Below are 57,671 nucleotides of genomic sequence, written 5' to 3'. Positions count from 1 at the left end.
GCGGCTCTGGCCTCGGCTCTTCGCTCATCGTTCACATGAACACGGAGGAAGCGGTCAAGAAGCTCGGCCACCCCGAGATCGAGGTCGATCACACCACCATTTCCGACATCAACCCCACCGCCGCGGACCTCTTCGTCGTCGGCGCCGACCTTGGTGACTTCATCTCTAACATCCCCGACGAGCAGAAGATCGTTCTGAGCAATATTCTTGATAAGGCGGAGCTGGAGGCTAAGCTCGCCGAGCACCTGGGCTAAGATTTGGTCGTCACTTTTGGCCGGACGCCTTGGTGTCCGGCTTATTTTTTTTGAGTATCGATATGCGAAGGAGTGAAAAGTGGAAGAGAAGGAACTCAAGAACGTCAAGCTCCTTGCTGCCAAGGTGCGTCGCGACGTTCTCTCGATGCTCCAGCATCGTGGCTATGGTCACGTCGGCGGCTCCCTGTCCCTCGTCGAGGCCTATGCGGTTCTCTACGGCAAGCAGCTGAGGTATGACGCCTCGAATCCCCACTGGGACGAGCGCGATCGCGTCGTCCTTTCCAAAGGTCATGCTGGTCCCGTCATGTACTCGACGCTTGCCGAGTGCGGCTTCTTCCCTAAGGAGTGGCTCAACACCCTCAACGATGGTGGCACCAGGCTTCCGTCTCACACCGATCGCCTGAAGACCCCCGGCGTCGACGCCACGACGGGCTCTCTGGGCCAGGGAACCTCCGAGGCCGTGGGCATAGCCCAGGCCCTTGCCGTGAAGGGTTCCAAGAACTACACCTACCTGTTCGTGGGCGACGGCGAGCTCAACGAGGGCCAGTGCTGGGAGGCTTTCCAGTACCTCGCCGCCAAGAAGCTCAGCCGCTGCATCGTCCTTATTGACGACAACAAGAAACAGCTCGACGGCACCACTGATGAGGTCATGTACAACTTCGACCTTGCCAAGAAGATGGAGTCCTTCGGCTTCAAGACGCAGGTTGTCAACGGTCAGGACGTCGAGGCCATTGACGCCGCCATCGACGTCGCCAAGCAGAATGCTGAGACTGCCAACTGCATCGTCCTCGACACCATCAAGGGCGCGGGCGTTCCCTACTTCGAGCAGGCCGTCTCCAACCACTCTATGAAGTGGAACAACGACGAGATCAACAAGGCCACTGATGAGGCTATCGCCAAGCTTGACGAGGAGATCGAAAGGGGTGAGGCGTAATGTTTAAGCTCGCTGAGGACTGGGGCACCGCTGGAAGGCCCTACCGTGACGCCATCGTCGACACCCTGATCGACATGATGAAGGACAACAAGTCCATCGTTATGCTCGAGGCTGATCTCGGCGGCGCCTCTGGCACCCTCAAGATCCAGAGGGAGCTGCCCGAGCAGTTCTTCGAGTGTGGTATCTCTGAGGCCAACATGATGGGCATGGCTGCTGGCATGAGCTCCGAGGGCCTCATCCCCTTCACGCACACCTTTGGCCCCTTCGCCTCTCGTCGCTGCTTCGACCAGGTCTACCTGTCTGGTGCCTACGCCCACAACACGATTAACATCTGGGGTTCCGATCCTGGCTTCACCGTCGGCGCCAATGGCGGCACGCACACCACGTGGGAGGACGTCGCCCTGATGCGCACCATCCCCGGCTCCGTCGTCGTCGACGGCGCGGACCCCGTCCAGACCGAGTGGGTCGTTCGCGAGTTCGCCAAGACCGAAGGCGTCCACTATCTCCGTACCGGCCGCAAGTCTTCTTACAAGATCTACGAGGAGGGCTCCACCTTCGAGCTTGGCAAGGGCAACGTTGTGAGGCAGGGCTCTGACGTCTTGATCGTGACTGCCGGCCAGCTGCTCAGGGATGCGCTCGAGGCTGCAGAGAGCCTCGAGAAGCAGGGCATTTCCACCGAGGTTATCGACATGTTCTGCATCAAGCCGCTCGACGCCAAGCTGGTCCTGTCCGAGTCTGCGGGCAAGAAGGCCGTCGTCACCTTCGAGAACCACGGCGTCATCGGCGGCCTCGGCGACGCATGCGCGTCCTGTCTGATGGAGGCTGGCGTGTCCGTGCCGTTCAAGCGCCATGGCGTGACCGAGTCCTTCGGTCAGGTCGGCACCGCCGACTGGCTGCAGGCTGAGTTCAAGCTTACCGCCGCAGACCTCGAGGAGACCGTCAAGGCTCTTCTTGCCTAAGCCTCGACAAGACCCGCGCAAAGCAGCCTTCGGCTAGACCAAGCAAGATGCCCGTCTGTATTTCAGGCGGGCTTTTTGTTTACGCGGTCTCGCTCACTTGCGATGCGAGACCGCTGCGAGGCTGTTCACGGGACGAGAAGTGCTTCCGCATTGGTTGCAAGGGGTGCCGCCGTCCTAGAATGGTGGCGATGCAGTTTCGGCAAGTTTGGGGCATGGCGTGCAGAATAAGGCAGAAAAGGGTCGTGTGCGGAGGGTCGTGGTGAGGGCCATGGGCGGTCTGCTGCTGGTCGCGGTCGTTGCGGCGAACGTCGTCGCCGTCATGTATGGCGAGACGATCGACTCGTACCTGGGGTCAGATCGCGTCGACGTGTCCAGGGAGGAGCTGAACGCCCAACAGGCGCGAGACGCCCAACTTGCCGAGGACGTCGAGTCCGAGGGGCTCGTTCTTCTCCAGAACAGGAACCAGACGTTGCCGCTCTCCAAGGACGACACTAAGGTCAACGTCTTTGGCTGGGCCTCCACGCAGTGGGTCTCGGGAGGCTCCGGCTCGGGCGGCGTCGCGGGCGAGTCTGCCGGCCTCCTCGACGCGCTCACGGCCTACGGCGTCTCGTACAACGAGGAGCTCGCGAATGCCTACCGTAGCTTCCAGGGCGAGCGGGCCAACCTGAGCGCCGGGTCGCTCAACAGCCATGACCGCGACTTCTGCCAGCTCTGCGAACCGCGCATGGACGACAAGACCGTCTATAGCGACCAGGTCCTGAATGACGCGAAGAAGTACTCCGACACGGCCATCGTCGTGCTGTCGCGCGTGGCGGGGGAGAGCATCGACTGCCCGCGTGCCCAGTACTGTGTGAACGAGCGTGGCGGCTCGCCTCGGGAGGTCGCGGGCAGGCAGTACCTCGAGCCGTCCCCCGAGGAGGAAGCGCTCATAAGGTACGTCGCGGCCAACTACGACAAGGTGATCGTGCTGGTGAACTCCACCAACCCCATGGAGCTTGGGCTGGTCGAGAGCATCGACGGAGTCGACAGCTGCATGCTCGTGGGAACGACGGGCACCAGTGCGGCGAGCGCCGTGGTAAAGGCGCTCTACGGCGACGTGAACCCGTCCGGGCGCACGACCGACACCTACCCGTACAGCTTCGAGACCAACGCGAGCTGGGTCAACTCTGGCGCGGACGGCGAGGGCTCCTACCTCAACGCGCGGGGATTCTATCCTGCGGACGGAACGACGAACTCGAATGTGGGAACCAGTGAGCCGTACGACGCGGTGCGCTACGTCGACTACGCGGAGGGCATATACGTCGGCTATCGGTGGTACGAGACGGCTGACGCCGAGGGCTATTGGAGCGACGTGAACGACGCCTATGGCACGGGGTACGACGGCGTCGTCCAGTATCCGTTTGGCTACGGGCTCTCGTACACCTCGTTCGACTGGAAGGTCGTCGACCGCTCCTTCGCCCGCGGCGCGCGCGTGGGCGCCGACGACACGCTGAGCATCACCGTCCGCGTCACCAACACGGGCTCTGTGGCGGGAAAAGATGTGGTGCAGCTCTACTACACCAGCCCCTACACGCCCGGCGGAATCGAGAAGTCCTCGACGGAGCTGTGCGACTACAAGAAGACCAACCTGCTCCAGCCGGGTGCGTCTGAGGACGTGACGCTTTCGGTCAGGGTGAGCGACATGGCGTCGTACGACTGCTATGACGCAAACCACAACGGGTTTTGTGGCTATGAGCTCGAGCCGGGCGAGTATTGCCTCGAGCTCAAGCGCGACGCGCACACGCTCGCCCCGTGCAAGGGGGCGCGCAGCAGCGTGAGGGTGGCCAAGGGAATCAAGCTGCAGGGCGACCCCGCGTCGGGCGCCGAGGTCACTAACCGCTTTACCGGGGACGCCTCCGAGGCGGGTATCTCGGTTGACGGAAGGACCACGGGCGCGAACATCACGTACCTCTCTCGCGCGGACTTCAAGGGGACGTTCCCCCGCATGCGTGTGGACGACCGAGAAATGCCCGATTCCCTCAAGCTGTTCAATCGCTATGACTCTGGACAGGCGTATGCGCAGGACCGCTCCGGAGAGGGCGCGGATGCCGTTGACGTGGCATCCCAGGGTACGAACTCGCTGGGTGCCGGGGCCTGCAACCTGTGCGAGAACGGCAAGCTCACCGACCTTGGTCGCGCGTTGGGTCGCGACTACAACGACGAGCGTTGGGACCTCGTGCTCGACCAGCTCTCGCAGAGGGACATGCTGAACCTGGTGCTCCACGGCTACTCGAACTCCGCGAAGCTCGACGCGGTGGGCAAGCCGCGCACCAAGGAGCTGGACGGCTCTTCTCAGGCGTCGTCGTTCAACCAGCTGACGTATGGCGTCGGCTTCCCCAACCCGACCACCCTGGCCCAGACGTGGAACCAGGACCTTGCGCACGACTTCGGCCGAGCCGTCGGAATGGAGTGCGCGATGCTGGGGATCGATGGCTGGTATGCGCCGGCCTGCAACATCCACCGCAGCCCGCTTGGAGGGCGAAACTACGAGTACTACTCGGAGGACCCGCTGCTGTCCGGGCGCATGGCCGCCGCGACCATCCAGGGCTCCGACGAGACCGGAACGTTCTGCTACCTCAAGCACCTGGTGCTGAACGAGCAGGACTCATACAGGGACTCGCTCTACACCTGGCTGACCGAGCAGTCGCTGCGCGAGCTGTACCTCGAACCCTTCCGCATTGCCGTGGAGGAGGGACATGCGACCGGCATCATGAGCTCGTACAACCGCATCGGTGGAATCTGGGCGGGTGGAAGCCACGCCCTGCTGACCGACGTGCTCAGGGGGGAGTGGGGCTTCAGGGGCTCGGTCATTACGGACTACAGCGACCACCATGCATACATGAACGCTGACCAGATGCTGCGCGCGGGTGGCAGCCTCTACATGGACGGCGTGTTTGCCGACGGCTCGTTCGCCCTGCCCACGAACACCGCGAACTTCCAGAGCAACCTGCGGCGCGCCACCAAGGACGTAATCTACGTCTGGCTCAACGCGCGCGCGTGCAACCTTGACTACAACGACGCGGCTGAGCAGGCGGGCGTGGCGACGATAGACAGGCCCATCAAGACGAGGGGAACCTCGCCGGTGATGGCAGTCATTGCGGTCCTGGACGCGGCTGCGGCGATCGCGCTCTGCTTGAAGCTGCGTCGGGTTCTGAGGCGCAGGCGCGAGGCGAGGTGACGATGGCGGCGCTTGGGGAGAAGGGCCTCCAATCCTGAGGGGCGAGGCACTTCTCCCTGGGTGCCCTCCGGTCACCTGGCTCGCATCGCCAGGGACACCTGGTGCTTGGCACTTGGTGCATGACTGCAACCGCCACCAATAAGGGGGGCACCGACCTGGTCGATGCCCCCCCTGTCGGTCGCGCCCCACGAAGCGCGCGGCGACGCGTGTGCCTGCGTCGCGGCTAGAACTTCACCTGCGGAGCCTGGCGCGCCGCGGCGTCTGCCACCTCGAAGCCCGCACGGGTCTTGAACTTGCCGCCGCCAAAGAGGCTGGCGACAAGGCTTCCCGGGAAGGTCTCGATCGCGTTGTTGTACTCGAGCACGCAGTCGTTGAAGCTCATGCGCGCGTAGCTGATCTTGTCCTCGGTCTGGCCGAGCTCCTCCTGCAGCTGCTGGAAGTTCGTGTTCGCCTTGAGGTCGGGATAGGCCTCGGCAACGGCGAAGAGCGTCTTCAGCGTTCCGGAGAGCTGGTTGGAGGCCTCCATCTTCTCTTCAGGGGTACCCGCGTTGGCGACGGCCGCGCGCGCCTCGGTGACCGCCTGGAGCGTGCCAGACTCGTGTGCCGCGTAGCCCTTGACAGTTTCGACCAGGTTGGGGATGAGGTCGTTTCGACGCTGAAGCTGCGCGTCAATCGTCTGCCACGCGTTGTCGCAGCGGTTGTCCTTGGTGACAATGCCGTTGTACAGCGAGACGAGCAGGGCGGCGAGTACGACCAGAACGATGACTACGATGATGAGTGCCATTTGTGCCCCTTTCTACCTACGCGTCCGCCGCGCGGGTTTCGCTCTCGGAGTCATAGCGACAGTATACCCGGCGGATATGTCACCCAATACAACAAAAAAGCGGGTCGCCCTAGGCGGCCCGCGAGCAATTATGGCGGAGGGAGAGAGATTCGAACTCTCGGAACGTTATTCGCGCTCGACGGTTTTCAAGACCGCTGCAATCAACCACTCTGCCATCCCTCCAAGGACGTGAGTGGATATATCCTACCTCATAAGGATGCAAACGGAAACGGAGAAGACGCTTATGGTCGATTCTGACGCCTTCCGCCGGGACGCCCAATCTGAGGCTCAGACCGCGCTGGACGAGAAGTACATGCGCCTCGCGCTCGAGGAGGCTCGTGCCGCAGCTAGCGAGGGCGAGGTGCCCATCGGTGCGGTGGTGGCGTGCGGTGGCGAGGTGGTTGCCCGGGCGCACAACCGCCGGGAGACCGACCGAGACCCCTCAGCGCACGCGGAGTTCCTGGCGATGCTGGGCGCCTCTCGCAAGTTGGACCGCTGGCGCCTGACGGGGTGCACCGTATACGTGACCCTCGAGCCCTGCCTGATGTGCGCGGGGCTCATGGTCAACGCGCGTGTCGACCGTTGCGTGTATGGCGCCGGCGACCCTAAGGGCGGGGCCCTGGGCACGCTCTTCGACCTGAGTCACGACGAGCGTCTGAACCATGCCTTTGAGGTCACGCCACACGTGCTTGAGGATGAATGTGCTGACGTTCTTCGCTCATTCTTTCGTGAGTGCCGCCGCAGGCGGAAACGTAGTGCCGCCGAAGCGATCGCAGAGCAGGAGAGCAAGCGTTCTCGCAGGGACGGCGACGATTGCTGACGATTGAGTCTCTTTCGTCAAGATGTGCTACCGCAAGCTGATTATCTGAACGCTATTGGTTATCTTTTGCATTTTTATGCGCTAGATTAGTGGTTGTACATTTTTCGGGCTACGAAGGAGCGGCGCATGAAGGAGTGGTTTACCGCGCAGGGCGTGCGTGATGCCCGCGAGCGCATTCGCAACTACATTCGCGAAACCCCTCTTGAGGAATCCATCTACCTCGACGACGAGGACCGCCGCTACTTCTTCAAGCTTGAGAGCCAGCAGCTGGGCAGGAGCTTCAAGATTCGCGGAGCCCTGAACACCATCTCCCAGCTCAGCGAGTGCGAAAAGGCAAGCGGAGTCGGTACGGTTTCGACCGGAAACCATGGCGTGGCCGTCGCCATGGCGGCCAAGGCTCTGGGCATACGGGACTGCGCCGTGGTCGTGCCGCTTGGCACACCTCACGCGAAGACCGATCGCATTCGCTACTACGGCGCTCGCAGCATGATGCTTGGCGCCGACTACGACGAGGCCCTGACGCTCGGAATCAACTACATCGACCGCGCCGAGATGTTCTACGTCGACCCCTTCGAGCACGATCCTCGAGTGTATGAGGGGCAGGGGACCATAGGGTTCGAGATCATGGAGCAGAATCCCCGGATCGACACCATCGTCGCGCCCATTGGCGGCGGCGGCCTCATCACGGGCATTGCCGTTGCCGCGAAGTCCGTAAACCCTGACGTCCGCATTATTGGCGTTCAGACGAAGGCCTGTCCCGCCATGTCTGATGCGCTTCGCGACGGCGTCTGTTACAGCCGCTACCCAACCAAGGGCGAGACGGTCTGCGAGGCGATCGTGGGCGGCATTGGTGAGATCTCGTTCGAAATGCTGCCCGACCTGGTCGACGACATCATCCTCGTTTCGGAGGAGAGCATCGTCGACGCCTTCAAGTTCATGATCGAGAAGGAACAGCTTGCGGTTGAGGCTGGCAGTGCCATGGTGGTCGCTGCGGCCTGCGAGTACCCCGACCGCATAGGCGGACGAAACATCGCGCTTGTCATCAGTGGCGGCAATATTGATGTCAACATACTCACCAGCGTGTTCCAAGGTCCGCTCGCGTCCTAGGATTCCCTCCCAAATCGCTCGCGAGCCGTGCGGGACCTTCCATCGCAACCTAGTCGATACCGTTCTGCTTACGTTATTGTCACATGGCGGAATACGTGAACACTGGCTCTTTAAGCCAGTGTTCAGGCGTGCTATTTTTTTATATGTATGTGATTGGGTGTCGTTTCGCATTGTCTCGTGTGAGGAGGTTCCCATGAAGAAATTGCACGCATGGCTCGCGTTAACGCTGTCGTTTGTTCTGGCTGCTGCCTTGGTGCCATCGGCGGCGTTCGCAGATGACGGGGCTATTGGAGACGCCTCTGGCCAGGGCCAGGAGGAGCCGACGACTATCGTGGAGGCCGCGTCCGCGGATGGGTCCGCGTCGGCGTCTGCGTCCGCTGTCAATGCAACGGCGGGTGCGACAGACAGTACGCCAGACGGCCAGGCTTCTACTCCCACTCTTGGCGTTGCGGAGGCTTCGGCTCCCACGCTTGGGCCGGCAGTGGCCGGCGCGAACTTTACCGTTACGAGCGAGGGCGATGACAAGGGCATTGCCATCGTCACGACCGAGCGCAATGGGGAGACAACGCACTGGTATGACGACGCCGAGATGGGTGGAGCCACTGATCGCGTCGAGGGTACGGCCGTTCCCCCTAGCACCCTGAATGTTACGGTGGCGTTTGGCTTGATTGCCGATTCCGTAACCATCAACAATGTACCATTTGACGTCGATGACCCTACTCACTTTAGCCTTCCGCTCGCAAGCACGGGTGACTACAACATCCATCTCGTCGCGAAGGTCGACCCTCTCCAGACCACGCTGATATGGTCTACCGCAAAGAAGCCCGTGCCGGATAAGGACCACTTCGTCGTCAATGGTGACGTGGATGTCCTTAGCGTGACCTACGAGGGGGTGACGTACTCGCGCGAGGATCTGTACAAGAACGGAGAAGAGGATGGTCAAGATGGATTTACCCCTGGTCGCCCCAGCGGTTCCAAGGGCTCGGATCCAGATGACCCCGACTCCATCTCGTTCTATTACTTCCGCATTCCCGCCGGCGCAACGGTAACCATCAAGCTCAAGCCCGAGTACGGCTACCAGTACCTCAAGGGCGCCCTCAACGGGCAGGCGGAAATCACGCCGCAGCAGGAGATGGGCACCTTCACGTTTGTGATGCCCCGCTGCAACCTTCACCTTGCGGCCCTGTTCACTCAGGTGGATGATAGCGTCGTAAACAATGACGCGAACATTGCTTCTGGCACCGTCAAGGGCAACGGGAACATCATCGATTCCGGTAACCTCCGCCTCGAGATTCAAGAGATGGGTGCGGCGGACAGGGCGACGATGGACCAGAGCAGCGCCGCCAATGGCGGCACGGGCGTTCTCTACCTCGACCTCTCCCTTGACCAGCTGGTCGCAAAGGGCAATGCGAACTCCGCATGGACCAGCTCGCTGAGCGAGCTCAACGACTCCGCGCAGATGAGCTTCGTGCTGTCCGACGAGGCCGCGGCGAAGATTCCCGACGGCGCTACGGTGTTCGTCGTCCGCAACCACAATGGTGTGACCGAACGTATTCCGGCAACGTATGACGCCGCCACCAAGACACTTACGTTCAGCTCCGACAGGTTCTCCGACTATGCCGTCTACTTCGAGGAGGGCAAGGCCACGCCTCCCGCCCCTTCCTTTAAGATGGCGGCCGCGACGGCCCCGACGGCCCCGACGACCTCTGCGCCGGGCTCCGAGCGCAGTCCCCAGACGGGTGATCTGTCCACGAACGTGGCGCCGATCGTCCTTCTTGCCGTCGGTCTTCTGGCGGTCGGCCTGTTCGGAAAGGCTAGGGCTCGCGTGTAGGGTGGGCATCGTTTGACCGTTAGTTAGCGTGACGATGGAAGAAAGGGTCCACGGCCAGGCCGTGGACCCTTTTCACGTCTTCAGGCTGGGGTGCGTGCCCTAGATGACCTGGAAGATGAAGAAGTCCAGGTAGTGCGTCTCGGGCACTCCCCACAGAATGGGGTGATCGGGAGCCTGCTGCAGCTCCTGCACCTGTTTGAGCTGCACGTTGGCGTTGTGCGCGGCCTCGGCGATGGCCTTGGCCAGAAGGTCACGCGTCATGAAGTGGCTGCAACTGCAGGTCGCAAGGTAGCCGCCGCGCGGCAGCAGGCGCATGGCGGCCTGGTTGATCTCGCGATATCCCTTCGAGGCGTGGTTGACCGTGCCGCGACTCTTGGTGAAGGCGGGCGGGTCGAGAACGATGAGGTCAAAGGGTCCGCCCTCCTCGCGCAGGCGCGCCCTGTCCTTTGCGAGTTCGGGAAGGTACTCGAGCACGTTTGCGCAGGTGAATCCCATGGTTGAGTCGAGCTTGTTGAGTCGCGCGTTCTCGCCCGCAAGGTCGATGGCCGCCTGGCTCACGTCAACGCAGCGCACGAACTCGGCGCCGCCCGCGGCGGCGTTCAGGCCAAAGGGGCCCACGTGGCAAAAGCAGTCGAGCACGCGACGCCCGCCGGCGATGTCGCGAACGGCGCGACGGTTGTACTTCTGGTCCAGGAAGAAGCCGGTCTTCTGGCTGTTCTCGATGTCGAGATCAAACGCGATGCCGTTCTCGCGCACCGTGACGCGTGCGCTGTCAGGCGTGTCCAGCGCAAGGTCGCTCGACGAAAAGTCATACCACCCCTTGTCCAGGCCAAGTCCGTCCTTTGCGCGTGCGGGCGAGTCGTTGCGTTCGTAGATGCCGCGGATTTCCTGGCCGTCAGCACGCAGCGTCTGGATGATGAGCGGATAGATGGCCCCCTTGAGTCGCTCCATGCCCACGGTTCCCACCTGGGAGACGAGCACATCCTCGTAGCGGTCGACAATCAGGCCGGGAAGCCCGTCCGCCTCGCTGAAGATGATGCGGCAGCAGTTGGTGTCGGGCTCACAGCCGGGCAAGGCGCGCCCTCCCATCGCGACCTTGCGATGGTCCCAGGCCCACTGGACCCTGCGACTCCAGAACGCGTTGTCAAAGCGGTCGTTCGCATTGCGGCTGACAATGCGAACGCGAATCTTTGACTCCAGCGAGATGAGTCCTGCGCCCTGCCAGGTTCCGTTTTCCTCGAACACGTCGACTACGCAGCCGTTCTTGACGGCGTCGTCGTTGGCGGGGGAGGGCTCCGTCCTGATTACCTCGCCCTCGAACACCCAAGGGTGTCCGCTCTTGAGCGACCGTGCCGCCTTCTTCGTGACGATGACTCGGGGGTAGGGACGAACCTGCTTCATGCGTGGCTCCTTGCTGACAGGAATGCGCGTACTTCTCACTGTCATTTTGAGACACCGGAGCCTTCGCAAGGACGAGGTTGCGGGCATCTGACGGAGGCTACACGACCTCGTTTGTAACAAGAGGGTTCAATTGGCGTTTCTCAATGGTTTCGTTCGGACGAACGGCATAAAACTGCAGCGTAAACGGCTTTAGCATGGCTGCACTTCGCGTCAGGGCAAGAAAGGCTTGCCAGCGCTCGATCCCCAAGGGGAGGTATGACACATGAATGGTTTGGCTGTTATTGTCGTTGCTGCGGTGGTCCTGGTTATTGGATACGTCGTATACGGTCGCTGGCTAGCGAAGTCCTGGGGCGTTGACGCTGACGCCCTGACCCCCGCGGTTCGCATGGAGGACGACAAGAGCTTCGCCCCTGCGTCACGCTTTACGGTCTTCTCTCACCAGTTCTCCTCTATCTGTGGCGCAGGCCCCGTGACGGGCACCATCGTCGCCATGATGTTTGGCTGGCTGCCCGTACTGCTGTGGGTTCTCGTGGGTGGCATCTTCTTCGGTGCCGTTCATGACTTCGGCGCGCTCTACGCGTCCGTCAAGAACAACGGCAAGTCGCTGGCACAGCTCATCGAGAAGTACATCGGCAGGACCGGCCGTCGCCTGTTCCTCCTGTTCAGCTGGCTCTTCTGCGGCATCGTCATCGCTGCCTTCACCTCTATGGTCGCAGGCACCTTCAAGATGACCGTCGGCGATGCGGGCATCGACTTCGCCAAGTCCTACGCCGCCGGTACCGCAGGCACGATTTCGATCCTCTTCACCTTCGTGGCCATGTTCTTCGGCTGGGTCTGCCGCAAGTTCGACCTCAAGGGCGCCAAGGAGTTCGCCCTCGCGGTTCTGCTCATCGCCGTCATGTTCTTCGCCGGCATGCACTTCCCGATCTACCTCGACATCAACGGCTGGATCGCCGTGGTCATGGTGTACCTGGTGCTTGCTTCCGCCATGCCCATCCAGGTTCTGAAGCAGCCGCGTGACTACCTCACGACCATCATGATGGTCGCAATGATTCTCGGCGCCATCGCCGGCATCTTTGTCCTCGCAATCCACGGTCAGGCAACCATGACCGCCCCGATGATTGCCTCCACCGAGGCCATGGACAAGCTTGCCGCCAGCGGCAACTTCATGTTCCCCGTTCTGTTCGTGTCCGTCGCCTGCGGCGCCCTCTCCGGATTCCATAGCCTCGTCTCGTCCGGCACCTCCTCTAAGCAGGTCGCGAATGAGAAGGACATGCTTTCCGTCGGCTACGGCGCCATGGTCCTCGAGAGCCTCGTCGCCGTCATCGCTATCGTTACCGCTGGAATCATGTACGGCGACATGAACACCGCCGGCACCGGCGCCCTGAACGGCGGCGTCGCAAGCACCCCGTTCCAGATCTTCGCGGCCGGTCTCGCCAAGGGCATGACCACCATCGGCCTGGACTCCACGTTCACGACCGTCTTCATGACCATGAACGTCTCTGCTCTTGCCCTCACCTCCCTTGATGCGGTTGCCCGCATCGGCCGCTCTTCGTTCCAGGAGTTCTTCTTCAAGACCAACGATGCCCTCCAGTCCGACCAGAAGCAGTCTGGCGCCATGGGGGTCATCACGAACGTCTGGTTCGCGACCATCGTCACCCTGCTGCTGGGCCTCTCGCTCACCTTTGGTGGCTACCTCAACATCTGGCCGCTCTTCGGCGCGTCCAACCAGCTGCTCGGCGGCATGACCATGATCACGCTTGCCGTCTTCTGCAAGGCGACCGGCCGTAAGGGTTGGATTCTCTACGCCCCCGTCGCCTTCCTGCTTGTCTGCACCTTTACCTCGCTTGCCATGAGCGTGTACGGCTGCGCTACCGCCCTTGCCGCGGGCGTCACCGCCGACGTCCTTGCCACCAAGGGCCTCCAGCTCATCTTCGCGGTTCTGCTGATGGTGCTCGGCCTCATCGTCGCCGTCAACTGCCTCAAGGAGTTCTTCGGTGCCGAGGCTGGCTCGATGCCCGACGAGGAGCCCGAGTGGACCGAGCTCGGTCGCCAGCGCGTTGCGGACGCCGCAAAGGATGCGCTGCACGACTCCGTGTCTGGTACGGCTGCGCCCGCCGAGGCGTAACGCTACCTCTCGGACGGCGGCTGCAACGCTTCCCGCCAGCTAGTGAACGGGGCGGCCCGGATGATCCGGGCCGCCCTGGCTTTTAGCGAGGCCTTGTTGTTGCGCTGTCCCTCTTTGCGTGGGCGAGGGGTGGCTCTAGTAGTGCCTGCCGTAGCGTCCGCCACTCATTCCGCGCCCACGGCTGCGCGAGCCGCTGAAGAGGCTGCGGGTTGGCTTGTTGGTGGAGCGTCTGGCGTTGGGGACGATGCGTGACGAGTCGTACTCGAAGCCCTCGAGGTCCCACACCGGCACGAGCTTCTTGGTGAAGTACTCTATCTCGCGCAGCGGGCTGATTTCGTCAGGCGCGACGAAGGTGTAGGCGTGTCCCGTGGCGCCGGCTCGGCCGGTGCGTCCGATGCGGTGTACGTAGTCCTCGGGGTCCATGGGAACGTCGAAGTTCACGACGGCATCGATGCCGCTGACGTCGATTCCACGGCTCATGACGTCGGTCGCCACCAACACCTGGATCTTGCCTGCGCGGAAGCGCTCCAGCGCTCGCTCGCGGGCCCTCTGCGGGCGGTCGGCATGCATGACGTCGACCTTCACCCCCGCGTTCTTTAGGTACTTCTCGAGATCGTCGACACGATGCTTCGTGCGGCAGAACACCAGCACGCGCTCTGGTCGCTCGCCGGATGCCGCGCCGGCCAGGAGCTGCTCGAGCAGTTGCGTCTTCTGTCCCTGGGTGACGGGGCACAGGTGCTCCTCGACGGTGTCGGCGGTCTCGCCCACGCGAGCGATCTCGACGACTACGGGCTCGTGGAGCATCGCGTTGACCGTTCCCTTGATGGAGGGAGGTAGCGTTGCCGAGAAGAGCAGGGTCTGGCGCTTCTGGGGGAGTGCTGCGATGATGCGTCGGACGCTGGGCCAGAAACCCATATCCAGCATGCGGTCGGCCTCGTCGAGCACGAAGACCTGGACGTCTTTCAGGTTCACGTGGTCGTGCTCCATCAGGTCGATCAGACGGCCTGGCGTGGCTACCAGGAGGTCGCAGCCCTCCTCGAGCTCGCGAATCTGGCGTTCGAACTTGGTGCCGCCCATGACGACGACGGACTTCTGGTTCGTGTGCTCGCATACGGTGGTGACGACCTTCTCGATCTGGGAGGCGAGCTCACGCGTGGGCGTAACGACCAGCGCGAAGGGTCCGAATGGCTTGGCGTTGGGGTCGGCCGCGCGCGTCTCGGCAGCGCTGCTCCTTGAGGATGCCTTCCTCTTGCGACGGCGCTTCGGCTTGGGGGCCTGGCCCTTCTCGCCTGTCTTTGCAGAGCGATCGGATGGCTTGCGGGTGCGCGTGCGCCTCTTGTCGGAGCTCTCGGACGCCTCGTCGGATGCGTTGGCGGTTGCGCCCGGTGCCTTCCTGTGGTGACGCCTGCGCCTGCGCTTGGGGCGCTCGATCCTGCCGTCGGAGTCGACGCCGGCGGAAACCGATGCGCCCGCGCCTCCCGCCTCGTCGGCGATGACGTCGGGCGTGTCGCTATCGCCCTCGTTTGGGGGCAGGTCTTCCCGCGGCGCGTCGGCCTCGACGTCGCGCGCCTGTTCCTCTCGCGCGGCGCTGGAGAAGGGCTCGATCACCTGGAGGAGGGGCAGCGCGAACGCCGCGGTTTTTCCCGTACCCGTCTGGGCGGATGCTATGACGTCTCTGCCGGCGAGGACGGCGGGGATTGCTTGCGCCTGAACGGGGGTGGGCGTGGTAAAGCCGAGGGCTGCGACGCCCTCGAGTATGTGCTCGTTTAGCCCGAGCTCGGCAAATGTGGTGTTCATGGCTCCTAGTATCCAACAACTGGTCGTTTTCTGCATCCCGTGAGGTGGGCGTCGCGCGCATCTCCACATGTGTATGGAGGTCGTTTTCGCTGATGCCGCATGCGTTGCCGCGCCGAGCATAGGAGAAAAGCTGATAATCTAAGTGCACGAACCAAGAAGGAGCTAGCATGCCCATCAACATCCCCGACGGTCTGCCCGCAAAGCGCATCCTGAGCCAGGAGCGCATCTTTGCCATTGAGGAAGAGGTTGCGACCAGGCAGCAGATTCGACCGCTGCACGTTTTGATCCTCAACCTGATGCCGACCAAGATAGAGACCGAGACGCAGATACTCCGTCTCATCTCTAAGTCGCCGCTCCAAGTGAGCTGCGACTTCATGCGCGTCTCGAGCCATGAGTCGACGCATGTCTCGGCGGACCATCTGGTCAAGTTCTACGAGACCTTCGACACGCTTGAGGGCAACAACTACGATGCGCTCATCGTCACGGGCGCACCGGTCGAGAAGCTGCCGTTCGAGCAGGTGGACTACTGGGACGAGCTCTGTCGGATTCTGGATTGGAGCCAGGAGCACGTCTTCAGCACGATGTTCCTGTGTTGGGGTGCCCTTGCCGGTCTGTACCACCTCTACGGCATCCCCAAGAAGCAGCTGGGGCAGAAGCTGTTCGGCGTCTTCCCGCAGCGCCTTTGCGATGAGTACAGCTTCCTGACCAACGGCTTCGATGAAGTCCACAACATGCCGCACTCGCGTCACGCCGCGATTGACACCCTTGAGCTTGCCAACCACCCGGAGCTGCACGTGCTCTCCGAGGGCTTCAAGACCGGCCCCGCCCTCATCGCCACGCGCGACTTTCACGAGATCTATGTCACCGGTCACTTCGAGTATGGGCGCGACACCCTTGCCGGTGAGTACTGGCGAGACTTCAAGAAGGGGCTGCCCATCCGCGTGCCCGAGAACTACTTCCCGGACGACGACCCCGAGCGCCAGCCCATCTTTACTTGGCGTGCCCATGCGAACCTTCTGTATCGCAACTGGCTGAACTGGGTCTACCAGATGACTCCCTACGACCTCGCCGCCATCCCTCGCACCATCGCTGCTCTCAGGGCGGACTCCGATGGTATGGTTGACAAGTTCGAGGCCTAGTCCCATTTCAAATTGCTCGTCTTGGGGTGCCTTCCCCTTGGCGGTGGCCTGACGTGTCGCCGCCGACGGCGATGGCGCCGTATGCGGGTTTTAACGTTTAGGCAACAGCTCACGGGATATCTTCTCCTTACTTCCGCGCGACAGGCGTCGCGGGTCTTCTGCGAGAGGATGTGCCGTGGCAGTCACCATCGATACAGACCTTACCGTCGTCGACTACCTTCGACGCAACGCCCGCGAGCACGGTGACGACGTCGCTCTGGTCGAGATCAATCCGCAGCGCCCCGAGAACCGTCACATTACCTGGCGCGACTACGACCTGATCGAAACCACCAACGACGAGCCCCTCCGCCGCGAGATTACCTGGTCCGTTTTCGACGAGAAGGCCAACAGGTTTGCCAACCTGCTCCTGAGCCGAGGGGTGCGTAGGGGCGACAAGGTTGCCATCCTCCTGTACAACTGCATCGAGTGGCTGCCCATCTACTTTGGCGTCCTCAAGACCGGCGCGATTGCCGTGCCCCTCAACTTTCGCTATGCGGCTGACGAGATCAGCTACTGCATCGACAAGGCCGACGTGAACGTCTTGGTCTTCGGCCCCGAGTTCATCGGTCGCCTCGAGAGCGTCGTGGGCAAGGTGCAGCCGGGCCGGCTCCTGCTCTACGTTGGCGATGACTGCCCCACGTGGGCCGAGCCCTACCAGGAGCTGGCAAGTCTCTGCTCGAGCATCGACCCCGACGTGCCGATTTCCAACGAGGACGACGCCGCCATCTACTACAGCTCGGGAACGACGGGCTTCCCCAAGGCCATCCTGCACCAGCACCAGAGCCTGACCCAGGCCGCCCAGATGGAACAGGTGCACCACGGCCAGACGAGGGGCGACGTGTTTCTGTGCATACCGCCCCTCTACCACACCGGCGCAAAGTTCCACTGGATGGGGTCGCTCGTGAGCGGAGGCAAGGCGGTCCTGCTGCGCGGCGTCTCGCCGCAATTCATATTCGACACCGTCAGCAAGGAGCGCTGCACCATCGTCTGGCTGCTCGTGCCTTGGGTCCAGGACATTCTCACGGCCATCGAGCGCGGAGAGCTGCGGCTGGAAGACTATCACCTCGACCAGTGGCGGCTGATGCACGTCGGCGCCCAGCCGGTGCCCAAGAGCCTCATCCAGCGCTGGCGCAAGGTCTTTCCCCGGCACGATTACGACACCAACTACGGCCTGTCCGAATCGACTGGCCCCGGCTGCGTGCACCTGGGCGTCCAGAACGTCGATCACGTGGGCGCCATTGGCGTGCCGGGATATCGCTGGGAGTGCAAGATTGTGGACGAGAAGGGCATTCCCGTTGCCCCAGGGGAGGTTGGCGAGCTCTGCGTTCGTGGTCCCGGACTCATGAAGTGCTACTACGGGGACCCTGTCGCCACGGCCGAAGCCCTTGTCGACGGATGGCTGCTTACGGGTGACATGGCCCGACGCGACGACGATGGCTTCTACTGGCTGGTCGACCGCAAGAAGGACGTGATCATCACGGGCGGAGAGAACCTCTATCCCGTCCAGATAGAGGACTTCATGAGCTCGTACGACGCCATACAGGATGTGGCCGTCATCGGTCTGCCCGACGAGCGCCTGGGCGAGGTCGCCGCGGCCATCGTCGAACTCAAGCCAGACTACGTCGGCAGGGTGGGTGAGGAGGAGGTGCTCGACTTCTGCCAGGCCCTGCCGCGCTACAAGCGCCCGCGAAAGATCATCTTTGCCGATGTTCCGCGCAACGCGACCGGAAAGATCGAGAAGCCGCTTCTGCGCAGACGCTACGGGGCCTCCGGGCTCGTGGACAAAGAGAACCGGTCCTGATGGCGCAAGGGGCCGTTGCCTTCATTCTGTCCATTACATAGTTGCGGCAAAGGATGCGGACGTACTTCTCACCGTCGCCCGATGATTGCGTATTGACATGTGAAGGTTGGCTATCAATACGTGTACAAGATGGTGCAAAAAATGAACATTCTGGAATGGTCAATGCGTCTCATCGCATGAAAATAGGTAATTCTTGTGTCATTGAGACGTTTCTTCTGTGTAAATCACGCATACAATTGTCCCTGTCGAACGCAAGCATGACATCACTGCGGACCCCGCTAGTGATGCAAGGCAAGACAAAGGAGGAACAATGTCCGAAGAGGCCAAGGTCACTCAGGCCGAGACCGTCAGCGACGCACCCGCAATCGTCGTTCACAGCGACGAGGAGCTCTCTGACAAGCTCGCGCTCATGCGCGAGGCCCAGAAGAAGTTTGCAACGTTCTCCCAAGAGCAGGTCGACAAGATTTTCAAGGCTGCAGCTCTTGCCGCTAACGCGCAGCGTATTCCCCTCGCCCAGCTTGCCGTCGAGGAGACGGGCTACGGCGTCATGGAGGACAAGGTCATCAAGAACCACTACGCTGCCGAGTTTGTGTATAACAAGTACAAGGACACCAAGACCTGCGGCGTCCTCGAGGAGGACAAGGCCGGTGGCATGACCAAGGTCGCCGAGCCCGTTGGCATTGTCGCGGCGGTCATCCCGACCACCAACCCCACCTCCACCGCCATCTTCAAGGCACTGCTCTGCCTCAAGACGCGCAACGCCATGATGATCAGCCCGCACCCGCGCGCGAAGAAGTCCACCACGGCCGCGGCGCGCATCGTGCTCGAGGCTGCGGTCGAGGCCGGCGCTCCCGAGGGAATCATCGGCTGGATCGAGAACCCCTCACTGGTCGCCACAAACACGCTCATGTCCGAGGCCGACATCATCCTGGCGACCGGTGGCCCCGGCATGGTCAACGCCGCCTACAGCTCCGGCACTCCGGCCCTCGGCGTCGGTCCGGGCAACAACCCCGCCATCATCGACGACTCCGCCGACATTCTCATGGCCGTCAACTCCATCATGCAGTCGAAGACCTTCGACAACGGCATGATCTGCGCGACCGAGCAGAACGTGATTGTTCTCGACGGGGTCTACGACGCCGTCAAGGAGGAGTTCGCCAAGCGCGGCGCCTACTTCCTGAGGGGCGATGAGATCGACAAGGTCGGCAACACCGTCATCGTCAACGGTGGCGTTAACGCCAAGATGGTCGGCCAGCCTGCTCCCACCATCGCCAAGACCGCCGGCGTCGAGGTTCCTGCCTGGACCAAGGTGCTCATCGGCGAGACCGAGTCCGTCGAGCCCTCCAACCCCTGGGCTCACGAGAAGCTGACCACCATCCTGGGCATGTATCGCGCCTCTGACTTCGAGGACGCACTCGCCAAGGCCTCCCGCCTCGTCGCTGACGGCGGCTACGGCCACACCTCCTCGCTGTTCATCGACACGCGTGAGACCGAAAAGATGGAGGCTCACCGCAGTGCGATGAAGACCTGCCGCATTCTCATTAACTGCCCGGCTGCGCAGGGTGGCATCGGTGACATCTACAACTTCCAGCTGACGCCCTCGCTCACGCTCGGCTGCGGCTCATGGGGTGGCAACTCGTTCTCGGGCAACCTCGATGTCCATCAGCTGCTTAACGTCAAGTCGGTCGCAGAGAGGCGAGAGAATATGCTGTGGTTCCGCACTCCCGAGAAGGTCTACTTCAAGAAGGGCTGCATGCCCGTCGCCCTGCGCGAGCTCGGCGAGGTCTACGGCTGCAAGCGCGCCTTCATCGTCACGGACAGCTTCCTGTACAAGAACGGCAACACCCAGCCGATCGAGCGTGCCCTCGACGAGATGGGCATCGTCCACAGCTCCTTCTGGAACGTCCAGCCCGACCCCACGATCCAGTCTGCCCGCGAGGGCCTGAAGCAGATCGTCGCCTTCGAGCCTGACGTGATCATCGCCATGGGCGGCGGCTCCGCAATGGATGCCGGCAAGATCATGTGGACCATGTACGAGCACCCGGAGGAGAAGTTCGACGACATGGCCGTCGACTTCATGGACATCCGCAAGCGCGTCTATCGCTTCAAGAAGATGGGCGAGAAGGCCAAGTTCGTCGCGATCCCGACCTCCTCGGGCACGGGCTCCGAGTGCACGCCGTTTGCCATCATCACGGATGCGGAGACCGGCATCAAATGGCCCATCACCGACTACGAGCTCATGCCGACCATGGCCATCGTCGACACCGACAACATGATGACTCAGCCGCGCGGCCTGACCTCCGCGTCCGGCATCGACGTCCTCACGCACGCCATCGAGGCATACGTCTCGATCATGGCCTCCGACTACACCGACGGTCTCGCTCTGCGTGCGGCCAAGCTGGTCTTCGACTACCTGCCAACTGCCTACAACGAGCCAACCAACGTCGAGGCTCGCGACAGGATGGCAAACGCGTCCTGCCTCGCCGGCATTGCCTTTGCCAACGCGTTCCTGGGCGTCAACCACTCCATGGCACACAAGCTCGGTGCCTACCATCACATTCCCCACGGCTGGGCCAACGCGGTCATCCTCACGCGCGTCTGCCGCTACAACGCAGCCGAGCGTCCGACCCGCATGGGCACCTTCTCACAGTACCAGTACCCTCACGCCAAGGCGCGCTACGCCGAGATGGGCCGCTACTGCGGCTTCGCCGGCAGGGACGACGACGAGGTGTTCGAGAACTTCATGGCGGGCATCGAGGACCTCAAGAAGACCATCGGCGTGAAGGAGACCATTGCCGACTACGGCGTGGACGAGCAGTACTTCCTCGACACCCTCGACGAGATGTCGCTTAATGCCTTCAACGACCAGTGCACGGGTGCCAACCCGCGCTACCCGCTCGTGGAGGAGATCAAGTCCATGTACATGGATGCCTACTACGGACGCCCGGCCACCTCTTACGAGGACAAGGGCCTGAGCATTCGCGATTCTGAGTAGGCTTGTCTCAACGACGTACGATTGAGGAGATGACTGCATCATGGAACTGCCCCAAGACAAGAAGGTCATCAAGGTCCGCGCGAACAAGGTCGTCTATGACTGCGGAGACTTCGTTGCCAAGGTCTACAACGCGACCAAGCCGCCGGCGGGCGTCTTTAACGAGGCTCTCAATCTGACTCGCGCCGAGCAGTCTGGCCTGGACGTGACCCCGATTGTCGAGGTCAGCAAGGTCGATGGGTCGTGGTCTCTCATCACGAAGAAGGTTGAGGGAAAGACCATGCGCGAGCTTGGTGACGAGGACCACGAGCGCCGCCCCGAGCTCACGCGCCAGTTCGTCGAGCTGCAGCTGGACGTCCACAAGTACACCAACGACCTCATGCCGCGCCAGCAGGACAAGTACACGCGCATGATTAACTCGGTCACCGAGGTCCTCGACGAGTCGACGCGCTACGACCTGCTGATGAGGCTGGATGGCATGTCCAACCACCAGAACATCTGCCACGGCGACTTCGTTCCCTCGAACGTCATCGTCCGCGAGGATGGCAGCTACTGCATCTGCGATTGGGCCCATGCCAGCCAGGGTGACGGCGCGGCCGACTGCGCGGTCTCGTACCTGCGCTTCAAGCTGCGCGGTGCGGACGAGTTCGCCGAGAACTACATCCGCACCTACTGCGAGCTCTCCGGCACCAGCATGGAGACGGTCGAGAACTGGTTCCCCATCGTTGCGGGCGCCGAGCTTGCGCGCGGTCGCGTGATCGAGAAGGACTTCCTTCTGAGCTGGATTGACATCGCCTCCGTCGACTAGCTTCCTCTCGCAAGAGCCAGGAGCGGACGCGCGGGACGGCTTCGGCCGACCGCGCGTCCTTTTTCTGTGCGTGCGTCAGCGCGGTGTGACTGACCTGGCGCATTCGCCTCGAATTGGCGGGGCAGTCCTTCTCCGATGCGCCATTCCCACCGTTCGCCGTTCGCCGGAACACTGTTGTTCCGTTCGAAACACGGCTGACCGAAAATGTGTGGACGCTTGTTTCGGCCGCACGGCGGGACTGCGGTGAGAGAGGGGATCCGAATGGGAAAACAGCTGCTCTCGGGTAACGAGGCCATCGCTCAGGGCGCATGGGAGGCGGGTGTCGCGGTCGGCACCGGATATCCCGGCACCCCGTCGACCGAGACGTTGGAGAACCTGGTCGAGAAGGACGGCGTCTACTGCGAGTGGGCTCCCAACGAGAAGGTTGCCCTCGAGGTCGCCATCGGCTCCATGATGGGGGGCGCCCGCTCGATGGCTACCATGAAGCACGTGGGGCTGAACGTCGCCGCAGACCCGTTCATGTCGGTCGCCAACACGGGCGTGAACGCCGGCCTGGTCATTCTGGTCGCAGACGACCCCTCGTGCTACAGCTCCCAGAACGAGCAGGACTCCCGCAACTACGCGGCGTTCGCGCGCGTGCCGTGCCTTGACCCCAGCGACTCGCAGGAGGCTTACGAGTTCTCCCGGAAGGCCTTCGAACTGTCCGAGCGCTTTGACACCCCTGTCATGCTGCACGAGACGATGCGCGTGGCCCACACCAAGACCATGGTCGACGTTGCGGGAGGGCGTGCCGCCGTCGCGCCCCGCGACTACAAGACGCAGATTTCCAAGTACGTGATGATGCCGGCGATGGCCGTCGCGCGCACGGCGGCCACGAACGCACGCGAGGACGCGCTTTGCGAATACGCGGAGAAGTGCGAGTTCAACCGTGTCGAGATGCGCGACCGCGGCGTGGGCGTCGTCGCCGCCGGGGCGCTCTACAACCATGTGCGCGAGGCGCTGCCTGATGCCTCGACGTTCAAGCTTGGCCTTACCTGGCCGCTTCCCGCCCGCGCCCTGGCGGACTTCGCCGCCTCGGTCGACAAGCTCTACGTTGTGGAAGAGGCCTGCACATACTTCGAGACGCGGGTTCGTGCGCTGGGCATCGAGGTCTCCGAGCCGCCGGCTGGCCGCCTGCCGCGCTCGGGGGAGGTCCTTCCGGCCCACATCCGCGCGTCTTTCTCGCAAGGCGAGCCTCCCCACCTGCCAAACGCCGAGGGCCTGCCGCCCCGTCCCCCCGCGTTCTGCGCGGGCTGCCCGCATCGCCTTGTCTACGTCGAGCTGCGGCGCATGAAGGCGATCGTCACGGGCGACATCGGCTGCTACACTCTTGGCGCGGTCGCGCCGTATCGCGCCGTCGACTCTGTGATTGACATGGGAGCCTCGCTCTCGATGGCGCATGGCATGGAGCTGGCGGGCGCACGCGAGCGCACGGGGCGCCCCGTTGTGGGCGTCATCGGCGACTCGACTTTCGCCCATTCGGGAATCACGAGCCTCCTGGGCACGGTCTACAACGGCGGCAAGGGGACCATCTGCATTCTGGACAACCGGACCACTGCCATGACCGGAACGCAGGGCAACCCCGTAAATGGCGTCACGCTCTCGGAGCAGATGGCCGGCAAGTCGCCACTCGACGAGCCCAGTGGCAAGCCGCTCGACCTTGAACGACTTTGCCGCGCCATAGGCGTCGACGAGGTCGCAACCATCGACTCGCAGGACGCCAAGTCCATTCGCGCAGCGCTCAAGGATGCGATCGGTCACGAGGACAAGCTGTCCGTCCTCATCTTCCGGTCTCCTTGCCGCTTGATTGACCGCTCGCGCAGGCCCATGCCCGTCATACGAGACTGCCGCCGCTGTGGTACCTGCGTCCAGATAGGCTGCCCCGCGCTCGGAAAGGACAAGACCGGGCACGCAGTCATCGATCCCGACCAGTGCATCGGCTGCGGCCAGTGCGTGCAGTCCTGTCCCTTCGGCTGCATCGAGGAGGAGTAGAAATGGCACATGCAATCGCGTCGGACGCCGCGTCGACGGTGACGCTGGGCGCACGGGTGGAGGTCGAGAAGACCAAGACCGTCCTTCTGGTTGGCGTGGGCGGACAGGGCACGATCCTCGCTGGCAACATACTCGCGATGTGCGCCGCCGAGGCCGGCCTGGACGTGAAGGTCTCCGAGATCCATGGCATGTCCCAGCGTGGTGGCTCGGTGTCGACCGTCATTCGCATGGGCAACAAGGTTGACTCCATGGTCTGCGACCCGGGCTGCGCTGACGTGGTCGTCGCGTTCGAGGAGCTCGAGGCGCTCAGGGCCCAGCAGTACCTGCGCGAGGGCGGCAAGCTGTTCGTGAACGACGAGACCATTGTGCCTGTTCCCGTGAACATCGGGAACGCGCGCATGCCCGAGCGCATCTCGAAGCGGCTTGACGAGGTGGGGGCTATCCGCATCGATGCCGGCTTCATTGCACGTCAGACGGGGAACCCGCGCTCGGCAAACGTCGTTCTGGTGGGTGCGCTCTCCACCGCGTTGCCGTTCGATGAGACCGCCTGGCATGATGCAATCTGCAAGCGCGTGCCGCCCAAGACCAGAGGGACGAACCTCGAGGCCTTCGCGCGCGGTCGCGACGCCGCCCTTCAATAGCAAGGCCGCCGGACGGGCCGTCGCCATGGCGTCGGCCTCTTAACGAAAGGTGGATGTCGTGGGACAATGGCCCGTAAGAACGCGAAAGGGCCGAACCATGTCTTCAATCTCAAACCATAGCCAGTCCTCGTCCCTGGAGGACGAGCCCCTGACTGAGGAGCTGCTGAAGCGCCTGCTTGCCAGCACTTCTCCCGAGGCATATCTCGATCGCGAGCAGATTGTCGCATGCGACTTTTCGCAGGAGATTACCGCTTTGGCAAAGGAGAAGGGCCTTTCGCGCGCGACGGTGCTCAGGCGTGCCCACGTGGCCGCGTCCTATGGCTATCAGGTCTTCGGCGGGGAGCGCCACCCCCATCGAAACGTCGTGATTGCGCTGTCGTTCGGCCTGCAGTGCAGCCTCGTAGAGACCCAGCGGCTGCTCAAGCGGGCCGGGTACTCCGAGCTCTACTGCAAGGACCGCCGCGACGCGATCATCATCTCGTGCGTGAATCGTCGTCTCGAAATCGATCGCTGCGACGACGAGCTCTATCGGTTGGGAGAAGACACGCTGCTGGATGAAAACGGTTACGTCAGACGTAGTTCCGCTCGATAGGGGGTTCCTCTGTCGTGACTGATGAAGAGCTGCTTGCGACCCTCGACGCTGACGACTCCTATACGGTCCTGAACGTGCTTGCGCACGGTGAGGCCGGCGAGACCCAGCTGGTCTGCCTTCCGGACTCCACGCTGCGATGCCTTGGGTCGGGACTTCCGGTCGTGGTGGCCGACAAGCTGCTGGTCCGCAAGTACATTCGCTCCGAGTTGGAGAACAGGGGCGTATGGGAGGCCGTGGCGGCGCTCGATGACCCACGCCTCCCTCGCGTGCGACAGATCTACGAGCTTCCCGACAAGCTGGCCGTGGTGTATGACTACGTTCCGGGCGAGACGCTTCGCGAGCGAATCAAGCGCGCCGGTGCCATGGGCCCGCGCGAGGTGGCCGACGTGCTTGCCGAGCTTTGCCAGGTCCTCTCTCGCCTGCATGGGATTGGTCTGGTGCACCGTGACGTGACCCCGGGCAACGTTGTACTCGCCTCGGACGGCGTGCACCTTATAGACATGGGCATCGCCCGCAAGAAGGTTTCCGGAGCGACGCGCGACACGATGCAGCTTGGCACCTGGGGCTTTGCGTCCCCGGAGCAGTATGGCTTCGGCCAGACCGACGCGCGCTCGGACGTCTATTCGCTTGGTCGCCTGCTTGGCTATCTTCTGAGCGCCACCGAACCCTCCGACCCCAGCTTCGACCAGCGTGTCCGTGAGGCAACGGGGGGAGCGTCTGCCCTGCTAAAGGTGTTTGAGACCGCATGTGCCCTTGCGCCGGACGATCGTTTCCAGAGTGCCGAAAAGTTCTCCCGCGCCCTTCGGAAGGCCCTGCCGCCACAGCCGAAGAGGGGCGCCTCGAGGGGAGGCACGGAGCACTTCTCTGCTGCGGGAAAACGCGCTCACGACAGGAACCACGCTGATGCCAGGCGTGGCCTGGCGAGAAGTGCGCGCGACTACCTTGTCGAGACTCCGCGCGCGTTCGCTGCCGCAGCGGCGTCGACGCACGGTTGGCGACGCCTGGTCTTGGTCATGGTCCTTCTGGTTGCTGTCTTTGAATGCCTCTTATTCGTGGGCTCCGGGGTGATGTTGATCGTCAGTCCGAAGGAAGCCACGGACCCCGCCTCTGGAATCCTGTCCTTTCTTGCCGCGGCCTATTTTGTGTACGCCGTGGTGATGGAGCCTACGCTGTGCGCCCTTGGCTGGGGGCCATATGACGGGGGCGGGCGTGCGCGCGTGCTCGGTAGGCGCGAGGCGTATCTGCTGGGTCTGCTAGCCGTCGCGGAGCTTGCCCTCGTCTTTCTGTCGTTCTTCGCCGGTGCGGTGACGAGGTGACGGCTTCTGTTGTCGGATGGCTGCGTTTTTTAAAAATGATTTGAATTCAATCGTTTCTTATTTGTAAACTAGTTCAGTATGTTATGTGCTAAAGGCTAGGACTAGGGATTCAGATGACAACGGATTGGCACTTTCTTCAGGAGGCCTCGAGCGCCGAGGACGCCGTGGCCGCGGCGAACATAAGCAACGTCACGCTCAAGGCCTGGATCAACGCAAAGCTCGAGGAGCTTGGCGTTCGCAAGAATGTCGTCGTGGCGCGCTCGGGCCTCAACCAGACGTACGGCTACCAGATCATGGCCGGCCTGCGCACCGCATCGCGCGACAAGCTGATCCAGCTGGCCTTTGGACTCGGCCTGGATGTCGGCGACTGCTCGACCATGATGTCGCTGGGCGGCGTGTCGCCTCTGAGTGACTCCTGCCGACGTGACGTAATTATTGCCTGGGCCATCCAGAAGGGGCTCGACGTCACCGACTGCAACTCGACCTTGAAGCATCTTCGCGAGAAGCCCCTGGTGGAGCATCGCTAGGGATTACAGCGATAACTGAGGCAAATGAAGGGGCGGTCGCCACGGCGTGTCGCCCCTGTTCATATCAATAATCAAATTACGCTCCCAGCGGAAGACTTTCTCTCCTCTTCTCCCTATCATCGTGCAAACGCACGCAAGCGTTGCTTCGAGTCGCATTGGATCAAGTCGCATAAAAGAAGAATCGAGAGGAAGCACCATGAGAGTCGCATCAATCGCAGCGCCAACGATCCTCGCCGCTACCTTGGCCCTTTCGCTGGGCGCATGTGGGGCGTCTTCGGGAAGCTCGAACCAGGACCAGGGGCAGTCGTCTGAGCCCGAGGCCGCCCAGAAGGCTCCCGAGTCATCCGTCGCCGTCACGATCGACGGCGTGACTACCACCACGGACTATGAGGGAAAGCCCTGCGCGGTGGTGAGCTATACCTTCACCAACGTTTCGAGTGACGAGGCACAGGCCTTCTCCACCTCGACGTACCAGGAGGTCTATCAGGGCGGCGTGCAGTGCGACGTCACCATGGCGACGGACGGCAGTGCGGACGGGCAGTCGTCGCTTACCAAGGTCAAGGCGGGCAACTCCGTTTCGGTCAAAATCGCCTACGAGCTTAAGGACAACTCCGACCTCGAGGTGAACGTCTACCCGATGGACTTCAGCGGAAACCCGCTCGCGAGCAAGACGTTCACGCTCTCATAAGCGTTGCCGTGTCTTACCGCAGCTGAAACGTTCGACGATTTTCGAAGGTGATATGTATGAAGAAAAGCAAGCTGCTGCTCGTCGCCCTCATCCTGGGCGCATTGTACGTTTTCTATAGCGCATGGTATTGGCTGGGCGGGGGAGTGGATTCCTCCAACGCGGGCGCAGCGATTGCAACGGTCTTGGTCGCTCCGCACCTTTTCTGCACGGCAATGGCCGTGCTTTTCAACGCGCTAGGCTACTTCATGGCTCGTCGAGCCTTCGCGCTCACCGCCGGCATCCTCTATGCCGTGGCCATGGTGCTCTTTCCGGTCTACTTCTTCTTCGTTCTGATCCAGATGATCCTGTGCTTCGTGGCGTTTGCGAAGATGTCGAAAGCTAGCTCCGTCACGGCGTAGCCCAAGGGCCATTGGCCCAAGCAGAACAAGTCGCATCGGCAAAAGCGAGGCGGCCGACCCGGAAGGGTCGACCGCCTTGGCTGTCTCTACGAGATGGCCTTGCGAGGACTAGTCCTCGGTGACCTCGATGGCACCCACGGGGCAGGTGTCCTGGCAGGCGCCGCAGCCGACGCAATCGTCGGAGTTGGCGGCGGTGGCGACGTCCTCGACCTCGATGACGCCAGCGGGGCAGGCGTCTGCACACGCGCCGCAGGCGATGCAGGCGTCGGTATCGATAACCGGCTTAGACATGATGGTTCCTCTCCTAGTAATTGCTTACGCGCGAGACCGGCAAGCCCTTCCGCTGCAGGTCCACTTTTTTATGAGGTTACTAAAGTGCCGCCCGCGCGCAAGCATCATTTTCCGAATAGGTCCCCGAACGTCCCTTAACGGTAATGGCGCTTGCGCCGCACCGGTCTCTACTGCAGCAGGATGTGCTCGAACCTCCCGTCTTGGTAGAGGCCATAGCTGTGCGTCCCGTCCTTGGGGATCCCGACGCTGCCGGGGTTGAAGCACCAGACGGCGGGGTTGGCCGCGCTCTTCTCGCTGACCTTCTTATGCGTGTGCCCGTACGCGATCGCCGCCCCGGCGGGCAGCGTCGGCATGCGGTCCACGGAGTTGTGGATTCCCGGGCCCCAGATGTGGCCGTGGGTCAGGAAGAGCTCTCGACCCGTGCTTCCGGTATGGGGGTTTGTGGCGTCGGGATCCCACAGGGTGTTGTAGTCGGCCATGCAGGGGAAGTCGAGCACCATCTGGTCGACCTCGGCCTCGCAGTTTCCCCTGACCGCGACGATGGAATCCGCGATGCCATTGAGCATCGCGATGACCTCCTTGGGGGCGTAGTCGGCAGGCAGATCGTTTCGGGGGCCGTGGTACAGCAGGTCGCCAAGAAGAACAACTCTGTCGGGCTGGCGTTCGTCGATGGCCTGCATGAGCTTGCCGCACCACGACGCGGCTCCGTGAATGTCAGAGGCGATGAGCAGCTTCATGTCATCCTCCCATGAGATTGGTTCGCCTCTTGGGATTATCCGTCTATTTGCTCTTTCCGCCAGCGAGACGCGCGGGTTTTGACGTCACCGGAAATCTTTCGGGACAATGTGAGGCGCGGATCAAGCTCTGGCATGCGGTGGGCGGGGCTATGCCTATGACCTGCATATTCCTTGCGTTGTGAAAGATTAAAAAATCTAATGTGTCTAGACTTAGATAATGTATAGAATCAAAACGCATGGGAACAATGCTAGACGTACAACAAGGAAACAAGCCTCGCGCAGCCCTGGCAGGAAGTCACGGCGCCCAAGGCAGAAGAAAGGAACAGCACCATGGGCAAGATTCTTGGTATCGACCTTGGCACCACGAACTCCGCTATGGCGGTCCTCGAGGGTGGCGAGCCTACGATCATCGTTAACGCCGAGGGCGACCGCACCACGCCGTCCGTCGTCGGCTTCCGCGCCGACGGCGACCGCATCGTCGGCAAGGCCGCAAAGAACCAGGCGGTCACCAACCCGCAGAACACGGTCTTCTCCATCAAGCGCTTCATGGGCCGTCGCTACGACGAGGTCGGCTCCGAGCTCAAGACCGTTCCGTACAGCGTCAAGAGCGGCACCGGCAACCGTGCCGTCGTCGAGATCGACGGCGAGGAGTACACGCCAGAGCAGGTCTCCGCAATGACGCTCGCCAAGATGAAGGCTGACGCCGAGAAGTATCTGGGGGAGCCGGTCACCGACGCCGTCATCACCGTCCCCGCCTACTTCAACGATGCCCAGCGTCAGGCAACCAAGGACGCCGGCAAGATCGCTGGTCTCAACGTCCAGCGCATCGTCAACGAGCCGACTGCGGCCGCACTGGCCTACGGCCTGGACAAGAAGGACATCGACCAGAAGGTTCTCGTCTTCGACCTTGGTGGCGGCACCTTCGACGTCTCCCTGCTTGACCTTGCCGACGGCGTGGTCGAGGTTCTGGCAACCAGCGGCGACAACCACCTGGGCGGCGACGACTGGGACCAGAAGGTCATCGACTGGATGGCTGACAAGTTCCAGCAGGAGAACAACATCGACCTGCGTAAGGACCCCATGGCACTCCAGCGTCTCAAGGAGGCCGCCGAGAACGCCAAGAAGGAGCTCTCCTCTGCCCAGCAGGCCGACATCAACCTCCCGTTCATCACCGCTGACGCGACCGGCCCCAAGCACCTCAACTACACGCTGACCCGTGCGGAGTTCGAGCGCATCACCCGCGACCTCCTCGACCGTTGTAAGGAGCCCGTCACCAAGGCCCTGCGTGACGCGAACCTCCAGATCTCCGATGTCAACGAGGTCATTCTCGTCGGCGGCTCCTCTCGTATGCCCGCCGTCCAGGAGCTCGTCAAGACCATGACCGGCAAGCAGCCGAACATGTCCGTCAACCCTGACGAGGTCGTTGCCGACGGCGCGGCTGTCCAGGGCGGCGTCCTTACCGGTGACGTCTCTGGCATCCTGCTGCTCGACGTCACGCCGCTCTCCCTGGGCGTCGAGACCATGGGCGGCGTCATGACCAAGATGATCGACCGCAACACCACCATCCCGACCTCCAAGACCGAGGTCTACTCCACCGCTGCGGACAACCAGACCTCCGTTGAGATCAACGTCCTCCAGGGCGAGCGTGAGATGGCCGCCGACAACAAGAGCCTTGGCAAGTTCAACCTGACCGGCATCCCTGCCGCACGTCGCGGCGTCCCTCAGATCGAGGTTACCTTCGACATCGACGCCAACGGCATCGTCAAGGTTACCGCTAAGGACAAGGGCACCGGCAAGCAGCAGCAGATCACCATCTCCGGCTCCACGGCCCTGTCCGACGACGAGGTCGACCGCATGGTGAAGGACGCTGAGTCCCATGCCGAGGAGGACAAGAAGCACAAGGACGAGATTGAGGTCCGCAACCAGACCGACTCGCTGTGCTACTCCACCGAGCAGACCCTGAAGGACCTCGGCGACAAGGTTCCCGCAGACATGAAGTCCGAGGTCGAGGCGGCCGTTGCCGACGCCAAGAAGGCCCTCGACGGCTCCGACATCGACGCCATCAAGACCGCTGGCGAGAAGCTCCAGGAGGTTGGTCACAAGCTCGCCGAGATCGTCTACTCTGACGCGCAGGCGCAGACCTCTCAGGACGGCCCCGCCGCAACGAGCAACCCCGATGACGTTGTCGATGCCGACTACGAGGTCGTTGACGACGACAAGTAATTCCGGCTATTGCAGTAGCAAGACATTGCGGGGCGGCCTTTCGGGGCCGCCCCGTCGACACCACGAAGGAGTGTGACGTGAAAGTGCCCGTCGAAGACGAGGAGAACAAGAACGTCTCGCCCGAAGCCGAGACCGAGGCACCCACGGCTGACGTGGAGCTTGACGATGAGTCCGCGCAGGTCGAGGCCGCCAAGCGCGCCGGCGAGGCTGCGGCGGAGGCTGACTTCAAGGCCGAGGCCGAGAAGGCCGCAGGCGAGCGTGATGACCTTCAGCAGCAGCTCGACGATGCCATGGGACAGGTTGAGGTTGCCAAGAAGGAGGCCGCTGACGCGGTCGACCGCCTCGCGCGCCTCCAGGCTGACTGGGACAACTACCGCCGCCGTACCGCGCAGGAGCGCCTCGACGAGAAGCAGCGCGCCGCAGAGAAGCTCGTGCTGAACCTGCTTCCCGTGCTTGATGACATGGAGCGCGCGTCGGAGCATGCCGCCAAGACCGCTTCTGACGACGAGAACCTGATGCAGTTCGTCGACGGCGTCAATGCGGTCCACGACAAGATGCTCTCGATCCTGAACAAGGAGGGCGTAGAAGTCATCGATCCCGCAGGCGAGGCGTTTGATCCCATGAACCACCAGGCGGTGGGTCGCGAGGAGAACGCTGACGTTTACGACGAGACCGTCGCGCAGGTCTACCAGAAGGGCTATTCGATGGGTGGCAAGACCATTCGCAGCGCGATGGTCACGGTTACCTTTGGAGGCCCTAAGCGCCCGGCTTCGTCTGACGGGGACGAGAAGGGCGACGCAGAGTCTGCTTCGGACTCTGACGCAGAGTAAAGCGTAAGACGAGCGCCCGGACCGACAGGTTCGGGCGCAGCCATTGAAAGGGGGCGTTAGCTTCGCATGGCAGACAAGAGAAATTACTACGACGTGCTGGGCGTCAAGCGCGATGCCAACGCCGATGAGATAAAAAGGGCCTTTCGCAAGCTTGCGGCGAAGTACCATCCTGACGCGGGTGGCGACGAGCGTAAGTTCAAGGAGGTCAGCGAGGCATACACCACGCTGTCTGACCCGCAGAAGCGGCGCGAGTACGACCAGATGCTGATGTTTGGCGGCATTCCCGGTGCCGACTTTGGCGGATCCGGTGGCCGCAACCGTACGTATACCTACACGGGCGGTGCGGGTGCCGACTGGTCGGAGATCTTCGACAACATCCGCGCCGGCGACGGTGCCTTTGGCGGCTTCGACTTTTCGAGCATCTTTGGCGGACAACCGGGCGGGCGTCAGTCCACGAGGCCCGTCAAGGGCGGCGATCTCACCATGGTCATCGAGGTCGATGCGGACGAGGCCTTTTCCGGCGCACAGCGCAAGGTGAGTTACACCATCCCCTCGACCGGCGAGAAGCAGTCCCTTACCGTTAAGGTGCCTGCGGGCGCTGTTGACGGTGGCAAGCTTCGCTATCGCGGCCGCGGCGAGTACGGTATGAACGGAGGGGCCCGTGGCGACCTTGTCGTCACGACGCGCGTTGCGGAGCACCACCTGTTCAAGCGTGATGGTGCCGACGTTCGCATGGAGCTTCCCATCAGCGTGTTCGAGGCGGCCCTAGGTGCCACGGTCGACGTGCCGACGCCCGATGGGACGGAGGTCAGGCTCAAGGTTCCGGCCGGAACCCAGGACGGGAAGACCTTCCGCTTCCGTGACCTTGGTGCACCTGACGTCAAGCACAAGGGCGTTCGCGGTGCCCTGTACGTGAAGGTCCGGGTCCAGGTTCCCACGCGACTGAGCACGAAGGAGCGCGAGGCTCTCGAGGCGCTTCGCTCTGCGGATACGCGCGACTACAGGAAGGATGTTGAGCGCTATGGCACAAAGTGAGGCAGAGGGCAAGAACAAGCCCCTCTACATGATCAGCGTGGCCGCCGAGCTGACCGGCATGCATCCCCAGACCCTGCGCGTCTACGAGCAGAAAGGCCTTGTAACACCTGGTAGGTCGCGGGGCAACACGCGCCTTTACTCCCAGGGCGACATCGAGCGCCTGAACCTGATCAGCAAGCTTACGGACGAGGGCATCAACCTTGCCGGCGTGGTCAGGATTCTTGACATGCGAGAGCGCGCGGTCGAGCGCGACAAGCAGATCGATCGCCTGCGTGAGCGCGTACGCGAGCTCGAGGACGAGGTGCACGAGTTCAAGATGCGCGAGAAGATCACGGCTCTCGCGCGCTATGACGGTGCGGGACCCGAGCAGGTCATGCGCGGGCTCCTCTCAAACGGCGGGGGTCGCGAGGCCTAAGGCCGTCTTGCCGCTTCGTGGCAGGCGCTTCTTGTGCGCGTCGGTGACAACAAGCGCAAAACGTAGTACGGGACACCCCTCGCGTTCGCCGGGGGGTGCTTTTTGGCTGTGACCGTCTCGCGCGTAGGGAGGGCGGGACACGGAGGCCGTATCTCGGTTTCCTCTACCACGCGCAGAAAATCTATCAAATAAGGACTTAGATTTTTGTTTAGACCCCTGTCCGCGGGGAACAATGAACCTTGATAAAGACTTTCCCAGAAGGGAGAAAAGCATGAGGTTCGACAAGTGGGCGGTTACCGCCCAGGAAGCCCTGCAGGCATCAGTCTCCATTGCCGCAGACGCCGAGGCGGGGCAGGTTAAGCCCATCCATCTGCTCAAGGCGCTGCTGTCTTCGGGAGAGCGCAACCTGAGTGCTGTCATCGAGCGCGTCGGTGCCGATCCCGCCCAGGTCGAGGCACAGGTCGACGACGAGATTGCGAAGTCCCCGCGCGTGACGGGCGATATGAGCCAGATGGGTATCTCGAGCGAGCTTACGCGCGTGGGTGACGCGGCCGAGAAGCTCGCCTCGAAGATGGGCGACAGCTATGTGACCAGCGAGCATCTCCTGTGTGCCCTGGCCGACGACAAGACTGAGGCGGGTGGCACCCTCAAGGCCGCGGGCGTAACGAGCAGGCGCGTGCAGGAGGCCTATGAGGACCTGCGCGGCAACGAGCGCGTGACCTCCCAGGACCAGAAGACGCAGTTCGAGGCGCTCGAGCAGTATGGTCGCAACGTGACCGACCTTGCCCGTCAGGGCAAGCTCGACCCCGTCATCGGCCGCGTCGAGGAGATTCGTCGCACCATCCAGGTGCTGAGCCGCCGCACCAAGAACAACCCCGTACTTATCGGTGAGCCAGGTGTCGGCAAGACCGCCATCGTCGAGGGACTTGCTGAGCGCATCGTCGCCGGCGACGTCCCCTCCACCATCCGCGACAAGGACATCGTCGAGCTTGACATGAGCGCGCTCGTCGCCGGCGCAAAGTACCGCGGCGAGTTCGAGGACCGCCTCAAGAGCGTGCTGAAGGAAGTCGAGAAGTCCGCGGGCAGGATCATCCTGTTCATCGACGAGCTCCACACCATCGTGGGCGCCGGCGCCACCGAGGGGTCGATGGACGCGGGCAACATCCTCAAGCCCGCGTTGGCCCGCGGCGAGCTCCACGCCATTGGCGCCACGACGCTGGACGAGTATCGCAAGTACATCGAGAAGGACCAGGCCCTTGCTCGCCGCTTCCAGACCGTCTTGGTGAGCGAGCCCAGCGTCGAGGACAGCGTCAGCATTCTCCGCGGCCTCAAGGAGAAGTACGAGCAGCACCATCGCGTTCGCATCACCGATGCGGCGCTGGTCTCTGCGGCCGACCTCTCGAACCGATACATCAGCGGGCGCTTTCTGCCCGACAAGGCCATCGACCTGGTAGACGAGGCCGCATCGCGCCTGCGCATGGAGCTGGACTCCATGCCGGCCGAGATCGACGCCGTTGATCGCCAGCTCACGCAGATGCAAATCGAGGAGCAGGCCCTCCTGAAGGAGGAGGATGCCGCGAGTCGCGAGAGGCTGGAGGCGCTTCGCAAGGAGATCGCCGTCACGCGCGAGAAGCTTGATGGAATGAAGGCCAATTGGCAGAACGAGAAGGGTGCAATCGACCGGGTCCAGGATCTCAAGGGCAAGATCGAGGAGGCCAAGGGTCAGGTTGAGCTCGCCACGCGCGCGGGAGACCTCGCAAAGGCATCCGAGCTGCGCTATGGCACGCTTCCGGAGCTGCAGCGCCAGTACGACGAGGCCGAACGGGCACTTTCTGCCAAGCAGGAAGCCGGCGGCATCCTGAAGGAGGAGGTCACGAGTGAGGAGATCGCGGAAGTGGTCTCCTCGTGGACCGGCATCCCCGTCTCCAAGATGATGCAGGGCGAGATGGACAAGCTCAAGGGGCTCGAGGATGAGCTGCACAAGCGCGTCATCGGGCAGGATGAGGCTGTCTCGGCCGTAGCTGCCGCCGTTCGCCGCAGCCGCGCGGGCCTGTCTGACCCCAGCCGTCCGCTGGGAAGCTTCTTCTTCCTAGGCCCCACTGGCGTCGGCAAGACCGAGCTCGCGAAGACGCTCGCCGAGCGTCTGTTCGACGATGAGAAGGCCTTGGTGCGCATCGACATGTCCGAGTACATGGAGAAGTTCAGCGTCCAGCGCCTTATCGGCGCCCCTCCCGGATACGTGGGCTACGACGAGGGTGGCCAGCTGACAGAGGCCGTTCGGCGCCGTCCCTATTCCGTCATCCTTCTGGACGAGATGGAGAAGGCGCATCCGGACGTGTTCAACGTCCTGCTCCAGGTGCTCGACGACGGCCGCCTGACTGACGGCCAGGGCCGCGTGGTGAGCTTCAAGAACACGATCATCATCATGACCAGCAACGTCGGCAGTCAGTTTATCGCCGGCGCGACTGCCTCGAGCGATCCCGATGCCGTTCAGAAGCAGGTGAACGATGCGTTGCGTGCGACGTTCAAGCCGGAGTTCCTCAACCGCATCGATGACGTCGTGGTCTTCCACGCGCTTGGCCTTGGCGACATCGAGAAGATCGTGGACATCCAACTCGCAGACGTTCGCCGGCGCCTTGCCCGCGAGCGCATCACGCTCGAGCTGACTCCGGCTGCCATCCAGTCGCTCTCTCTTGACGGCCTCGACCCCGTCTATGGAGCGCGTCCGCTCAAGCGCCTGATCCAGCGCCAGGTGGTCGACAACGTCGCAGGCCTCGTCATTGACGGCAAGCTGCACGAGGGCGATACGGTGCGCGTTGACGTTGGGGCGGATGACCGCCTGTTCGCCGAGCGCGTCGAGACGCCTTCCGTCTATGCTCACGCGGCGAGCTCCGAGGCACCAGGGGCTCATTCAGATGTCGACCCGATCGAGGCCGATGGGGTGGAGTAGTAGAAGCGGCCCGCGGGCTGTCCTGGGGGTTGCGGTGCGCATCGATGCGAAGGTCGACCTGGTTCTTGTGCTAGAAGAACGACATGGTGTGGTCCAAGGGGCTGCCGGGCAGACGTCCGGCAGCCCCTCTCGGTTGCGCCTGCGCCACGTGTGGCGCTCAGGCGAGCAGGGATGCGCGATAATGATGCAAAAGCTGGTGAGAGGGGGGCATAAATGGGACTCGAAGAGGATGCGGGGCAGGTCGAGGAGCCGGCAGCCGAGGCCAAGCCGATGCAGGGTCGCCTGAGCGATCCCTCTGCCGAGCCGACGACGCCTCTCTCGCAGAACTCGGAGGACGTCGTCGAGGACGCCTCGGGGTCTGCGGTGAACAGCCTCGACAGCTTCGGGCAGGTTTCGCCCGAGAAGACCGTGCTTCGCTCCGTGAGGCCGCCGAGCACGAGCGTCCCGCAGGAGCCCCAGCTGGAAAGGAAACGTCGCAGGCGTGCCGTCGTGGTCGCCGCGGCTTTGGTTGCGGCAGGACTTGCCGCCGTCGCAGCGTTCGTGACCTATGGCATGGAGCTTTGGGGTGGTCGAAGCATTCCCGAGGTCACGGGCTACACGCGGCGTGCAGCTACCGAGAAGCTCGAGGCTCGTGGCTTCCAGGTCGTGGTGGAGGATCAGCCGAGCGACAAGACGGCGGGCATCGTGCTCGAGACGCGCCCCCCGGTGGGGGCGCGCGTGGCAGAGGGTTCCCAGGTCATCCTGGTGGTCGCCGCGCCCCACGTCGTGCCCGACGTGGTGGGCAAGCCGCTCGAGGAGGGTCGCAAGGCAATCGAGGACGCTGGTGCCGAGAACGTAGCCATCGAGTTCGTCTCTTCTGACGACCCCGAGGGGAGCATTGTCTCGGTGTGTCCCGAGGCCGGCCAGACCTTTTCCTCTCAAGACACCATCACGATTACCGTTGCCCAGGCCTACACCGTGCCCTACGTGCTCGGCATGCAGGAGGCCGAGGCGAGTAAGAAGGTCACTGCGGCGGGACTGAGCCCCAAGGTGGCCTACGTCCGCTCCAAGAAGCCGGCCGGCACCGTCGTGGCGGTCAATCCCGACCAAGGCACCAAGATATCTGCCGGCGGCGCTGTGGAGCTCAGCGTCTCCGCCTACGTTCCCGAGGACTACCGTCACCTGCTTGAGTACTTCTCCTGTCCCACAGACAAGCTCGAACAGTTCCTGGGCGAGCAGGGCTTTGCACTTTCGAGCTCGCAAAGCGAAGGCGAGGGCTACGAGATCGTCTATAACGCTGCCCACGCCACCGTCGTGTTCGATGACCAGCCCTTCTCGCACCATTACGGCATTCCGTCGGGCGAGTCGCTTGGACATGGCGTGGACGGCACGTTCTTCAACGGGATACGTCTCGACATGGACGCATCGGAGCTTTCCGGCGTGACGACCGACGACCGCTCGGCTGTGGAGTCGGTTGCCAACGCCTGTGGGTTTGGCAACATCCAGGACCTGTGTACGCAAGACGACATCAAGGCTCCCGGAGGCATGGTGCCCTCTGGTGCCGGTGGCATGACCTTCGCCTGCGGCAGTGGGGTTGAGGGAGACTACACCTGGACCGTGCTCGTCTGGAGCTACGACGGCACGCGCCACGCCTGCGCCACGTGTGCGCTCTCGACGATATACGACGGAAGGATCCAGGGGTTCGGCGGCGTTTGCGATTATGTCGCGACGATCGACCTCTTTACGGAATAGGAGTGATTCGCATGGCCGGCGAAAGCGAGCCGCGAGAGGACGTTCTACAGGATTCGGGCAAGGCGGCCGACTCGCGTTCCGTTGCAAAGAAGCCAAGGGGAGAAGTGCGCGGCCCAAGATCCACGGGAGACTCCCAGCCGGCGAACGACCCCTTCATCCGTGCGGAAAACGAGGACGACGATGGCTACGATCCCTATTCCGATAGGCGGCCTGCGGCGGAGCCCCTGTTCGAGCGAGACCCCTGGGACTAGTTGCCCAGCATCTTTGCGATGAGGAGCACGACCAGTGTCAGGGCAAGAATGATGACCAGGAGTCCGATGGTCGCACGGCGCTTCTTTGCGCGCTCGCGTGACTCGAAGATGGTCCTGCGGCCCTTGGGTACCTCGAGGTACTGACCATACTGGCCACCCGTGAAGCCGCTTCGGTCGTTTCGGGCACGGCGATAGGTCCTGCTGCCCGAAAGCGCGCCCCCCCTTACGGTGATGTTGGAGTCATGTGCGTAGCCGCTCGTGCTGATGTTGCCGTCTTCGCTCAGGTCGTTGATGGCCTCCTGGGTCTTGTGGGGAGCCCTCTGGCGCACGTAGGGCGGGATGTTGCTGGGGTGGTTCTTCCCGAATAGAGGGTCGGTCGAGGGCTGGCCTGCCGGTCGCTTTGCCCAGGGCAGGTCCTCCTGCTGCGGCTGCTGCGCACGTGGTTGGGAATTCTGCCAAGCGTCCTGCTCCGACGTGGCTGAACGCGGCTGCTCGGGCCCCGGGGCGGACGCTCCCTGCGTCTGGCTTGGGCTCTGATCGAAGTCGTCAACGTCTGACATAGATTCCCCCTATGGCCTCCCACACTCTCGCATCTCATGATACGGCAGTGTCGTGACCGTCCTTCCGAAAATAGCGTTCTTGGCACTAACGTGGGGGAAGGGTCATAAAACCTAATGTAACCTTACTTAGATTTGCTTAGTATTTGTAACTTAGAAAACCTTTTGAACTGAGTATAAATCTTGCGGCAGTGGGAACATATAACAGCGAACCCAGGGGCGTCCAAAAGAGGCGCCAAATCGCAAGGAGTGATTCGCTATGGCAAGCATGGTTCCGTATGGCAACTTTGACAGGGCCCTCCGCAGGGCTTGGCCGCTCGACGCATTTGACGAGTTCTTCTCGCCGCTGAGCACCCTAAGCACCGACGCGGGCTTCAAGATGAACGTCGAGGACGCGGACGACAGGTACGTCATCACCGCGGAGCTTGCGGGCGTCAAGCGCGACGAGATCGACGTTGAGCTCAATGAAGGCCGCCTGTCCATCTCGGTCGACAAGAAGGAGTCCGACGAGGAGAAGGGCAAGAATTACCTGCACAAGGAATCCACGGAGTGGAAGGCGTCCCGTGGCGTCTACCTCAAGGACGCCTCGACCTCTGGCCTGAGCGCAAAGCTCGAGGGTGGCATCCTCACCGTCAACGTTCCGAAGCAGGAGGAGAAGGCCAACGTCACCAAGGTCTCGATTGACTAATTCCCTGCGCCTCGCCGCGAGCGAGTTGCGACAGAAGAACTGACTTGGACGGGAGGCGATGCAACGCATCGCCTCCCGTTTCTTGTTTGGTGCGCGACACGGCTTGCTGGGGGGGGCTAGTTGCTGGGGGGCTAGCTCGAGGCGCCCGCCGACGCAGAAAAAGGGCACCCACGTCGCACTGTGTGTTGAGCGTAGGTGCCCTATGGGTTGCTTTGGCGTTGTGCGGATAGGCTAGTTCGCGGCGCCCGTGCCGCTGTGGCCGTCCGTGGAGGGTTCGGGCCCTGTGGAAACCTTGATGGTGACCGTTGTCCCAGGGTCAGCCGTGCCCGTAATGTCTTGGCTAATTACCTGGCCCGAGGAAACGTCGCTCGTTGTGGTGACGACGTTGTACTTAAAGCCGGCATTTGCGAGAGCGGCCTCTGCGGCGTCCTGCTGCATACCGACGACCGACGGCACCTTGACCTTCGAATTTCCGGTGGAAACCGTGATCGTGATCGTTGCGCCCTTCTCGGCGGTGCCGGTCTTGGACTGCTTAATGACCAAACCCTTGTCCACGGAGCTGCTCTCGGCCGTGGTGACCTGCACTTCGAAGCCGGCATCCTTCAACTGTGCGGTCGCATCGCTTTCGGTCTGTCCCGTGACGTCGGGAACGTCCACGGTCTCGGGGCCCTTGGAGAGCTGGTAGGTTACGGTATCGCCGGCCTTTGCGGTGGCGCCTCCGTTGGGGCTCTGCTGGGCGACGGTGCCCACCGGCGTGTCGCTGTCGTAGACGGAGTCGCCCGCCTGGCCGACTAGACCGACCTTGGTGAGCGCGGCCTCGGCCTCGCTGGGGGTCATACCGGTAAGGTCGGGCACGGTTACCGTCTCTGCGGGCTCTTCTCCCTTGGAGATGACGAGATTGATCTGCGTGCCCTTGGAGACCTGCCGTCCGGGATCCGGGTCCTGGTCGATGACGAGGCCCTTGGCGACGGACGAGGAGTACTCCTCCTTTACGGTTCCGCGCTGGAAGAACCCAGATTCGTCAATCTGGCTCAGGGCCTGCTCCTGCGTGAGGTTGAGCAGGTTCGGGACGGGCTGCGTCGCGTTGTTTCCGAACATCGAGAACACGCCGACGATGATCGCTACGACTGCGATGGCGCCCACGATGGCGGCGGAGATGAGTCGGCGCTTGTGCTTGCGCTCCTTCTCCTCTGCCTCTTGCTGGGCCTTCTCGGTTGCGGTCTGGGGCTTGATTCGGCCCGTCTCGCTGATTCGGGACATGCTCTGCGTGCTGCTGACGGGAGAGAGGGGCGTCGTTACGGGCACCGCTCCGACGGGGTTCATCATGGCCGTGGCGTTGCTGACGGCGGCAAGTCGTCCCGAGAGGTAGTCGCGCAGTACGTGGTAGAGCTCGTCGGCAGTCTGGAAGCGGTCGTCGGGGTTCTTCTGCATGCACTTGAGGATGATCGACTCAAGAGACGCGTCGACGGCGGGGTTGACCTGGCTGGGCGGAACGGGAAGCTCGTTCACCTGCTTGAGCGCGACCGAAATCGCGTCGTCGCCGTCGAAGGGAACCTTGCCCGTGGCGGCCTCGTACATGACGATACCGAGCGAGTAGATGTCCGTGGTGGGGCCAAGCGCCTTGCCCTGGGTTTGCTCGGGAGAGACGTAGTGAGCGGTGCCCAGGACAGAGTTGTCCTGCGTGAGGTGGCTGTTCTTGGCACGTGCGATGCCAAAGTCCATCACCTTGATGTTGCCGTCGGGCTGGACCATGATGTTCTGCGGCTTGATGTCGCGGTGGATGATGTCATGCCTGTGTGCGACGGAAAGCGCCTGGGCAATCTGGGAGCCAATTTGTGCGACCTTCTTGCCGTCCAGGGCACCGTGCTTGCGGATGCCGCTCTTGAGGTCGGTTCCGCGCAGGTACTCCATGACGATGTAGTACGTGTCGCCGTCCTTGCCCCAGTCGTATACGGCGACGATGTAGGGGCTTTGCAGTGCGGCTGCAGCCTGGGCCTCCTGCTTGAAGCGAGCTGCGAAGGAGGGGTCTGCCGCATACTGCGGAAGCATCGTCTTGATTGCCACGGTCCTGCCAAGGACCTCGTCGAGGCCACGGTAGACAATGGCCATGCCACCGGTGCCGATTTTGTCCTGCACCGTGTAGCGTCCGCCTAGAACTCTCTCTGACATCGTCTCTCCCATCGTAAACACGGTCTCCCGTGAAGTAACTCATCTTACAAACGCGAGGTTCGTGCGGCTTGGCCGCTGCGCTCGGGCGCTCCCCTTCCTTAGGAGGACGCCCCCATTGCCTGCACGTTCAGGCAGGCCGCGATCACGCTTCCCGCGACAGCCGATGCCGTGCCCGTGTCCTCGTTCTCAAGGCAGATTGAAACGGCAATGGTTGGCTGGTCGTAGGGAGCGAAGCCCACGAACAGGGAATTGACTTGGGATGCGCTGGCCTCTGCGGTGCCGGTCTTTCCGGCGACCTTGACGCCCGAGACGCGCGCGGCGACGCCGGTGCCACTCTCGACAACGTCAAGCATGGCCTCCTTAACCTGGCCCGCGGTCTGGGACGATACCGCCTGGCCAAGGGCGCGTGGCTGGGTCTTCGACGTCGTGGCGCCCTCGGGGGAGAGGATGTGGTCCACGACGTAGGGGTTCATGGCGATGCCGTTGTTGGCAATCGCGGCGACCATGACGGCGTTCTGCATGACCGTCGTCTGGGGGCCCGCCGGACTCGCGTGGTTGCCGACGGGCTGGCCGCAGGCTGCCCAGGCGGTCTCCCACTCGGTCATCTCCTTGGGGTCGGGCATGAGCGACGGCGTGGTCGAGAAGTCCTGGCCAAGCGCGCTGCCATAGCCGAACGCACGCGCATAGCTCACCAGCCTGTCGGCGCCGACCTTGGTTCCGACCTGGCCGAACACGGTGTTTGCAGACTCGGCCATGGCCTCCTTGAGGGAGAGCGCGCTCCACTCCTCGCCCCTGAAGTTGGTGACGGGGGCGCCGCCGATTTCGAGGGTTGCGGGGGCCTTGTAGCTGCTGTCGAGCGTGGCCAGGTTGGAATCGAGGGCGGCCGAGAGCGTAATGGTCTTGAAGGTGGAGCCTGGCGTGTACAGCGTATTGGTTGACCTGTCCACCAGTGCGCCGGTGTCGGAGGTCATCGACGCCCCGATGTCGGTGTAGCTGAAGGAGGGGCTGGACGCCTTTGCCAGAACCGCGCCCGTGGTGGGGTCAAGCACCACGATGGCTCCGCGGTGCCCGGCAAGCGCCGACTCCACGGCCTTCTGCATCTGCGCGTTGAGGGTCAGCACGACGCTCGAGCCCGGCGTCTCGATGCCGGCCATCGCGTTGAGCGCGCTCAGCCAGCTGGAGTAGTCGGCGTGACCGGTGAGGGTCTCGTTGAGCGAGGCCTCGATGCCCGTGGCGCCGTACTGCGTGGAGAGGTAGCCGACGGTGTGCGTCGCGACGTTGCCCAGCGGGTACTGGCGGACGTACGTGCCATCCTCCTGGCGGACGCTCTCCGCTAGCGTGGCGCCGTCAGCGGTGATGATCGCACCGCGCTGGACCTTGGAGCTCTTCGCGATGGTGTGGTTGTTGTTCGGGAGGTTCTGATAGTAGTCGGCCCTCACCACCTGTATGTACGTAAGGTTGGCGATGAGCAGAGCAAACATGAAGGTGAAGAGGGTGACCAGCGCTACCAGTCGCTTTCCGAGCGCAACGCGACCCAGGACCCCGGACTCGGCCGTGGTCAGCGAGAAGCGGCCGCGTGCATGGGCGCCGTGAACCACGGCGTTGCCCCTGCCGCCGCCCTCGGCGGGCGAGAAGGTCGGGCCATCTGGGTTGGCGGCAGACTCGATCTGCGCCTCGTGGCCGGTTCCCTCGTCCCCGGTCTTGAGTAGGAGGCCAACGATGACGAAGCTGGCAAGCAGGGAGCTGCCGCCCTGGCTCATGAAGGGGAGCGTTACGCCCGTGAGGGGCAGGAACTTGGTTGTGCCGCCGACGATCAGGAATGCCTGGAACGCAATGGCAACCGTGAGACCGACCGCGGTAAACGCGGCGATGTCAGACTTTGCCCGCGCGGCCGTGACGAATCCGCGGATCGCGAGGAGCATGTAGCAGATGAGGACCGCGGAGCCGCCCAGGAGGCCCATCTCTTCTCCGATGGCAGAGAAGATGAAGTCGGACTCGACGACGGGGATGAGGGTGGGGAGGCCCTTGCCGATGCCGGTGCCCACGAGGCCGCCGTCGGCAAGCGAGTAGAGCGACTGGACGATCTGCAGGCCCTTGTTGGAAGGATCCGAGAACGGATCGAGCCAAATCTGGATTCGAACCTGCACGTGCGAGAAGAGCGAGTAGCAGACCACGCCGCCAATGGCCAGAAGCACGATGGAGGCGATCACGTAGCTCACGCGACCGGTGCAGACGTAGATCATGACTACGAAGAACGTGAAGAACAGAAGGGCGCTGCCCAGATCGCGCTCGAAGACGACCAGCAGGAGCGAGATTCCCCACATGACCAGAAGGGGCGCGAGCATGCGCGGCTTCGGAAGGGCCAGCGGACCGAACTTGCGCGTGGAGGCCGAGAGCAGCTCACGGTTCTCGGCGAGGTAGGCCGCCAGGAACAAGACGATCAGGATCTTTGCAATCTCGCCCGGCTGGAACGAGAAGGGTCCGAACACCAGCCACAGCTTGGAGCCACCGCGCTCGGTGCCGATGAGCATTGGCAGGAGCAGAAGGATGACGCCGGCTATGCCCATGGTGAACTTGTACTCTGCAAGCTTCTCGATGGAGGGTACGAAGACCAGCACTGCGATCATCGCGGCAACCGATATGAAGAGCCATGCGACCTGGCTCACGGCAAGGTCGGGGGCGAGCCTCGTCACGAAGGCTATGCCGATGCCCGAAAGCACGAACACCACGGGGAGGATTGCCGGGTCTGCGCCGGGGGCGAACTTGCGCGTCGAAATGTGCGCCGCGACAAATGCCGCGAGCAGGCCTATGGGGACCGCGAGCGAGCTGAAGCTGATCGTGACCGACATGTTTATGACGTACATCGCATACAGCAGAACCACCGGCACGGCTGCAGTCATCAGCAGCGCGAGCTCGGTGTTCCTGCGGGTGTTTCCCTGGCGCCTGGCCATCATGTTACTCACCTGCGCCTTCGCTTGGTGTTGCGGGCACTGTGGCGGGTGCGTCCGTGCCCGTGGTCGAACGGTCCGCCGCTACGGCCGCGGCGGTCTTGTCGGCATCGATCTGGTCGCGGTAGCTCTCGACCGTGGCGCGCGCCTCCGCCTCGCTGGAGGCGGGGAGGCCGTGTTTCAGGCTTTCCTGCGTCGCCGCGGGAAGGTCCGAGGTCGAGACCGAGGTGGTCTCCTCGAGATGCGAGAGCTCGATGCCCAGGAAATTGTCATTTATGCCCTGGTAGATACCAACGGTCCCATTGTTGTCTCCCAAGTACCAGGAGCTGTTGACGTAGAGCGCCATGAGGACCGTGATGATGGCCCCAAGGACAAGAAGGAGCACGAACGCCGAGAAGATCCTGCGCCTGCGCAGCTTGCGGTGTGCCTCCAGGATGCCGTCGTCCAGCACGTCGACGATTACGACGCTCACGTTGTCGTGACCGCCGCCCTCAAGCGCGGCTGCCACGAGGTTGTCCGCTGCGGCTTGTGGGGTCGCCGAGCTTACCGCGGTCGCCTCGATCTCGGAGTCCTCGACCATGGAGGAAAGTCCGTCCGAGCAGATGATGATACGGTCTCCCGACGAGACGTCCAGGGTGAAGTGATCTGCGTACATGTCGGGGTCGGAGCCGAGCGCACGCGTGATGATGGAGCGCGACGGATGCACGCGCGCCTCGTCCGCGGTGATCTCGCCGGCGTCGACAAGCTCCTCTACGTACGAGTGGTCTCGCGTCAGACGAACCAGCATACCCTCGTGAAGAAGGTAGATGCGCGAGTCGCCGACGTGCGCGATGGCCATGCGGTTGTTCTCGATAAGGACGCAGGAGGCGGTGCAGCCCATGCCCGGTTTGCCCTTGCCGGTCTTGGCACCATCGATAACCTCGGCGTTGGCCGCCTCGACGGCGGCGCCCAACAGAACGTCGTCCGCGTGGAGCGGAGCGTGGCTGCCGATGGTCGATACTGCGATGGAGCTAGCCACCTCGCCGGCGGCATGGCCACCCATTCCGTCGCACACGGCGAACACCGGCGGCTGCACGAGGAAGGAGTCCTCGTTGTGGGACCTGACGAGGCCTATGTCGGTGCGTGCTCCCCATGCGAGCGTCGCGTTCGCGCCGCTCTTCGAGTCAGTGCCCTCGCGCGTCTCCACCTGGACGGTGTCATGGCCCGGGCTGTTGACGGGCTCGGTCTTGGAGCTTGCGTGCCTATGGAGCGGAAATGATCTCATCGACGACTCACTCGCATCACTGCGTCGCCAATTTGCACTTCGTCGCCATCGCGCAGTGTGACGGGCTGGCCGATGCCATGGCCGTTGACCAGCGTGCCGTTGGTCGAGTTGAGGTCCTCCAGGACCAGTGCGGGGCCCTGCAGGGTGAAGCGCGCGTGAGCCGCAGACACGAACGGCTCGTCGATGACGATGTCGGAAGAGGGTGCTCTGCCAATGACGACGGGGCCCAGAATGTCCACGTGCAGGCCGCGGAGCTCCTTGGTTCCCTTCTCCACGTCGACTGACCAGATGGCTGCGTCTCGACGCTGCCCGCGCACTAGGCCGACGCCGGTGCGCATGACGGCAAACAGGAAGGCGTACAGGAGCACGACAAACGCGATGCGACCTGCAAAGAGGACGAGATCGATCATGCTAGTTCTCCCTGAACTCGAGGTTCATCAGGCCAACGGTGATGAGATCACCGTTGCGCAGCATGTAGCTGTCGACGTCGCGGTCGTTCACCATGGTTCCATTGGTCGAGTTGAGGTCCGTGATGCTCCAGTTGCGGCCGTCGAAGGCGAGCTCTGCGTGGTGACGGCTGACGTTGGGGTCACGAAGGACAATGCCGTGGGGCGTGCGCTCGCGGCCGATGATGGTGGTGGGGGCGACGCCCGTATAGGTGCGGCCGGTCTGGTGGTCGATGAGCAGGCAAGTCGGCGCGTCTGCCTCGGCAGGCGCCGTGGCGCTGCGCTGGGGGTTGACCAGGGGGACGTTCCTGCGCTGGGTGACGGGGACCTCGCGCTGGCCTGCGCCGTGCGTCGAGACGGGCGCAGGAGTGGGCTCGGGGGTCGGTGCCATCATTATGGAGTCCTCGTAGCCCGTCGGCGCCTGGTAACGCGGCGCGGGCTGGGGGTATGCGCCAAAGTCAGCCTCGTCCTGCGAGAGGACGTCGTCCACGACGCTCGTCGGAATCACGCCAAGGCCGGCGGATGCGTCGAGCTCGACGGGCTCGACGAGAGGCGCGAACTCGCCTTCGACGGTCGCGCCTGCGGCGGCACTGGCCTGCGGCTGGTTCGCGACGGGGGCTGCGGCCTGGTGCTCTGCGGAGTGGCGTGCGGGTGCGGGGGCCGCCTGGGGCTCCTGCTGGGGGAGCGGCTGCATGACCGGCTCGCCCTGCTGCCTGGGCCTGCGCGTCTGGCCAACGCCGGCTGCCGCGCCGCCTACTCCCGCGGAGCCGGAGAGGAAGGCGTTCTCCTCTATGCGAAGACGCTCGAGCGTGCGCGCGTCGACGTTCTCGGCGAACACGGCGAACTTGCCGCTCTTGAGAGACGGGTCGACCATGAAGCGAGCAAGCGGCTTCCCAACGAACACATAGCGCTTCTCCTGCGCCTTCGCCTCAACGAAGGAGACGACCTCACTCGTGAGCTGGCCATAGAGGGGGCGCATCGTGGCGTCGTCGGCCGAGGCCACGAGGATGGTGATCAGGGCCGGCGCGGTGTCGACGCCGTCGATCTCATATGTCTCAGCCTCCATCTCGCGCGCCGCGCGCTTCGCGAGCTTCTTGAACGAGATGGGCGCGGCGTACCCCTGCGGCGCCGCGCCGAAGGCGTCGCTCACACGGCTTTCGAAGGTCTTAAGCAAGTTCATGTATGTCCTCAACTTCCTCTTCTGCTGGTTGCGGACCCCGAATGGCGGTCGTAATGCACAGAAGCACACATAAGACTACCGCAACGCCCACCGAGTCCCAGCTAGGAGCTTCCCATATACCGCCATTTTTCACTCGATGCACGACGGCCTGAGAAAATAAAAAAATCAAGGTTGCTGAAATCTGCCCAAATACTCCCATGCCTGTTGTAGGGCGAAAACGCGTGATAGCTGAGCCGATTGCTGCGGAAAACGTGCATCCAAGAAGTGCTGCCCACGTCTCTGCGGAGCCAGCCAGCGACAGAAGTGCCGTCGCCGTTGCCGGCGCAGAAAAGCCTGCCGAGCGCGCAGAAACATATATAGTTGCGAAAAACCACCCACCCATCGCGGTCGCGGCGGCCCCGAGGGGTGCGAACGCGTATGCGCTGGGCGCGATGCCGCCACAGGGAGTCGAGAGGGCGGCTGACAGGAGGACGGCGGGGGTCGAGAGCTTCTCGCGCGTCCCGAACTTGATCCACCAGCACAGGAACAGCGCCACGATGGCGGCGGGCAGCATGACTGATGCGGCACCACCCTCTCCGCCAAGTCCGATGGCGAGGGCGAGTCCCACGGCGACGAGCGCCGCCCCTGCGGGCTGCCACAGTGCGGCGACGGCCGTCGCGATGGCGCACAGGATCGCGCAGCTGACCGCGCCGTCGCCCGTCCACGTGCCTCCCGCACCCGAAAGAATGTGTGGTGCCAGGGGGACCGACAATACCGCCGTCGCCAGCGCCGCGCCACCACGCTCGAAGAGGCCCCCGAGCCAGGGATAGCGATAGCTGAGGGGGAGGTCGGAGGGGTTCCAGTCTCCCTCCGACGCCTGGCTGGCCTCGTCCTGCCCCATCAGCAGGCGAATTGAGTCCGCGCCCTGAGCGCTGTCGCCCAGACCGAACGAAACCTCGCTCGAGAACGCCTCGATGGAGGGGATGCGAGAGCTTGGGTTTGGGTCGAGGGCCTGCATGAGGGCCTCCTCGGCCATGCCCTCGTACTCCGGGTTCGTCTTCGAGAGGGCCGGCTTTGGTCCCCGGTCGATCTTCCTGCGGGACTCCTCGGCAGAGTTCGAGGCGAAGGGGTTGCTTCCCGTGAGCGACTGCCAGACGACCACGGCGAGCGAGAACACGTCGCAGCGCTCGTCGACCAGGTCGCCGTCAATCTGCTCGGGAGGCATGTAGCCCACGGTGCCGCCGCGCGCGCCGCCGTAGCCGGCCGCGGAGGCCAGGGTGGCCATGCCGAAATCGCAGAGCTTAACGACCCCGCTGTGATCGATCATTATGTTGGACGGTTTGATGTCCAGGTGGAGTACGCCGTTGTCGTGTGCGAACTGCAGCGCTTTGGCGACCGATTCGACCAGGTACGCGCATTCGTCTCCCGTGAGAGTGCCGCCCTCGACGCGCGAGAGGAGCTCGGCGAGCGTAAGCCCGTCGACGTACTCCATCACGAGGTAGGCGTAGGCCGGGTCGATCTCGAAGTCGAAGACCGTGACGATGTTGGGGTGGGCAAGCATGCTGGACGTGCGCGCTTCGGCCAGGGCCTCTTCGATTGTCGAGGTCTCCCGAGCGTAGCCGGCTTGCGCCACCAAGGGCATACGCTTGATTGCGACGCGCCGTTGGAGGCGTGTGTCCCAACAGGTGAGGACCGTGCCGAAGCCTCCCGACTCGTTCGACCCCATGATGCGGTACCGATTGAGCAGAAGGGCGTAATTCGGCCTGGGAGAGAGGTGGGACGGCGTGACGTCCGTCGCCCCACCGGCGGGATATGAGCGTCCTGGTCGCAATTGTGACTGAGGGTAGTTGTCCACGGCTCGTCCTCTGGTGTGTCTGATTAAGCTGCATTGTGCTGAGCCGGCGCCAAATGTATGGCGCATGGCATCATTCTAGCGCGTTTGCGCTGGTAGGTCACGTTCTGAATGAATCTGCAGCTCAAATTGCCCACTTTTTTCTGGACGAGAAAAATTGTGCATTGCACTTTTTGGCAAAGTAGTAGTAGAATCCTGTCTCACGCGGGCGTGGCGGAATTGGCAGACGCGTACGGTTCAGGTCCGTATGAGAGCAATCTCATGAAGGTTCAAGTCCTTTCGCCCGCACCATCTAATGCAAGGAGCTCCTGTCGTGAGTCAGGAGCTCTTTTTTTTGTTGCTTGGGCCATTTTGTTGCGCAGGAGAACGAGGGGCATAGCTTGGGCGCCCTCGCCACGTAAAGAAAAAGCCGCGGACCAAGGTTCCGCGGCACGTTGTGCGGCTTTGGGTGAGAGGAGCAGGGCCCTCTCTACTTGTTGTCCTCCTCGAACTCCGACCAACCGCTCTCGTCGTCGCTGTCGAAGAGGTCCCAGTCGCCTTCCTTCTTTTCGTGGTTCTTGAAGCGCTTCCTCGTCTTCACCTCGAGGCAGACGGAGATGATCAGAAACAGGACGATTCCGCCCGCAACGAGAGCGATGACGCCAGGCCTGGTGCCGAAGAGCCATCCGAAAAACTGACTAACTGCATCCATGAGATGCCCTTTCTGTTTGAGGCGAGCGATTCACCTGCACAAGTATATACTTGATGACATTGTGCGGCCGAAGCCAGAGGCCGCGTTTTTTCGATACAAGAGGGGTAGCAAGATGCTCGACATCAAGTTCGTACGCGAGAATCCCGACGTCGTCGACAAGTCGTGCGAGTCGCGTCAGAACGCTCACTGGGACCGCGAGAGGTTTTTCGAGCTCGACGAGGAGCGTCGATCCGTCATCGCCGAGGTAGAGAAGCTGCAGGCGGACCGCAACGCCATCTCCAAGCAGATTGGCGTCCTCATGCGAGAGGGCAAGAAGGACGAGGCCGAGGCTGCAAAGGCTCAGGTCAGCGCCAACAAGGGTCGCATCTCGGAGCTGGACGAGAAGCGCGGTGCGGTCGAGAAGGAGCTTTTCGACCTCGTCGCGGCAATTCCGAACATCCCCCACGAGTCCGTTCCCTATGGCAAGGATGATTCCGACAACCCCGAGGTTCGCGCCTGGGGCGAGCCCACGAAGTTCGACTTCGAGCCCAAGGCCCACTGGGACCTTGGCCCGTCGACCGGCATGATCGACTTCGACCGCGGCGTCAAGCTTGCGGGCACGCGCTTCTACCTCCTGGGTGGCAACGGCGCCCTGATGGAGCGCGCCCTCATCAACTTCTTCATCGACCAGCACGTCAAGGCCGGCTTCAAGGAATGGTGGCCGCCCGTCATCACCAACTATGACTCGCTGTTCGGCACCGGGCAGCTGCCGAAGTTCGACGAGGACCTCTTCCACGTCTCTGGTGGGATGTATCTGATCCCGACCGCCGAGGTCATGCTGACCAACATCCACCGTGATGAGACCCTGGACGCGTCGCAGCTGCCCCTGCTCTACACCGCCTTCACGCCGTGCTTCCGCGAGGAGGCTGGCTCCGCCGGCCGCGACACGCGTGGCATCATTCGCGTTCATGAGTTCGACAAGGTCGAGATGGTAAAGTTCGCCAAGCCCGAGGACTCGATGAACCAGCTCGAGTCGATGGTCGCCGAAGCCGAGCGCTGCCTCCAGCTCCTCGGTCTTCCGTACCACGTCGTTACCCTCTGTACCGGCGACATCGGATTCTCGGCTACCAAGTGCTACGACATCGAGGTCTGGCTCCCGAGCTACAACGCCTACAAGGAGATCTCCTCCTGCTCGAACTGCTGGGACTTCCAGGCTCGCCGCGCGAACATCAAGTACAAGGATCCCTCCGAGTTCAAGGGCTCGCGCTACGTGCACACACTAAACGGCTCTGGTCTCGCCGTGGGCCGTACCATGGCAGCCATCATCGAGAACTACCAGAACGCCGATGGCTCCATCACCGTCCCCGAGGTGCTTCGTCCGTACATGCGCGGCCTTGAGGTCATCAAGCCCGAGGCATAGGCCTAGGCCCTCACTAAAGCACCGATGCCCACCCTCCTCTTCAAGCGGGTGGGCATTTTTCTTACCGATATACAGAACACATGTTCTATTTCTTGTGCATGGCGGGTACAAAAGAGGTAGACGTCGGGGAGGGGAGCAGCAATGGATGAGAAGAACAATATGACAGCGTGCAAGGTGCTCAGGAGCTCCTGCGAAGGCGGTGAGCAGCGCAAGATAGTAATGGGGAGGGAGCGTGACTCGCTGGTGGTTCGCGAGTGCACGGAAGGCGAGCTGACGAAAGCGATCTTTGGTGACTATCGGCATGACCACTCGCTCCGCCTTGCGCGGAAGCAGGAAGAGGAGGTCGCGCGGCTTGCGAACGTTGGGGCTGCGGCGCAGGCGCTGCAGGCGTTCTTTGGCGGAACGGGTCGAGTCCTCTTGGACCTGGAAGATTGGCTTGATGCCAACGGAGTGGCGTTTGAGTATCGCTCTAAGACCGGAGAGGACGTTGTCTTTCGTCCCGCTCGGGGGTGACGGCCACGTCACACCTTCGGGCCGGTGAGCGTGGATATGAAAAGAGCCCCTTTCGGGGCTCTGAACGTTCGCTGGTGCGGCGTACAGGATTCGAACCTGTGACGTTCTGATTCGTAGTCAGACCCTCTATCCAGCTGAGGTAACGCCGCTTGCGCAGTAACTAAAATGACACTCTTATTCGGGTGCGTCAAGCAAAAGTTCAAATCAGTTTGTCCGTTCGCCCATACTTCACATTGACTGGAAGAGCGACAAAAAAAGAGCCCCTTTCGGGGCTCTGAACGTTCGCTGGTGCGGCGTACAGGATTCGAACCTGTGACGTTCTGATTCGTAGTCAGACCCTCTATCCAGCTGAGGTAACGCCGCTTGCGCAGTAACTAAAATGACACTCTTATTCGGGTGCGTCAAGCGACAAAAACAATTTTTTGAATGCATCACACTATTCTTCGCAATGAGCTGGTGAAACGCGGCAAAAAACTCAGCGATCGACTTGTGGGAACAATGATGGCGCGTCCTACGGGGGGTCGAAGGAGGCCAAGAAAACCCGCCCCGCCTTGTCAGGCGGGGCGGGCAGGCTTCTCTGGCGGAGAGCTGGGGATTCGAACCCCAGATAGGATTTGGTCCTATACTCGCTTAGCAGGCGAGCACCTTCGGCCTCTCGGTCAGCTCTCCAAAATGTGATGCTTACGCATCATACCCTACATTTGGCGGAAGTCACAACACTATCTTCCCAAAATAAAAGAATCATCAACCGCAACGTCAGCGACGTGCATCCTGATTGCCTCCCACGAGAAGCGCTCTACGAACTGCGTCGCTGTCAGCTCTTCTCCGGCTTCCGCAAGGTCGATGGCGTGGGCGAGGGAGCCTATCACCTGCTCGGGATGTATCCCGCGGGCCCTCAGGGCACCCAGGTCTAGGTCCCCGTCGCGCTTCGAGAGACGCCTGCCGTCTGGCGCAACCAGCAGGGGGACGTGCCCGTAGCGAGGGGGCTCGAAGCCGAGGAGCCTTGCTATGTATGACTGCCGCGCCGATGATGCGAGCAGGTCGTGCCCGCGTACCACCTCGTTAACCCCCATAAGGCTGTCATCCACTACTACGGCGAGCTGGTAGGCGATGACTCCGTCGCTGCGGCGAATCAGGAAGTCGCCGCAGTCGTCCGCCAGGATTTCATGCTGATGGCCGTAGCCAAGGTCGTCGTAGTCGAAGGTTCCGTTGGGGTCCGATCTCTCTGGCACCACGAGTCGCTTTGCGGGAGGGCGCTGGAGGCTCTTCTCGGCAATCTCTTGGGCATTGAGGTGCCGGCAGGTTCCTTGGTAGATATAGGTTCCGTCGGAGGCGTGTGGGGCTGATGCTGCGTGCAGTTCCGAACGCGTGCAGAAGCAGGGGTATGTTAGTCCCTTGTTGTCGAGTCGCGCGATGGCGTCCAGGTAGTAATTCTGGCGTTCGCTCTGGTAGTAGGGCCCCTCGTCCCAGTCGAGGCCAAGCCACCGAAGGTCGTCCAGAACCAGACGGGCCTTCTGGGGATCCTGGGTGCGCGGATCTAGGTCTTCGATGCGCATGACCATGCGGCCGCCTTGGGACCTGGCCGAAGACCACGCAATAAGCGCCGAGAAGGCGTTGCCCAGGTGCATCCTGCCCGAAGGGGAGGGAGCAAAACGCCCGATGATCTGTGAAGTCGACTTGTTCATGCAAGTAATCCTAGCGCGTGACACGCGCGGTTTAGCAAGGTTGAGCCAAAAAAGCTGCAGGGGAGTTCTTGCGGGGCGTCGGCGTCTAAAAAAGATGATATGTACAACTGAATACAATATATTGGATAAACATAAAATGCCATGCAAGACAATGTGTAAGAACTATCTATCTACCTTTGAAAACGAAAAAACTACCGTTTATAGAATCGGCAATTATGCCAACATTATCTTCAAATGAGCGGTATAGTTTTAGGCCCGATAGGAGAGGCGGCTTAGGCCGCCTTCATATTTTCGAACTCTTGCGAAGGAGAGAAACATGTCCAAGGCATTCGGCAAGCCTAACCGCGTTGTCATCGCCCTCGGCGGCAATGCACTCGGCAACACCCCCGAGGAGCAGATCGAGAAGGTTCGTGCTGCTGCCCCCACCTTGCTTAAGGTTATCGAGCAGGGCAACGAGATCATCATCACCCACGGCAATGGCCCGCAGGTCGGCATGATCCAGAACGCTTTCGCGTCTGCCCACAAGGACAACCCCGAGAAGATCCCCGCGATGGATCTTCCCGAGTGCGGTGCCATGTCTCAGGGCTACATTGGCTACCACCTGCAGCAGGCAATTGGTGCGGCAATGCACAAGGAGTACAAGCGTTGGCACGTTGCTTCCGTTGTGACTCAGATCGAGGTTGACCCCGATGACGACGCGTTCAAGAACCCCACCAAGCCCATCGGCGCCTTCATGACCAAAGAGGAGGCTGACGCCGAGCTCGTCAAGCACCCTGACTGGAACATCGTCGAGGACTCCGGCCGTGGCTACCGTCGCGTCGTCGCTTCCCCGCAGCCCAAGAAGATCGTCGAGTACGAGAGCATCCTGAACCTCCTCGACAACGAGTTCATCGTCATCGCCTGTGGCGGCGGCGGAATCCCCGTCGTCCGCGACTACTCCGACAAGGGCACCTACAAGGGTGTTGCCGCTGTCATCGACAAGGACATGGGCGGCGAGCTCCTTGCTGAGGACTGCTCTGCTGACATGCTCGTCCTCCTTACCGCTGTCGACCATGTTGCCATCAACTTCGGCAAGCCCGATCAGCAGGACCTCGAGGACATTACCGTCGAGCAGGCCCGCGAGTACGTCGAGGCCGGCCAGTTCGGCAAGGGCTCCATGGAGCCCAAGGTCAAGGCTGGCATCAAGTTCGCCGAGTCTCGTCCGGGCCGCGTCTGCATCATCGGCTCCCTCGACAAGGCGGCAGAGGCCATGGCTGGTCTTTCCGGCACCCGCATCCACGCCTAATCGCGCGGGCAACCGAAATGCCAAAGGAGGTCGCAACTCAGGTTGCGACCTCCTTTTTCGTTGCGATTCCTGCAAGAGGGCAAGGCTCTTCTTGCCTGAGCTAGCTTGCCCAGAAGTCCTTGCGGAGCTCCTCGCGGTTTGGCGTCTCGCACTTCTTCATAATGTTGTGCAGGTGCGTCTTGACGGTACCCTCGGCCAGGAAGAGCTCCGTGGCAATTTCGCGATTGGTTTTGCCCTCCATTGCGAACGCAAGAATCTCCCGCTCCCTTTTTGAGAGGGAATGCTCTGCTGCGTACCTCGGCAGGCGGTTCTCGATGTGGTTGAGCAGGTTCGAGTCGCGCTCCGCGTCATTGACGATCTCGGGAGGCTCGTTGAAGCGTAGTGCCAGGTCCTTAACCGTCTGGTGAATGACGGTGGCCGCAATGCAGCACATCATGAGGTTCTCTGAGACGCTTCGGCTCGAGAGGAAAACGCCCGCGAAATCGTTGTCTCCCGAGGGAATCGGAGCCACCAGGATGACGACGGTGTCCTCCACGACGATGAGCACGATAAGGACAATGAGAAGAAGGATCTGACGCTTCCGCTTGAGCATCCTCTTGTGGAGCACATCGTCCTCAGAGCGCTTGCACTTTACGAGGCCGTAGACTAGGCAGCCAATGAGAGAGACTTGTCTCATGCCGTAGAAGAGCCACTGGCGAAGGGGGCCGTAGGGCATGAGGATGAGAATAAGGGTCTGAGATATGACCAGCACCGTGGCGGGGACGGCGACCGCCCAGGGGCTCTTCTCGTCGATTATGTCAAAGACGATGAGCCAGAAGCAGACGAGCACGATCGCGCCGATGATGATTCTGAACGCGGGATTGTCAATCGCGTAGTAGTTGTCGTAGTTGATCTGGCCGATGTTCTGTATAGCCCACTCTCCCGCGAAGATGCTCGCTAGTTCGATGAAGTAGGCGATGAAGAACGTCGTCTGGGGCAGGTACTTTATGCGGTGGGAGACGACGAAGGCCGAGAGCGAAATCGATGCGGTGCTAAGACAAACGCACAGGATGGCAATGGTGTAGATGAAGAAGAACATGCTCATAAGGCTGCCCAATCACCCCTAATGTCGGCTTATCCTGAACCGGATCGAGTCGGCCGGCCAATCCAGAAGTATACCGTGAAACAAGAAGACGCCCCGATCGGCAAGATGTCGCGGTTTGAGATTGAGGGCACGGCCGCTCGGGGAATTGGGTAATTACTGCAACAAATATATGTTGCTGAGGGCCTCTGCTGCAGCGAGGCATCGAGGACAGGAGACGCGAGTGACAGACGAGCACAACAGCTTTGACCCCGACTTTACCCTGGGAACCCCCTCGATCGTGTGCCGATGGAGGCTGTCGGGCGCATCGCTTCCCATGGAGAACCGGCACCTTCGCGCGCTGGGCAAGCGCGTGGGGCCTTCCGGGAAGCCCGTGTCCTGCGACCTGATAGCGTGGGCGAAGCAACACATCGAATGGACGCTGAAGGAGGGCGCTTCTCGCCATCCTGAAGGAACCCTCATGGTGGTCATCGACGAGGAGGGTAGGGCGGCCATGTCCGTCGGCCCCTACGAGCCTCTTGAGGACCTGAGGTTTGCCTCGCTTCTGGGAAGGATTGACCTCTCGTACCGTGAGGGCGAGAAGACCGGCGTTCCTCCCGAGACCATCTGGGCCGTCGTGGAGGGCGTCCTCTGCTGGGGCCTTGACGAGCAGGAGAGCCCCTCGGGCGCCGCGACGCTTGTCGAGGACCTCGCCAAGACGCTTGGCATCCGCGTTGAGAGGAGGCCGGGGCTCCTCAATTTGGTGCGCTCGCGACAAGTGATTCCGAGCGAGGTGTTCTTCGTTTCGGACGAGCACGGCATCGTCCTTCCGGACGAACTCTCGGGAGAAATGGGCGAGAAATTTGCGAGTGGTTATAGACGGCTACTTGAACGGTCGAAATAACCAAAAAGTGACCTACTACCAAGCACCGAATAGGTAGTTTAACCTTGGATTTTCTCACTCTGTCGCATCGCATTTGCGCGATAATTCACCTATGTGCGTCCGCTTTGCATCGCAGTGTTTGCGTTTGTTCCAGGCGTGAACGAGGACGCCTGGAGAAGATATGTAAGGAGAGGATATGGCAAGGAAATTCAAGTCGATGGACGGCAACGAGGCCGCTGCTTGGGTCTCGTACGCCTTCACCGAGGTGGCGGGTATTTATCCTATTACCCCGTCCAGCCCCATGGCCGACCACGTCGACCAGTGGGCGGCAAAGGGGCTGAAGAACGTCTTCGGCACCCCTGTCCG

The 57,671-nt window shown here is 62.3% G+C and carries 46 protein-coding genes, 5 tRNA genes and 1 pseudogene (2 of these 52 only partly in view); 33 read left to right on the top strand and 19 right to left on the bottom strand.

The window, feature by feature from the left end; genetic code table 11:
* The 4 genes from B5D13_RS05170 to B5D13_RS05155 form a co-directional block, all read left to right on the top strand.
* Nucleotides 1–254, top strand: the 3' portion of a protein-coding gene (locus tag B5D13_RS05170) for a PTS sugar transporter subunit IIB (protein WP_078687267.1). Its footprint begins 28 nt before the window's first position; only the last 254 of its 282 coding nucleotides appear in the window; its start codon lies beyond the left edge, outside the window; it ends in the stop codon at nt 252–254.
* Nucleotides 255–333: 79 nt separating this feature from the next.
* Nucleotides 334–1,188, top strand: coding sequence for a transketolase (locus B5D13_RS05165; RefSeq protein ID WP_078687266.1), 855 nt, complete (start codon nt 334–336; stop codon nt 1,186–1,188).
* Complete coding sequence (locus tag B5D13_RS05160) at nt 1,188–2,147, top strand: transketolase family protein (protein WP_078687265.1); 960 nt, start codon at nt 1,188–1,190, stop codon at nt 2,145–2,147. The genes B5D13_RS05165 and B5D13_RS05160 overlap by 1 nt, the downstream gene beginning before the upstream one ends.
* 268 nt (nt 2,148–2,415) lie before the next feature.
* A complete protein-coding gene (locus tag B5D13_RS05155; RefSeq protein WP_078687402.1) occupies nt 2,416–5,364 on the top strand; it encodes a beta-glucosidase in 2,949 nt (982 codons plus the stop codon).
* 223 nt (nt 5,365–5,587) lie between these two features.
* On the opposite strand, the gene B5D13_RS05150 is transcribed toward B5D13_RS05155, so the two are convergent.
* Together B5D13_RS05150 and B5D13_RS05145 are read right to left on the bottom strand one after the other, a co-directional pair.
* Complete coding sequence (locus B5D13_RS05150) at nt 5,588–6,148, bottom strand: LemA family protein (RefSeq protein ID WP_078687264.1); 561 nt, start codon at nt 6,146–6,148, stop codon at nt 5,588–5,590.
* A 131-nt stretch (nt 6,149–6,279) separates the two neighbouring features.
* Nucleotides 6,280–6,370 (bottom strand) — tRNA-Ser (locus B5D13_RS05145).
* A 61-nt stretch (nt 6,371–6,431) separates the two neighbouring features.
* On the opposite strand from B5D13_RS05145, the gene tadA reads away from it, so the two are divergent.
* The 3 genes from tadA (at nt 6,432) to B5D13_RS05130 (ending at nt 9,945) form a co-directional block, all read left to right on the top strand.
* Nucleotides 6,432–7,007, top strand: a complete 576-nt coding sequence (tadA, locus tag B5D13_RS05140) for a tRNA adenosine(34) deaminase TadA (protein WP_078687401.1) — start codon at nt 6,432–6,434, stop codon at nt 7,005–7,007.
* Nucleotides 7,008–7,133: 126 nt separating this feature from the next.
* Nucleotides 7,134–8,114, top strand: a complete 981-nt coding sequence (locus B5D13_RS05135) for a threonine ammonia-lyase (protein WP_078687263.1) — start codon at nt 7,134–7,136, stop codon at nt 8,112–8,114.
* A gap of 193 nt (nt 8,115–8,307) precedes the next feature.
* Nucleotides 8,308–9,945 (top strand): hypothetical protein, encoded by a 1,638-nt coding sequence (locus B5D13_RS05130; RefSeq protein WP_143327750.1) that lies wholly within the window; start codon nt 8,308–8,310, stop codon nt 9,943–9,945.
* A 99-nt stretch (nt 9,946–10,044) separates the two neighbouring features.
* Here B5D13_RS05130 and B5D13_RS05125 read toward each other — a convergent pair whose 3' ends face one another.
* The gene (locus tag B5D13_RS05125) at nt 10,045–11,346 is read right to left on the bottom strand and encodes a class I SAM-dependent rRNA methyltransferase (protein WP_078687261.1); all 1,302 of its coding nucleotides are present in this window, start codon (nt 11,344–11,346) and stop codon (nt 10,045–10,047) included.
* A gap of 262 nt (nt 11,347–11,608) precedes the next feature.
* On the opposite strand from B5D13_RS05125, the gene B5D13_RS05120 reads away from it, so the two are divergent.
* Nucleotides 11,609–13,474 (top strand): carbon starvation CstA family protein, encoded by a 1,866-nt coding sequence (locus tag B5D13_RS05120; RefSeq protein WP_078687260.1) that lies wholly within the window; start codon nt 11,609–11,611, stop codon nt 13,472–13,474.
* A 135-nt stretch (nt 13,475–13,609) separates the two neighbouring features.
* Here the strand turns inward: B5D13_RS05120 and B5D13_RS05115 are convergent, their stop codons facing one another.
* Nucleotides 13,610–15,271 carry a DEAD/DEAH box helicase gene (locus B5D13_RS05115; protein WP_078687259.1) on the bottom strand — a complete coding sequence of 554 codons (1,662 nt, stop codon included), beginning with the start codon at nt 15,269–15,271 and terminating at the stop codon, nt 13,610–13,612.
* A gap of 167 nt (nt 15,272–15,438) precedes the next feature.
* Here B5D13_RS05115 and metA point away from each other — a divergent pair, with 167 nt between their 5' ends.
* The 11 genes from metA to B5D13_RS05060 all read left to right on the top strand — a co-directional run bounded on the left by metA (nt 15,439) and on the right by B5D13_RS05060 (nt 28,243).
* On the top strand, nt 15,439–16,410 hold the full coding sequence (gene metA / locus B5D13_RS05110) for a homoserine O-succinyltransferase (protein WP_078687258.1): 972 nt from the start codon (nt 15,439–15,441) through the stop codon (nt 16,408–16,410).
* 175 nt (nt 16,411–16,585) lie between these two features.
* Nucleotides 16,586–18,250 (top strand): class I adenylate-forming enzyme family protein, encoded by a 1,665-nt coding sequence (locus tag B5D13_RS05105; RefSeq protein WP_234970712.1) that lies wholly within the window; start codon nt 16,586–16,588, stop codon nt 18,248–18,250.
* Between the two features lie 310 nt (nt 18,251–18,560).
* On the top strand, nt 18,561–21,245 hold the full coding sequence (gene adhE, locus B5D13_RS05100) for a bifunctional acetaldehyde-CoA/alcohol dehydrogenase (RefSeq protein ID WP_078687257.1): 2,685 nt from the start codon (nt 18,561–18,563) through the stop codon (nt 21,243–21,245).
* 40 nt (nt 21,246–21,285) lie between these two features.
* A complete protein-coding gene (locus B5D13_RS05095) occupies nt 21,286–22,050 on the top strand; it encodes a phosphotransferase family protein (RefSeq protein ID WP_078687256.1) in 765 nt (254 codons plus the stop codon).
* 261 nt (nt 22,051–22,311) lie between these two features.
* Nucleotides 22,312–24,081, top strand: coding sequence for a thiamine pyrophosphate-dependent enzyme (locus tag B5D13_RS05090; protein WP_078687255.1), 1,770 nt, complete (start codon nt 22,312–22,314; stop codon nt 24,079–24,081).
* Between the two features lie 2 nt (nt 24,082–24,083).
* Nucleotides 24,084–24,722, top strand: a complete 639-nt coding sequence (locus tag B5D13_RS05085; RefSeq protein WP_078687254.1) for an indolepyruvate oxidoreductase subunit beta — start codon at nt 24,084–24,086, stop codon at nt 24,720–24,722.
* A gap of 97 nt (nt 24,723–24,819) precedes the next feature.
* Nucleotides 24,820–25,314 carry an XRE family transcriptional regulator gene (locus tag B5D13_RS05080; protein WP_234970711.1) on the top strand — a complete coding sequence of 165 codons (495 nt, stop codon included), beginning with the start codon at nt 24,820–24,822 and terminating at the stop codon, nt 25,312–25,314.
* A 14-nt stretch (nt 25,315–25,328) separates the two neighbouring features.
* Complete coding sequence (locus B5D13_RS05075) at nt 25,329–26,630, top strand: serine/threonine-protein kinase (RefSeq protein ID WP_159443992.1); 1,302 nt, start codon at nt 25,329–25,331, stop codon at nt 26,628–26,630.
* Between the two features lie 113 nt (nt 26,631–26,743).
* Entirely contained in the window at nt 26,744–27,157 is a 414-nt protein-coding gene (locus tag B5D13_RS05070) for a hypothetical protein (protein ID WP_078687252.1), read from the top strand.
* A gap of 196 nt (nt 27,158–27,353) precedes the next feature.
* Nucleotides 27,354–27,845, top strand: coding sequence for a DUF5067 domain-containing protein (locus tag B5D13_RS05065; RefSeq protein WP_078687251.1), 492 nt, complete (start codon nt 27,354–27,356; stop codon nt 27,843–27,845).
* A 56-nt stretch (nt 27,846–27,901) separates the two neighbouring features.
* Nucleotides 27,902–28,243, top strand: a complete 342-nt coding sequence (locus tag B5D13_RS05060) for a hypothetical protein (RefSeq protein ID WP_078687250.1) — start codon at nt 27,902–27,904, stop codon at nt 28,241–28,243.
* A 108-nt stretch (nt 28,244–28,351) separates the two neighbouring features.
* On the opposite strand, the gene B5D13_RS05055 is transcribed toward B5D13_RS05060, so the two are convergent.
* Nucleotides 28,352–28,534: a DUF362 domain-containing protein gene (locus B5D13_RS05055; RefSeq protein WP_078687249.1), complete on the bottom strand. Its 183-nt coding sequence runs from the start codon at nt 28,532–28,534 to the stop codon at nt 28,352–28,354.
* A gap of 167 nt (nt 28,535–28,701) precedes the next feature.
* Nucleotides 28,702–29,271, bottom strand: a complete 570-nt coding sequence (gene yfcE / locus B5D13_RS05050) for a phosphodiesterase (protein WP_078687248.1) — start codon at nt 29,269–29,271, stop codon at nt 28,702–28,704.
* Between the two features lie 318 nt (nt 29,272–29,589).
* Here yfcE and dnaK point away from each other — a divergent pair.
* The 7 genes and pseudogenes from dnaK to B5D13_RS05015 all read left to right on the top strand — a co-directional run.
* Nucleotides 29,590–31,494: pseudogene (gene dnaK, locus B5D13_RS05045) on the top strand (molecular chaperone DnaK); the annotation flags it as partial.
* Nucleotides 31,495–31,571: 77 nt separating this feature from the next.
* Nucleotides 31,572–32,324: a nucleotide exchange factor GrpE gene (locus B5D13_RS05040; RefSeq protein WP_078687246.1), complete on the top strand. Its 753-nt coding sequence runs from the start codon at nt 31,572–31,574 to the stop codon at nt 32,322–32,324.
* A gap of 66 nt (nt 32,325–32,390) precedes the next feature.
* The gene (locus B5D13_RS05035; protein WP_078687245.1) at nt 32,391–33,359 is read left to right on the top strand and encodes a DnaJ C-terminal domain-containing protein; all 969 of its coding nucleotides are present in this window, start codon (nt 32,391–32,393) and stop codon (nt 33,357–33,359) included.
* The gene (locus tag B5D13_RS05030) at nt 33,346–33,774 is read left to right on the top strand and encodes a heat shock protein transcriptional repressor HspR (protein WP_078687244.1); all 429 of its coding nucleotides are present in this window, start codon (nt 33,346–33,348) and stop codon (nt 33,772–33,774) included. Before B5D13_RS05035 ends, B5D13_RS05030 begins: the two co-directional genes overlap by 14 nt.
* Nucleotides 33,775–34,045: 271 nt before the next feature.
* Nucleotides 34,046–36,724 (top strand): ATP-dependent chaperone ClpB, encoded by a 2,679-nt coding sequence (clpB, locus tag B5D13_RS05025; protein WP_234970710.1) that lies wholly within the window; start codon nt 34,046–34,048, stop codon nt 36,722–36,724.
* 213 nt (nt 36,725–36,937) lie between these two features.
* Complete coding sequence (locus B5D13_RS05020; RefSeq protein ID WP_078687243.1) at nt 36,938–38,455, top strand: PASTA domain-containing protein; 1,518 nt, start codon at nt 36,938–36,940, stop codon at nt 38,453–38,455.
* 11 nt (nt 38,456–38,466) lie between these two features.
* Nucleotides 38,467–38,706, top strand: a complete 240-nt coding sequence (locus B5D13_RS05015) for a hypothetical protein (RefSeq protein WP_078687242.1) — start codon at nt 38,467–38,469, stop codon at nt 38,704–38,706.
* Here the strand turns inward: B5D13_RS05015 and B5D13_RS05010 are convergent.
* Nucleotides 38,703–39,266, bottom strand: a complete 564-nt coding sequence (locus tag B5D13_RS05010) for a hypothetical protein (protein ID WP_078687241.1) — start codon at nt 39,264–39,266, stop codon at nt 38,703–38,705. The genes B5D13_RS05015 and B5D13_RS05010 overlap by 4 nt on opposite strands.
* Before the next feature lie 256 nt (nt 39,267–39,522).
* On the opposite strand from B5D13_RS05010, the gene B5D13_RS05005 reads away from it, so the two are divergent.
* Entirely contained in the window at nt 39,523–39,951 is a 429-nt protein-coding gene (locus B5D13_RS05005) for an Hsp20/alpha crystallin family protein (protein WP_078687240.1), read from the top strand.
* Between the two features lie 231 nt (nt 39,952–40,182).
* Here the strand turns inward: B5D13_RS05005 and pknB are convergent, their stop codons facing one another.
* From pknB to B5D13_RS04975, 6 genes are all read right to left on the bottom strand, one after another.
* Nucleotides 40,183–42,120 carry a Stk1 family PASTA domain-containing Ser/Thr kinase gene (gene pknB / locus B5D13_RS05000; RefSeq protein WP_078687239.1) on the bottom strand — a complete coding sequence of 646 codons (1,938 nt, stop codon included), beginning with the start codon at nt 42,118–42,120 and terminating at the stop codon, nt 40,183–40,185.
* Nucleotides 42,121–42,218: 98 nt separating this feature from the next.
* Entirely contained in the window at nt 42,219–45,071 is a 2,853-nt protein-coding gene (locus B5D13_RS04995; RefSeq protein ID WP_078687398.1) for an FtsW/RodA/SpoVE family cell cycle protein, read from the bottom strand.
* A gap of 4 nt (nt 45,072–45,075) precedes the next feature.
* Complete coding sequence (locus tag B5D13_RS04990; RefSeq protein WP_078687238.1) at nt 45,076–46,332, bottom strand: Stp1/IreP family PP2C-type Ser/Thr phosphatase; 1,257 nt, start codon at nt 46,330–46,332, stop codon at nt 45,076–45,078.
* Nucleotides 46,329–46,742, bottom strand: coding sequence for an FHA domain-containing protein (locus B5D13_RS04985; protein ID WP_078687237.1), 414 nt, complete (start codon nt 46,740–46,742; stop codon nt 46,329–46,331). Before B5D13_RS04985 ends, B5D13_RS04990 begins: the two co-directional genes overlap by 4 nt.
* A gap of 1 nt (nt 46,743) precedes the next feature.
* A complete protein-coding gene (locus B5D13_RS04980) occupies nt 46,744–47,958 on the bottom strand; it encodes an FhaA domain-containing protein (protein WP_078687236.1) in 1,215 nt (404 codons plus the stop codon).
* Entirely contained in the window at nt 47,945–49,663 is a 1,719-nt protein-coding gene (locus tag B5D13_RS04975) for a serine/threonine-protein kinase (protein ID WP_234970706.1), read from the bottom strand. The genes B5D13_RS04980 and B5D13_RS04975 overlap by 14 nt, the downstream gene beginning before the upstream one ends.
* Nucleotides 49,664–49,993: 330 nt before the next feature.
* Here B5D13_RS04975 and B5D13_RS04970 point away from each other — a divergent pair.
* Nucleotides 49,994–50,080, top strand: a tRNA-Leu gene (locus tag B5D13_RS04970).
* Between the two features lie 178 nt (nt 50,081–50,258).
* On the opposite strand, the gene B5D13_RS04965 is transcribed toward B5D13_RS04970, so the two are convergent.
* Nucleotides 50,259–50,480 (bottom strand): DUF6724 family protein, encoded by a 222-nt coding sequence (locus B5D13_RS04965; protein WP_078687234.1) that lies wholly within the window; start codon nt 50,478–50,480, stop codon nt 50,259–50,261.
* Between the two features lie 112 nt (nt 50,481–50,592).
* Between B5D13_RS04965 and serS the strand changes: the two genes are divergently transcribed.
* Together serS and B5D13_RS04955 are read left to right on the top strand one after the other, a co-directional pair.
* Entirely contained in the window at nt 50,593–51,879 is a 1,287-nt protein-coding gene (gene serS, locus B5D13_RS04960) for a serine--tRNA ligase (RefSeq protein WP_078687233.1), read from the top strand.
* A gap of 141 nt (nt 51,880–52,020) precedes the next feature.
* Nucleotides 52,021–52,392: a hypothetical protein gene (locus tag B5D13_RS04955; protein WP_078687232.1), complete on the top strand. Its 372-nt coding sequence runs from the start codon at nt 52,021–52,023 to the stop codon at nt 52,390–52,392.
* 72 nt (nt 52,393–52,464) lie between these two features.
* Here B5D13_RS04955 and B5D13_RS04950 read toward each other — a convergent pair.
* The 4 genes from B5D13_RS04950 to gluQRS form a co-directional block, all read right to left on the bottom strand.
* Nucleotides 52,465–52,541: transfer RNA gene (locus tag B5D13_RS04950), tRNA-Arg, on the bottom strand.
* 137 nt (nt 52,542–52,678) lie between these two features.
* Nucleotides 52,679–52,755: transfer RNA gene (locus tag B5D13_RS04945), tRNA-Arg, on the bottom strand.
* 215 nt (nt 52,756–52,970) lie between these two features.
* Nucleotides 52,971–53,061 (bottom strand) — tRNA-Ser (locus tag B5D13_RS04940).
* A 50-nt stretch (nt 53,062–53,111) separates the two neighbouring features.
* A complete protein-coding gene (gene gluQRS, locus B5D13_RS04935; protein ID WP_078687231.1) occupies nt 53,112–54,077 on the bottom strand; it encodes a tRNA glutamyl-Q(34) synthetase GluQRS in 966 nt (321 codons plus the stop codon).
* A 316-nt stretch (nt 54,078–54,393) separates the two neighbouring features.
* On the opposite strand from gluQRS, the gene arcC reads away from it, so the two are divergent.
* Nucleotides 54,394–55,362 (top strand): carbamate kinase, encoded by a 969-nt coding sequence (arcC, locus tag B5D13_RS04930; protein ID WP_078687230.1) that lies wholly within the window; start codon nt 54,394–54,396, stop codon nt 55,360–55,362.
* 100 nt (nt 55,363–55,462) lie between these two features.
* Here arcC and B5D13_RS04925 read toward each other — a convergent pair whose 3' ends face one another.
* The gene (locus tag B5D13_RS04925) at nt 55,463–56,446 is read right to left on the bottom strand and encodes a LuxR C-terminal-related transcriptional regulator (RefSeq protein WP_078687229.1); all 984 of its coding nucleotides are present in this window, start codon (nt 56,444–56,446) and stop codon (nt 55,463–55,465) included.
* Nucleotides 56,447–56,666: 220 nt separating this feature from the next.
* Between B5D13_RS04925 and B5D13_RS04920 the strand changes: the two genes are divergently transcribed.
* Complete coding sequence (locus B5D13_RS04920; RefSeq protein ID WP_078687228.1) at nt 56,667–57,326, top strand: hypothetical protein; 660 nt, start codon at nt 56,667–56,669, stop codon at nt 57,324–57,326.
* Nucleotides 57,327–57,501: 175 nt separating this feature from the next.
* Nucleotides 57,502–57,671, top strand: the 5' end (the start) of a protein-coding gene (gene nifJ, locus B5D13_RS04915) for a pyruvate:ferredoxin (flavodoxin) oxidoreductase (protein ID WP_078687227.1). It continues 3,385 nt past the right edge of the window; only the first 170 of its 3,555 coding nucleotides appear in the window; its start codon is at nt 57,502–57,504; its stop codon lies beyond the right edge, outside the window.

The organism is Olsenella sp. KH1P3 (assembly GCF_900167315.1).
GTDB lineage: Bacteria > Actinomycetota > Coriobacteriia > Coriobacteriales > Atopobiaceae > Olsenella_J > Olsenella_J umbonata_A.
The sequence above is the reverse complement of the archived record's forward strand: the minus strand, read 5'-3'. Positions and strand labels throughout refer to the sequence as shown.

Excerpts from the sequence above, each read along its gene's own strand:
- B5D13_RS05065 (WP_078687251.1), top strand. The coding sequence starts at position 27,354 with ATGAGAGTCGCATCAATCGCAGCGCCAACGATCCTCGCCGCTACCTTG.
- arcC (WP_078687230.1), top strand. The coding sequence starts at position 54,394 with ATGTCCAAGGCATTCGGCAAGCCTAACCGCGTTGTCATCGCCCTCGGC.
- B5D13_RS05095 (WP_078687256.1), top strand. The coding sequence starts at position 21,286 with ATGGAACTGCCCCAAGACAAGAAGGTCATCAAGGTCCGCGCGAACAAG.
- B5D13_RS04995 (WP_078687398.1), bottom strand. The coding sequence starts at position 45,071 with ATGGCCAGGCGCCAGGGAAACACCCGCAGGAACACCGAGCTCGCGCTG.
- B5D13_RS05020 (WP_078687243.1), top strand. The coding sequence starts at position 36,938 with ATGGGACTCGAAGAGGATGCGGGGCAGGTCGAGGAGCCGGCAGCCGAG.
- B5D13_RS04955 (WP_078687232.1), top strand. The coding sequence starts at position 52,021 with ATGGATGAGAAGAACAATATGACAGCGTGCAAGGTGCTCAGGAGCTCC.
- B5D13_RS05130 (WP_143327750.1), top strand. The coding sequence starts at position 8,308 with ATGAAGAAATTGCACGCATGGCTCGCGTTAACGCTGTCGTTTGTTCTG.
- B5D13_RS05160 (WP_078687265.1), top strand. The coding sequence starts at position 1,188 with ATGTTTAAGCTCGCTGAGGACTGGGGCACCGCTGGAAGGCCCTACCGT.
- B5D13_RS05090 (WP_078687255.1), top strand. The coding sequence starts at position 22,312 with ATGGGAAAACAGCTGCTCTCGGGTAACGAGGCCATCGCTCAGGGCGCA.
- B5D13_RS05115 (WP_078687259.1), bottom strand. The coding sequence starts at position 15,271 with ATGAACACCACATTTGCCGAGCTCGGGCTAAACGAGCACATACTCGAG.
- B5D13_RS05035 (WP_078687245.1), top strand. The coding sequence starts at position 32,391 with ATGGCAGACAAGAGAAATTACTACGACGTGCTGGGCGTCAAGCGCGAT.
- B5D13_RS05155 (WP_078687402.1), top strand. The coding sequence starts at position 2,416 with ATGGGCGGTCTGCTGCTGGTCGCGGTCGTTGCGGCGAACGTCGTCGCC.
- B5D13_RS04965 (WP_078687234.1), bottom strand. The coding sequence starts at position 50,480 with ATGGATGCAGTTAGTCAGTTTTTCGGATGGCTCTTCGGCACCAGGCCT.
- gluQRS (WP_078687231.1), bottom strand. The coding sequence starts at position 54,077 with ATGAACAAGTCGACTTCACAGATCATCGGGCGTTTTGCTCCCTCCCCT.
- B5D13_RS05150 (WP_078687264.1), bottom strand. The coding sequence starts at position 6,148 with ATGGCACTCATCATCGTAGTCATCGTTCTGGTCGTACTCGCCGCCCTG.
- B5D13_RS05055 (WP_078687249.1), bottom strand. The coding sequence starts at position 28,534 with ATGTCTAAGCCGGTTATCGATACCGACGCCTGCATCGCCTGCGGCGCG.
- metA (WP_078687258.1), top strand. The coding sequence starts at position 15,439 with ATGCCCATCAACATCCCCGACGGTCTGCCCGCAAAGCGCATCCTGAGC.
- B5D13_RS05060 (WP_078687250.1), top strand. The coding sequence starts at position 27,902 with ATGAAGAAAAGCAAGCTGCTGCTCGTCGCCCTCATCCTGGGCGCATTG.
- B5D13_RS04990 (WP_078687238.1), bottom strand. The coding sequence starts at position 46,332 with ATGAGATCATTTCCGCTCCATAGGCACGCAAGCTCCAAGACCGAGCCC.
- yfcE (WP_078687248.1), bottom strand. The coding sequence starts at position 29,271 with ATGAAGCTGCTCATCGCCTCTGACATTCACGGAGCCGCGTCGTGGTGC.
- B5D13_RS05005 (WP_078687240.1), top strand. The coding sequence starts at position 39,523 with ATGGCAAGCATGGTTCCGTATGGCAACTTTGACAGGGCCCTCCGCAGG.
- clpB (WP_234970710.1), top strand. The coding sequence starts at position 34,046 with ATGAGGTTCGACAAGTGGGCGGTTACCGCCCAGGAAGCCCTGCAGGCA.
- B5D13_RS04980 (WP_078687236.1), bottom strand. The coding sequence starts at position 47,958 with ATGAACTTGCTTAAGACCTTCGAAAGCCGTGTGAGCGACGCCTTCGGC.
- tadA (WP_078687401.1), top strand. The coding sequence starts at position 6,432 with ATGGTCGATTCTGACGCCTTCCGCCGGGACGCCCAATCTGAGGCTCAG.
- B5D13_RS05120 (WP_078687260.1), top strand. The coding sequence starts at position 11,609 with ATGAATGGTTTGGCTGTTATTGTCGTTGCTGCGGTGGTCCTGGTTATT.
- B5D13_RS04985 (WP_078687237.1), bottom strand. The coding sequence starts at position 46,742 with ATGATCGATCTCGTCCTCTTTGCAGGTCGCATCGCGTTTGTCGTGCTC.
- serS (WP_078687233.1), top strand. The coding sequence starts at position 50,593 with ATGCTCGACATCAAGTTCGTACGCGAGAATCCCGACGTCGTCGACAAG.
- B5D13_RS05010 (WP_078687241.1), bottom strand. The coding sequence starts at position 39,266 with ATGTCAGACGTTGACGACTTCGATCAGAGCCCAAGCCAGACGCAGGGA.
- pknB (WP_078687239.1), bottom strand. The coding sequence starts at position 42,120 with ATGTCAGAGAGAGTTCTAGGCGGACGCTACACGGTGCAGGACAAAATC.
- B5D13_RS05135 (WP_078687263.1), top strand. The coding sequence starts at position 7,134 with ATGAAGGAGTGGTTTACCGCGCAGGGCGTGCGTGATGCCCGCGAGCGC.
- B5D13_RS05015 (WP_078687242.1), top strand. The coding sequence starts at position 38,467 with ATGGCCGGCGAAAGCGAGCCGCGAGAGGACGTTCTACAGGATTCGGGC.
- B5D13_RS05125 (WP_078687261.1), bottom strand. The coding sequence starts at position 11,346 with ATGAAGCAGGTTCGTCCCTACCCCCGAGTCATCGTCACGAAGAAGGCG.
- B5D13_RS05085 (WP_078687254.1), top strand. The coding sequence starts at position 24,084 with ATGGCACATGCAATCGCGTCGGACGCCGCGTCGACGGTGACGCTGGGC.
- B5D13_RS05080 (WP_234970711.1), top strand. The coding sequence starts at position 24,820 with ATGTCTTCAATCTCAAACCATAGCCAGTCCTCGTCCCTGGAGGACGAG.
- adhE (WP_078687257.1), top strand. The coding sequence starts at position 18,561 with ATGTCCGAAGAGGCCAAGGTCACTCAGGCCGAGACCGTCAGCGACGCA.
- B5D13_RS05070 (WP_078687252.1), top strand. The coding sequence starts at position 26,744 with ATGACAACGGATTGGCACTTTCTTCAGGAGGCCTCGAGCGCCGAGGAC.
- B5D13_RS04925 (WP_078687229.1), bottom strand. The coding sequence starts at position 56,446 with ATGAGCATGTTCTTCTTCATCTACACCATTGCCATCCTGTGCGTTTGT.
- B5D13_RS05030 (WP_078687244.1), top strand. The coding sequence starts at position 33,346 with ATGGCACAAAGTGAGGCAGAGGGCAAGAACAAGCCCCTCTACATGATC.
- B5D13_RS04975 (WP_234970706.1), bottom strand. The coding sequence starts at position 49,663 with ATGGGGTCGAACGAGTCGGGAGGCTTCGGCACGGTCCTCACCTGTTGG.